At 67.4% G+C, this 57,544-nt stretch carries 54 protein-coding genes, 1 pseudogene and 2 riboswitches (1 of these 57 cut by a window edge); of the genes and pseudogenes, 34 read left to right on the top strand and 21 right to left on the bottom strand.

All coding sequences use genetic code 11. The annotated features are described in order from the left end of the window. Nucleotides 1-578, top strand: partial view of an HAD family hydrolase gene (locus G341_RS0103030; protein WP_043450398.1) — the 3' portion only. It extends 55 nt beyond the left edge of the window; only the last 578 of its 633 coding nucleotides appear in the window; the start codon falls outside the window, past its left edge; the stop codon is at nucleotides 576-578. An 85-nt stretch (nucleotides 579-663) separates the two neighbouring features. Here G341_RS0103030 and G341_RS0103025 read toward each other — a convergent pair whose 3' ends face one another. Continuing rightward, nucleotides 664-1,965: a diaminopimelate decarboxylase family protein gene (locus tag G341_RS0103025; protein ID WP_026303184.1), complete on the bottom strand. Its 1,302-nt coding sequence runs from the start codon at nucleotides 1,963-1,965 to the stop codon at nucleotides 664-666. Between the two features lie 199 nt (nucleotides 1,966-2,164). Beyond that, on the bottom strand, nucleotides 2,165-2,572 hold the full coding sequence (locus G341_RS20800) for a DUF4345 domain-containing protein (protein ID WP_051092598.1): 408 nt from the start codon (nucleotides 2,570-2,572) through the stop codon (nucleotides 2,165-2,167). Between the two features lie 82 nt (nucleotides 2,573-2,654). On the opposite strand from G341_RS20800, the gene G341_RS0103010 reads away from it, so the two are divergent. From G341_RS0103010 to G341_RS0102975, 8 genes are all read left to right on the top strand, one after another. Further along, complete coding sequence (locus G341_RS0103010; RefSeq protein WP_043450396.1) at nucleotides 2,655-3,263, top strand: TetR/AcrR family transcriptional regulator; 609 nt, start codon at nucleotides 2,655-2,657, stop codon at nucleotides 3,261-3,263. A gap of 112 nt (nucleotides 3,264-3,375) precedes the next feature. Continuing rightward, on the top strand, nucleotides 3,376-4,143 hold the full coding sequence (locus G341_RS0103005) for a glucose 1-dehydrogenase (RefSeq protein ID WP_018177627.1): 768 nt from the start codon (nucleotides 3,376-3,378) through the stop codon (nucleotides 4,141-4,143). A 115-nt stretch (nucleotides 4,144-4,258) separates the two neighbouring features. Continuing rightward, entirely contained in the window at nucleotides 4,259-5,797 is a 1,539-nt protein-coding gene (gene phoA / locus G341_RS0103000; RefSeq protein ID WP_018177626.1) for an alkaline phosphatase, read from the top strand. 112 nt (nucleotides 5,798-5,909) lie between these two features. Then, nucleotides 5,910-6,329, top strand: coding sequence for a YciI family protein (locus tag G341_RS0102995; RefSeq protein ID WP_026303183.1), 420 nt, complete (start codon nucleotides 5,910-5,912; stop codon nucleotides 6,327-6,329). A gap of 3 nt (nucleotides 6,330-6,332) precedes the next feature. Next, nucleotides 6,333-7,556, top strand: coding sequence for an RNA polymerase sigma factor (locus G341_RS0102990; RefSeq protein ID WP_018177624.1), 1,224 nt, complete (start codon nucleotides 6,333-6,335; stop codon nucleotides 7,554-7,556). Nucleotides 7,557-7,726: 170 nt separating this feature from the next. After that, nucleotides 7,727-8,479, top strand: a complete 753-nt coding sequence (locus tag G341_RS0102985) for a GntR family transcriptional regulator (RefSeq protein ID WP_026303182.1) — start codon at nucleotides 7,727-7,729, stop codon at nucleotides 8,477-8,479. Then, nucleotides 8,476-8,703 carry a 4Fe-4S dicluster domain-containing protein gene (locus G341_RS0102980; RefSeq protein ID WP_018177622.1) on the top strand — a complete coding sequence of 76 codons (228 nt, stop codon included), beginning with the start codon at nucleotides 8,476-8,478 and terminating at the stop codon, nucleotides 8,701-8,703. The genes G341_RS0102985 and G341_RS0102980 overlap by 4 nt, the downstream gene beginning before the upstream one ends. Before the next feature lie 43 nt (nucleotides 8,704-8,746). After that, on the top strand, nucleotides 8,747-11,479 hold the full coding sequence (locus G341_RS0102975; RefSeq protein WP_026303181.1) for a fumarate reductase/succinate dehydrogenase flavoprotein subunit: 2,733 nt from the start codon (nucleotides 8,747-8,749) through the stop codon (nucleotides 11,477-11,479). A gap of 6 nt (nucleotides 11,480-11,485) precedes the next feature. On the opposite strand, the gene G341_RS0102970 is transcribed toward G341_RS0102975, so the two are convergent. Further along, nucleotides 11,486-11,746: a 4a-hydroxytetrahydrobiopterin dehydratase gene (locus G341_RS0102970; RefSeq protein WP_018177620.1), complete on the bottom strand. Its 261-nt coding sequence runs from the start codon at nucleotides 11,744-11,746 to the stop codon at nucleotides 11,486-11,488. 23 nt (nucleotides 11,747-11,769) lie between these two features. Between G341_RS0102970 and G341_RS0102965 the strand changes: the two genes are divergently transcribed. Further along, complete coding sequence (locus tag G341_RS0102965) at nucleotides 11,770-13,158, top strand: FAD-binding oxidoreductase (protein ID WP_018177619.1); 1,389 nt, start codon at nucleotides 11,770-11,772, stop codon at nucleotides 13,156-13,158. Here G341_RS0102965 and G341_RS20795 read toward each other — a convergent pair. Next, entirely contained in the window at nucleotides 13,117-14,535 is a 1,419-nt protein-coding gene (locus G341_RS20795) for an MFS transporter (RefSeq protein ID WP_051092594.1), read from the bottom strand. The two genes, G341_RS0102965 and G341_RS20795, sit on opposite strands and share 42 nt — an antisense overlap. A 50-nt stretch (nucleotides 14,536-14,585) precedes the next feature. Between G341_RS20795 and G341_RS0102955 the strand changes: the two genes are divergently transcribed. Then, nucleotides 14,586-15,083: a winged helix-turn-helix transcriptional regulator gene (locus tag G341_RS0102955; protein WP_018177617.1), complete on the top strand. Its 498-nt coding sequence runs from the start codon at nucleotides 14,586-14,588 to the stop codon at nucleotides 15,081-15,083. Here G341_RS0102955 and G341_RS0102950 read toward each other — a convergent pair. After that, entirely contained in the window at nucleotides 15,080-15,832 is a 753-nt protein-coding gene (locus tag G341_RS0102950; protein WP_018177616.1) for a sulfite exporter TauE/SafE family protein, read from the bottom strand. The two genes, G341_RS0102955 and G341_RS0102950, sit on opposite strands and share 4 nt — an antisense overlap. A gap of 16 nt (nucleotides 15,833-15,848) precedes the next feature. Further along, nucleotides 15,849-16,883: an NAD(P)-dependent alcohol dehydrogenase gene (locus G341_RS0102945; protein ID WP_026303179.1), complete on the bottom strand. Its 1,035-nt coding sequence runs from the start codon at nucleotides 16,881-16,883 to the stop codon at nucleotides 15,849-15,851. Nucleotides 16,884-16,932: 49 nt separating this feature from the next. Here G341_RS0102945 and G341_RS0102940 point away from each other — a divergent pair, with 49 nt between their 5' ends. Beyond that, nucleotides 16,933-17,598 (top strand): Pr6Pr family membrane protein, encoded by a 666-nt coding sequence (locus tag G341_RS0102940; RefSeq protein WP_018177614.1) that lies wholly within the window; start codon nucleotides 16,933-16,935, stop codon nucleotides 17,596-17,598. On the opposite strand, the gene G341_RS0102935 is transcribed toward G341_RS0102940, so the two are convergent. After that, nucleotides 17,595-18,074, bottom strand: coding sequence for a DUF2231 domain-containing protein (locus G341_RS0102935; protein WP_018177613.1), 480 nt, complete (start codon nucleotides 18,072-18,074; stop codon nucleotides 17,595-17,597). The two genes, G341_RS0102940 and G341_RS0102935, sit on opposite strands and share 4 nt — an antisense overlap. Nucleotides 18,075-18,293: 219 nt before the next feature. Between G341_RS0102935 and G341_RS0102930 the strand changes: the two genes are divergently transcribed. The 3 genes from G341_RS0102930 to bluB all read left to right on the top strand — a co-directional run bounded on the left by G341_RS0102930 (nucleotide 18,294) and on the right by bluB (nucleotide 21,756). Beyond that, nucleotides 18,294-18,749 (top strand): Fur family transcriptional regulator, encoded by a 456-nt coding sequence (locus G341_RS0102930; protein WP_018177612.1) that lies wholly within the window; start codon nucleotides 18,294-18,296, stop codon nucleotides 18,747-18,749. A gap of 51 nt (nucleotides 18,750-18,800) precedes the next feature. Next, nucleotides 18,801-20,993 carry a catalase/peroxidase HPI gene (gene katG / locus G341_RS0102925; RefSeq protein WP_026303178.1) on the top strand — a complete coding sequence of 731 codons (2,193 nt, stop codon included), beginning with the start codon at nucleotides 18,801-18,803 and terminating at the stop codon, nucleotides 20,991-20,993. Between the two features lie 97 nt (nucleotides 20,994-21,090). After that, nucleotides 21,091-21,756, top strand: coding sequence for a 5,6-dimethylbenzimidazole synthase (gene bluB / locus G341_RS0102920; protein WP_018177610.1), 666 nt, complete (start codon nucleotides 21,091-21,093; stop codon nucleotides 21,754-21,756). A gap of 6 nt (nucleotides 21,757-21,762) precedes the next feature. Here bluB and G341_RS0102915 read toward each other — a convergent pair whose 3' ends face one another. Then, a complete protein-coding gene (locus tag G341_RS0102915) occupies nucleotides 21,763-22,215 on the bottom strand; it encodes an SRPBCC family protein (protein ID WP_018177609.1) in 453 nt (150 codons plus the stop codon). A gap of 68 nt (nucleotides 22,216-22,283) precedes the next feature. Here G341_RS0102915 and G341_RS0102910 point away from each other — a divergent pair, with 68 nt between their 5' ends. After that, nucleotides 22,284-22,832 (top strand): DUF1990 domain-containing protein, encoded by a 549-nt coding sequence (locus tag G341_RS0102910; RefSeq protein ID WP_018177608.1) that lies wholly within the window; start codon nucleotides 22,284-22,286, stop codon nucleotides 22,830-22,832. 52 nt (nucleotides 22,833-22,884) lie between these two features. Here the strand turns inward: G341_RS0102910 and G341_RS0102905 are convergent, their stop codons facing one another. Further along, a complete protein-coding gene (locus G341_RS0102905) occupies nucleotides 22,885-24,516 on the bottom strand; it encodes a long-chain fatty acid--CoA ligase (RefSeq protein ID WP_026303175.1) in 1,632 nt (543 codons plus the stop codon). Between the two features lie 105 nt (nucleotides 24,517-24,621). Between G341_RS0102905 and G341_RS0102900 the strand changes: the two genes are divergently transcribed. Continuing rightward, a complete protein-coding gene (locus G341_RS0102900; RefSeq protein ID WP_018177606.1) occupies nucleotides 24,622-25,134 on the top strand; it encodes a toxin-antitoxin system HicB family antitoxin in 513 nt (170 codons plus the stop codon). Between the two features lie 53 nt (nucleotides 25,135-25,187). Then, entirely contained in the window at nucleotides 25,188-26,039 is an 852-nt protein-coding gene (locus tag G341_RS0102895) for a DUF4097 family beta strand repeat-containing protein (protein ID WP_026303174.1), read from the top strand. A 27-nt stretch (nucleotides 26,040-26,066) separates the two neighbouring features. Here G341_RS0102895 and G341_RS0102890 read toward each other — a convergent pair whose 3' ends face one another. Further along, nucleotides 26,067-26,843 (bottom strand): putative protein N(5)-glutamine methyltransferase, encoded by a 777-nt coding sequence (locus G341_RS0102890; RefSeq protein WP_018177604.1) that lies wholly within the window; start codon nucleotides 26,841-26,843, stop codon nucleotides 26,067-26,069. A 21-nt stretch (nucleotides 26,844-26,864) separates the two neighbouring features. Next, complete coding sequence (gene htpG / locus G341_RS0102885) at nucleotides 26,865-28,805, bottom strand: molecular chaperone HtpG (protein ID WP_018177603.1); 1,941 nt, start codon at nucleotides 28,803-28,805, stop codon at nucleotides 26,865-26,867. A 147-nt stretch (nucleotides 28,806-28,952) separates the two neighbouring features. On the opposite strand from htpG, the gene G341_RS0102880 reads away from it, so the two are divergent. Next, a complete protein-coding gene (locus G341_RS0102880; RefSeq protein WP_026303173.1) occupies nucleotides 28,953-30,254 on the top strand; it encodes an ammonium transporter in 1,302 nt (433 codons plus the stop codon). Nucleotides 30,255-30,269: 15 nt separating this feature from the next. Here G341_RS0102880 and gad read toward each other — a convergent pair whose 3' ends face one another. Continuing rightward, nucleotides 30,270-31,604, bottom strand: a complete 1,335-nt coding sequence (gad, locus tag G341_RS0102875) for a glutamate decarboxylase (protein WP_051092608.1) — start codon at nucleotides 31,602-31,604, stop codon at nucleotides 30,270-30,272. 149 nt (nucleotides 31,605-31,753) lie between these two features. On the opposite strand from gad, the gene G341_RS0102870 reads away from it, so the two are divergent. Together G341_RS0102870 and G341_RS0102865 are read left to right on the top strand one after the other, a co-directional pair. Beyond that, the gene (locus G341_RS0102870) at nucleotides 31,754-32,221 is read left to right on the top strand and encodes a nitroreductase family deazaflavin-dependent oxidoreductase (RefSeq protein ID WP_018177600.1); all 468 of its coding nucleotides are present in this window, start codon (nucleotides 31,754-31,756) and stop codon (nucleotides 32,219-32,221) included. A gap of 138 nt (nucleotides 32,222-32,359) precedes the next feature. Further along, nucleotides 32,360-32,974, top strand: coding sequence for a GNAT family N-acetyltransferase (locus G341_RS0102865; protein ID WP_051092605.1), 615 nt, complete (start codon nucleotides 32,360-32,362; stop codon nucleotides 32,972-32,974). Here G341_RS0102865 and G341_RS20790 read toward each other — a convergent pair. Then, the gene (locus tag G341_RS20790) at nucleotides 32,971-34,095 is read right to left on the bottom strand and encodes an EamA family transporter (protein ID WP_162140697.1); all 1,125 of its coding nucleotides are present in this window, start codon (nucleotides 34,093-34,095) and stop codon (nucleotides 32,971-32,973) included. The genes G341_RS0102865 and G341_RS20790 overlap by 4 nt on opposite strands. A gap of 115 nt (nucleotides 34,096-34,210) precedes the next feature. Between G341_RS20790 and G341_RS0102855 the strand changes: the two genes are divergently transcribed. Then, on the top strand, nucleotides 34,211-34,771 hold the full coding sequence (locus G341_RS0102855; protein WP_018177597.1) for a CGNR zinc finger domain-containing protein: 561 nt from the start codon (nucleotides 34,211-34,213) through the stop codon (nucleotides 34,769-34,771). 98 nt (nucleotides 34,772-34,869) lie between these two features. Then, entirely contained in the window at nucleotides 34,870-36,315 is a 1,446-nt protein-coding gene (locus tag G341_RS0102850) for an NAD(P)/FAD-dependent oxidoreductase (RefSeq protein WP_018177596.1), read from the top strand. Nucleotides 36,316-36,341: 26 nt separating this feature from the next. On the opposite strand, the gene G341_RS0102845 is transcribed toward G341_RS0102850, so the two are convergent. Further along, on the bottom strand, nucleotides 36,342-36,794 hold the full coding sequence (locus G341_RS0102845; protein WP_018177595.1) for a PaaI family thioesterase: 453 nt from the start codon (nucleotides 36,792-36,794) through the stop codon (nucleotides 36,342-36,344). 203 nt (nucleotides 36,795-36,997) lie between these two features. Here G341_RS0102845 and G341_RS0102840 point away from each other — a divergent pair, with 203 nt between their 5' ends. The 7 genes from G341_RS0102840 (at nucleotide 36,998) to G341_RS0102810 (ending at nucleotide 44,214) form a co-directional block, all read left to right on the top strand. Continuing rightward, nucleotides 36,998-37,396, top strand: coding sequence for a BlaI/MecI/CopY family transcriptional regulator (locus G341_RS0102840; RefSeq protein ID WP_026303170.1), 399 nt, complete (start codon nucleotides 36,998-37,000; stop codon nucleotides 37,394-37,396). A 22-nt stretch (nucleotides 37,397-37,418) separates the two neighbouring features. After that, nucleotides 37,419-38,372: a M56 family metallopeptidase gene (locus G341_RS0102835; protein WP_018177593.1), complete on the top strand. Its 954-nt coding sequence runs from the start codon at nucleotides 37,419-37,421 to the stop codon at nucleotides 38,370-38,372. A gap of 93 nt (nucleotides 38,373-38,465) precedes the next feature. After that, nucleotides 38,466-38,690, top strand: coding sequence for a hypothetical protein (locus G341_RS0102830; protein ID WP_018177592.1), 225 nt, complete (start codon nucleotides 38,466-38,468; stop codon nucleotides 38,688-38,690). 83 nt (nucleotides 38,691-38,773) lie between these two features. Further along, nucleotides 38,774-40,243 carry an NADP-dependent phosphogluconate dehydrogenase gene (gene gndA / locus G341_RS0102825; protein WP_018177591.1) on the top strand — a complete coding sequence of 490 codons (1,470 nt, stop codon included), beginning with the start codon at nucleotides 38,774-38,776 and terminating at the stop codon, nucleotides 40,241-40,243. Between the two features lie 49 nt (nucleotides 40,244-40,292). Beyond that, nucleotides 40,293-41,729, top strand: a complete 1,437-nt coding sequence (gene guaB1, locus G341_RS0102820) for a GMP reductase (RefSeq protein ID WP_018177590.1) — start codon at nucleotides 40,293-40,295, stop codon at nucleotides 41,727-41,729. Nucleotides 41,730-41,732: 3 nt separating this feature from the next. Continuing rightward, a complete protein-coding gene (locus G341_RS0102815) occupies nucleotides 41,733-43,115 on the top strand; it encodes a hemolysin family protein (protein WP_018177589.1) in 1,383 nt (460 codons plus the stop codon). Beyond that, nucleotides 43,108-44,214: a hemolysin family protein gene (locus tag G341_RS0102810; protein ID WP_026303169.1), complete on the top strand. Its 1,107-nt coding sequence runs from the start codon at nucleotides 43,108-43,110 to the stop codon at nucleotides 44,212-44,214. Before G341_RS0102815 ends, G341_RS0102810 begins: the two co-directional genes overlap by 8 nt. 67 nt (nucleotides 44,215-44,281) lie before the next feature. Here G341_RS0102810 and G341_RS0102805 read toward each other — a convergent pair whose 3' ends face one another. Both G341_RS0102805 and G341_RS20785 read right to left on the bottom strand, forming a co-directional pair. Then, on the bottom strand, nucleotides 44,282-44,917 hold the full coding sequence (locus G341_RS0102805; RefSeq protein WP_026303168.1) for a DUF8020 domain-containing protein: 636 nt from the start codon (nucleotides 44,915-44,917) through the stop codon (nucleotides 44,282-44,284). Nucleotides 44,918-45,246: 329 nt separating this feature from the next. Continuing rightward, entirely contained in the window at nucleotides 45,247-45,861 is a 615-nt protein-coding gene (locus tag G341_RS20785; protein ID WP_018177586.1) for a DUF8020 domain-containing protein, read from the bottom strand. Between the two features lie 221 nt (nucleotides 45,862-46,082). On the opposite strand from G341_RS20785, the gene G341_RS0102795 reads away from it, so the two are divergent. From G341_RS0102795 to G341_RS0102780, 4 genes are all read left to right on the top strand, one after another. Continuing rightward, the gene (locus tag G341_RS0102795) at nucleotides 46,083-47,030 is read left to right on the top strand and encodes a hypothetical protein (RefSeq protein WP_018177585.1); all 948 of its coding nucleotides are present in this window, start codon (nucleotides 46,083-46,085) and stop codon (nucleotides 47,028-47,030) included. Between the two features lie 78 nt (nucleotides 47,031-47,108). Further along, on the top strand, nucleotides 47,109-49,289 hold the full coding sequence (locus G341_RS0102790) for a malate synthase G (RefSeq protein ID WP_018177584.1): 2,181 nt from the start codon (nucleotides 47,109-47,111) through the stop codon (nucleotides 49,287-49,289). An 88-nt stretch (nucleotides 49,290-49,377) separates the two neighbouring features. Further along, entirely contained in the window at nucleotides 49,378-51,030 is a 1,653-nt protein-coding gene (locus G341_RS0102785) for an FAD-binding dehydrogenase (protein ID WP_018177583.1), read from the top strand. Continuing rightward, entirely contained in the window at nucleotides 51,030-52,190 is a 1,161-nt protein-coding gene (locus G341_RS0102780) for a hypothetical protein (protein ID WP_018177582.1), read from the top strand. The genes G341_RS0102785 and G341_RS0102780 overlap by 1 nt, the downstream gene beginning before the upstream one ends. Here the strand turns inward: G341_RS0102780 and gcvP are convergent. From gcvP to G341_RS0102755, 5 genes and pseudogenes are all read right to left on the bottom strand, one after another. Further along, nucleotides 52,187-55,015, bottom strand: coding sequence for an aminomethyl-transferring glycine dehydrogenase (gene gcvP, locus G341_RS0102775; protein ID WP_018177581.1), 2,829 nt, complete (start codon nucleotides 55,013-55,015; stop codon nucleotides 52,187-52,189). The genes G341_RS0102780 and gcvP overlap by 4 nt on opposite strands. A 42-nt stretch (nucleotides 55,016-55,057) precedes the next feature. Continuing rightward, nucleotides 55,058-55,156: riboswitch (glycine riboswitch) on the bottom strand. After that, nucleotides 55,157-55,267: riboswitch (glycine riboswitch) on the bottom strand. Between the two features lie 61 nt (nucleotides 55,268-55,328). Further along, entirely contained in the window at nucleotides 55,329-55,859 is a 531-nt protein-coding gene (locus G341_RS0102770; protein ID WP_018177580.1) for a glycine cleavage system transcriptional repressor, read from the bottom strand. Nucleotides 55,860-55,870: 11 nt separating this feature from the next. Then, nucleotides 55,871-56,461, bottom strand: a complete 591-nt coding sequence (locus G341_RS0102765; protein ID WP_018177579.1) for a MerR family transcriptional regulator — start codon at nucleotides 56,459-56,461, stop codon at nucleotides 55,871-55,873. A 212-nt stretch (nucleotides 56,462-56,673) separates the two neighbouring features. Beyond that, nucleotides 56,674-57,177: a bifunctional nuclease family protein gene (locus tag G341_RS0102760; protein WP_018177578.1), complete on the bottom strand. Its 504-nt coding sequence runs from the start codon at nucleotides 57,175-57,177 to the stop codon at nucleotides 56,674-56,676. Nucleotides 57,178-57,205: 28 nt separating this feature from the next. After that, a pseudogene (locus G341_RS0102755) lies at nucleotides 57,206-57,544 on the bottom strand (transcriptional regulator FtsR); the annotation flags it as partial.

Raw genomic sequence — 57,544 nt, 5'->3', positions numbered from 1 at the left:
AGACCCTGGTCGACGAATCTCGCATGTGGGCCGGTCGGGCCGCCGCCGCGGGTGTCACTCCTTTCGCATTGATGGGCGTCCTCGGTGCGCTCATCGAGCGCGGCGAGGATCATCGCCGTGCGTGGGAGATCCTTGGAGTCAGCCAGCCGCCGGCGCCGACATGCATCGGTCCCGACGATCTGTATCCAGACGCACTCGAATGCCTGCATGCAGCGAAGGCAGCCGGTTTCATCGTCGGGATAGCCGGCAATCAGCCAGCCGATACCGCCGAACAGCTTCTGGCACTGGGCTTCAAGGCCGACGTCATCGCGTCATCAGCCGAATGGGGCGTCTCGAAACCGTCCGAAACGTACTTCGCGAAGCTGATCGACGCCCTCGGCGTCCAGCCGCACGAGATCATGTACGTCGGCGATCGTGTCGACAACGACATCGTCCCGGCGCATTCGGTCGGGCTGCGCACAGCATTCATTCGACGCGGTCCGTGGGGCCTCATCCATGCGGGGCAACCTGAGGTGTGTATCGCTGACCTACAGTTCGATTCGCTCTCCGAGCTCACGGCGGCGCTCAGGCATCGCTGATCGACGGGGCCGATCGGCTCCGCGTGATGCGATGCGAGCCAATTGCGCGACGATCTGTCCCGCGATCCCGGTCCGTCGGCGCGATTCATCCCAGATCGCGCGCCATCAGATCATCGATGGTCTCGCGGCGAACGATCTGACGAGACCGCCCGTCCGCGACGGCGATGATCGGTGCGCGCCGCGTCATTCGCGCGTTGGACGCCGTCGAATGGTGATACGCGCCAGTGCACGCAACCGCGAGCACATCGCCCGGATGCAAGTCGGCCGGCAGACGCACATCCCTTGCCAGGGCCTCGGCGCCAGGTGTCCGGCCCATCACGGTGACAGCCTCCACTCGTCCGGCGGGGTGTCGATTGACCAGTGCCACAGTGCGGTTGGCGGCGACGCCATCGCTCGGAGTGTCGCTGAGGTCGGCGTCGACCACGACCCGGGTGCCGTATTCAGTGCGTCGCACTGCGACCACTCGATAGACGGTGACGCCCGCTTGTGCGGCAATCGATCGGCCGGGTTCCACGATGATGTGCGGTCTCGGTGTACCGACCATCGGCTCACTGCGATAGAGCGCGGAGTCAACGGCCTCGCCGAATTGCCGGAGATCGAGCGCCGGATCGCCGAATCGGTGGGCGACCTCCTGTCCCCCACCGATGTCCAACTGATGCAACTCGGCTCCGCAGGCGGCGTTGATCTGGCTGATCGCTATGACTCCCGCGGTGACCAGATCGCCATACCGCTCGGGATCGCTGCACTGGCCGTCGATTTCCGTGTGCAACCCGACCAACTCCAGGTGCGGATCGGCGACGATCCTGCGGGCCGCCTCCAGTGAACGGTCGGAACCGATGGCGAATCCGGCGGCGTTGTCGTCTGCACCGACACGCAGCAGTACGCGCTGGCGGGCGGAGAGCTGTGCCGAGAGCAGCGTGATCTCGGTATGTGAATCCACGACGATGTGTCCCACCCGGGCCGCGACCGCGTATCGCAGGTCGTCGCACGACTTTCCGTTGCCGTGCAGGATCATTCGTCCAGGATCGACGCCGGCGGCAAGGGCCAACGCGATCTCGCCGCTGGACGACACGCTCAGAGATAGCCCCTCCGCGATCACCCAGTCGGCAACAGCTTTGGTCAGGAGTGCTTTCGCCGCATAGGCGATCTCGGCGCCGGAGAATACGGATCGGTAGGCCCGCGCCCGCGTGCGGAAGTCGTTCTCGTCTAGCACATGGACCGGGGTGCCGTACTGATCGGCGACCTCGCACAGCGGCACACCGGCCACTGACAGCCGGCCGCCGACGGCGAAATGGGTGTTGACAGGCCAGACGTCGGCGCAACCGTCGGCCGGCCGACTGGGGAGCGCGGCGAGTCGCAGCGACGGAAGTATGTCCAAGAGGGTCACCCACACGACATTCCGCCGCAATCGACCGCACGCCTATGGGCTTGACGAGTTCTTGACGGCACCGGCGTGAAGTTTTACATCAACCATCGAGCCGGCATCGATCGCGACATCGACCGAGCGACGTCGACGTTGGTCGCCCGTCGCGCGTCATTCGGCTCCACAGCCGTCCGCACCATTGGATGACAAACGCCGGAACCGGTCAGCCGACCGTAGTCGGCCGCGCCGGCAGCTCGATCCGGCGACGCTCGGAACGCAGCCAGACGAAATTCACGATCGGAATGATCAGCTCGACCGGAATCATCAGGACGTAGAACCAACTTGGCGTACCCGCCTCTGCCCAGGCGAGCAGGCGGGCCAGGCCGCCGACAAAGAACAGCAGGCCCAGCAGATCGATCAGCGCGGCCCGTCCGGCGATGTCTCGTGCCGCCCAGACGAAGGCCAGTCCGTACGCCACGAACAACAGATTGAAGAACCGTAGATCGGACTCCATCGTCGCGTTCACCGACCCGCCGCCGATATACGTGACTTGACCGAAGAACAAGTGCGCCAGGCCGATTCCGGCGACCACCAACCCGAACAGTGTCAACCAGCCTTGAAAGATCCGCATCGAATCACCTCTGTTTTACAACTGTTGAATAACTCTCACGGTATGCCTCCGACAGAGCCGGCGCAAGAGCTAGATTGGATGAATGCCACCCCGGACACGGATGACTCCAGAGACGCGGCGAGCACAGCTGCTCGATGTCGGGGAAGCTGTGTTCGGCGAGGGACGTTTCGAAGAACTGTCGATGGAGGACATCGCCGCCGCCGCCGGGGTGACGCGCGCATCGCTCTACCACTACTTCCCCACCAAGGCCGACTATTTTGCCGCGATATGGCAACGAGCACACGAATCACTCGGCGCCACAACGCAGCTCGATGACTGCGAGACCGTTCGGGACTGGATCGTCGAAATGCTGACGGGCTATCTCGACTTCTACTCGCGACATGTACAGCTCGTCCTCATCGCCAACCGCAGCTCGATCGCGTCGGCGCCCGCGGTGCGGGAGCCGATCGCGGACAACTTCCGGACGCTCTGCCGCGTCGCGCTCGACACCGCCGGGGCCCGGGGACGTCGGCGCCGACTCGCCGAAGCCGCATTCGCCGGTTGGATCGCGTTCGTCCGCGAAACCACGCTGGCCACCCTGGTCGACGGTGCGATGACGCCGAAGGACAACCTTGCGATGTGCGTCGCGACGCTGGACGCGACGGTCGGCGCGCATGCCGACCTCGATCGACGGATCCGCGGGCGCGCGTGAGAATCGATCCCGCCCGCTCCCGCTGGTCGGGATCTACGGTGCCCGGATCCGAGCCGCCGGAGTTAGCGTCGGGGCCGCTACACGTCGCGATCCATCACTGAGAGGGCTTGAAATGACAGATCTGACAGGCAAGGTCGTCCTGGTCACCGGCGGGGCCCGCGGCCTCGGCGAGGCGTTCTCGCGTGGCATCGTGGCCTCCGGCGGCAAGGTCGTCATCGGCGACATCCTCGACGACGAAGGCGCCGCGGTCGCCGAAAGTCTCGGCGACAGTGCGGCGTTCGTGCACCTCGATGTCACCGAAACCGCGAACTGGGAGTCGGCCATCGCGGAGACCGAAGCGAAGTTCGGGCGCCTCGACGGTCTGGTCAACAACGCCGGCGTGACGGCATCCGGCATGCCGGTCGCCGATGAGCCGCTCGAGACCTTCGAACGCATCGTGCAGATCAACCTCATCGCCGTGCACAAGGGCATGCACTTCGCGATTCCGGCCATGCGCCGCGCGGGCGGTGGGTCGATCGTGAACATCTCCTCGGCGGCAGGTCTCATCGGTCTCGCGCTCACGAGCGGCTACGGCGCCGCGAAATGGGGCGTCCGAGGCCTGTCCAAGGTCGCGGCCGTCGAACTCGGCCGCGACAAGATCCGTGTCAACTCGGTTCATCCCGGCATGGTGCTGACCCCGATGACCGCACCGACCGGCATCGTGGCGGCCGAGGGCGCCTTCCCGAACAATCCCTTCCAGCGCGTGGGCAAGCCCGAAGAGCTGGCCGGTGCCGTGCTCTACCTGCTGTCCGACGAAGCGTCCTACACGACGGGCGCCGAGATCGCGGTCGACGGCGGCTGGACCGCGGGCCCGTCCGTCGAATACGTGATGGGTCAGTAGCCTGACCTGACGTCATCCCGCGACATTCGTCGCGGGATTCGGCCGGTGTCGCATCCGCGGCGCCGGTCGAAAACGGTTGTACGCCAGTTGTTCGGCCCGGATATCCCGCGCGTTCATGTCAGGCTGCTGGCATACCAGCGTGCCTGAAAAATACGACAATCATCGCAAGCGCGGCAACCGGCCACTACGCGCGGCTGGCATCCTCGGTAGTGCACTGATCCTCGGCGCCGCCGGCATCCTCGGCGGGTGCAGCTCGGCCGACGACGCCGGAGTCGGCGGCGACACGGCGTCGAGCGTCGATATCCAGCGGCACGTGGCCGGCGACATCACCGGCCACGGCGGTGCCCGCCGGCTGTCGGAGGATCAGACCCGGATGCTCGCCGACTCGATCCAGCCGTCGGGCGCCAAGAATGTCATCCTCGTGATCGGCGACGGCACGGCGAACCAGGAATACACGCTGGCTCGCGACTACCAGTACGGCGCGGGCGGCCAGCTGCCCGGGATCGACCAGCTGCCGATCAGCGGCGACTACACGACGTACTCGCTCGACCAGAAGACCGGCAAGCCCAGCTACGTAACGGACTCGGCGGCGTCCGGGTCGGCATGGTCGACCGGGACCAAGACCTACAACGGTGCGATCAGCGTCGACCTGCATGGCAAACCCCAGCGCAGCATCCTGGAGATCGCGAAGGCCAACGGGCTGCGCACGGGCGACGTGACGACCACCGAGCTGCAGGACGCCACCCCTGCCGTGCAGGTCGCGCACGTGTCACAGCGCAAGTGCTACGGACCGAAAGCGACGACGGAGAAGTGTCCGGAGAATGCGCTCGAGAACGGTGGCGCCGGTTCGATCACCGAGCAGCTCCTCAACGCCCGACCCGATGTCACCCTCGGCGGCGGCTGGGCCACGTTCCAGGAGACCGCCGCGGCCGGCCCCTACCAGGGCAAGACTCTCGAGGTGCAGGCCAAAGAACGTGGCTACCAGATCGTCCGCGCTGCCGACGAGCTGAGCAACGTCACGAGTGCCGGTCAGGACCGGCCGCTGCTCGGGGTGTTCGCCGACGGCAACCTGCCACGGCAGTGGGCCAAGGCGACCGCGGTGCCGGACGGCAATCGGCAGCCGGCCGTGACCTGCTCCCCCAATCCCGACTTCACCTCCACCACACCGAGACTCGGTGCGATGACGGCGAAGGCGATCGACCTGTTGAAGAACGACGACGGCTTCTTCCTGCAGGTCGAGTCAGGCTCGGTCGACAAGGCCAACCACGACGCCGACCCCTGCGGTCAGATCGGCGAGACGATCGAGACGATTCAGTTGGCGGACGCGACCAAGATCGCGCTCGACTTCGCGAAGGCGGACAAGCAGACGCTCGTCATCGTCACCGGCGATCACGCGCATTCCAGCCAGATCGCCGAAACCGATGCCGAGCTGCCGATGCCGGGACTCACGCGCAACCTGACCACGAAGGACGGCGTACCGATCACCGTCAGCTACGGGACGTCGCTCGTCCCCGGCGAGGAGCAGCACACCGGTGGTCAGGTGCGGATCGCCGCGTACGGCCCGGGTGCGGCCAACGTCGCCGGACTGAGCGACCAGACCGACCCGTTCTTCTACATCACCGACCAGCTCGGCGTGGATCGGTCAAAGAAATAACGAACTCCTGGCAGCATCGTGTCGAGAAGTGCGCATCGGCTCCGCTCACCTGATGACGGACCACGAACCGCGCGGTCCGCAATCGCGTGACATCACGTATCAGGAGGTCATCATGGCTAGGTATCTGTTGCTCAAGCACTATCGCGGCGGCCCGGCGCCGCACCACCCGTTCCCGCCGATGGACCAGTGGGATCCCGCTGACGTCGAGGCGCATATCGCGTTCCAGCGGCATGTGGCCGAGATGCTGGAGGAAAGCGGCGAATTCGTCGACGCCCAGGCGCTCACCCCCACCCGCACGTGGGTGCGGTACGGCGGACCCGACGCCGCCCCGGTCACCACCGACGGCCCGGCGCCGGAGACCAGCGACCTGATCGCCGGCTGGTACATGATCGACGTCGAGTCGCGCGAGCGGGCGCTCGAAGTGGCGGCCTATGTCTCGTCGGAGCCTGGCCCCGCCGGCGAGCCGTTGTACGAATGGATCGACGTCCACGAAGTGATGACCGAGATGCCCGCGGATATCGCGCAGGACTGAGCAATGGTCGATGCGACCGCGTGGGACGAGGGTGACCTGCACACCCTCGTCCCGCGAGTGCTCGCCAACCTGGTCCGGCGCGGCGAGGATTTCAACGACGCGGAGGACGCTCTGCAGGAGGCACTCGTCGAGGCGATCCGGGTATGGCCGGACAATCCGCCGCAGAATCGAGCGGCGTGGCTGACGTCCGTCGCCACTCGCCGGCTCATCGATGCCCGCCGCAGCCACGCCGCGCGGAACCGCCGCGAAGACGCTGACTTCGTTGAACCGCAACCTGATCCGACCGCGGTGGAGGTCGGAGACGACACCTTGCTGCTGTTGTTCTGCTGCTGCAGCCCGGATCTCGCGCCGGCGTCCCAGGTCGCCTTGACTCTCCGCGCAGTGGGCGGCCTCACGACGAAGGAGATCGCCGACGCCTTCTTCGTCCCGGAAGCAACCATGGCCCAACGGATCAGCCGGGCCAAGCGCACGTTGCGGGGCCGGACGCTGAACCAGCCCGGCGACCTCGCCGTCGTGCTGCGGGTGCTGTATCTCATCTATACGACCGGCCACTCCGGCCGCGTCGACCTCACGGTCGAGGCGATCCGGCTGGCCCGTCAGCTGACCCTGGCCACCGACGAGCCCGAAGCCCGCGGGCTGCTCGCGCTGATGCTGCTCAACCACGCCCGTCTTCCCGCCCGGCTCGACGCGCAGGGCGCGATCGTGACCCTCGATCGGCAGGATCCCGGTCGGTGGAATACCCGCGAGATCACCGACGGCGTACGGATCCTGCAGTCCGCGTTGGCCGTTCAGACCGACGAGCGTCCGCCGGGTCGCTACCAGATCGAGGCGGCCATCGCGGCATTGCACGACGACGCGCCGACCGCGGCCGACACCGACTGGCCGCAGATCCTCTCCTGGTACGACGCTCTCGTCGGGCTCAGCCCGGACCCGGTGATCGCCGACCCCGCGGCGGTGCTCGCGCGGTCGGTCGCCGTCGGGCATGTGCTGGGCCCGCGAGCCGCGTTGCGCGAGACCGACCGGCTGCAGATCAGCCTCGGCGAGCGGCATCGCTGGCACGCCACCCGTGGCTACCTCTTCGAACTCGCCGGCGACTCCTCTGCGGCCGCCGCGGCTTATGGCGAGGCGGCACACCGTGCCGTCAACGTCGCCGAACGCGACCATCTGGTCCGCTGCGCCGCGCGGGCGCGCCAGACCGCCATTGATCAGGGTGCGACGGCGCATTAGCGTCGCGCTGAATTAATCACCGCCGTGGTGGCGCAATCGACCCGGCCCGACGACGAGCAGCAGGTCAGATGGTGCGGTTCCGGCCCGGCGGTGGCGCATTGGCATCGCTGTCCGCGGACGTCACTCCGCGATCGCCGAGACGGACCGGATCCGCCGATATCGTCCCATCCATGCAGATCAGGACTACGACGACGGCTCGCCCGCGGGCCGACAAGGCGCGCATGGTCGCCGATGTCGTGCGCCGCCAGATCAACGATGGCGATCTGGCGGGAACACTCGATGAAGCCGGGCTCATCGAGGACTTCACGGTATCGCGCAACACCGTCCGGGACGCGTTGTCGATCCTCCGCGACGAAGGACTGATCGAGCGGTCACCGCGGGTCGGCACCCACGTCGTGTCGCGGAAGCTGGACCACGGGCTCGATTCACTACTGGGGCTCCAGGAGACCTTTGTCCCGCACGGCGACGTGCGCAACGTCGTGCGGATCGCGACGGTCGTCGCGCCCCCGCGGGCCGTAGCTCGAAAGCTGCGGCTCGCGCCCGGCGAGGACGCGGTCTACGTCGAACGTCTCCGGTACCTGGACGACGAGCCACTGAGCCTCGACATCACCTACCTGGTACCGGATCTCGGCGCCCCGCTCATCGGTGAAGACCTCCAGCACCACGACATCTTCGCCCTGCTGGAAGAGATCTCCGGCGCCCGACTGGGCCGGGCGGCGGTCACGGTGGAGGCGGCCGCCGCCGACCCCCATTCCGCGGCACAACTGGAGATCGCCTCGGGCGCGCCGATCCTGCTGCTGGAACGTCTCACCCATCTGGAGTCCGGCGACCGCCCGGTCGATCTGGAGTACATCCGCATGCGCAGCGACCGAGTCAGCCTGCGCAGTACCGCCCATCGCAGCCGAAGGAACGAAACCCGATGAGTCAGGTCAATTCTCGCGTCGACGTGCCCGTCACGATCGACGAATCGCTGTGCATCGAGGGGTGCACACTCTGTGTCGACGTCTGTCCGCTCGACTCGCTGGCGATCAATCCCGATTCCGGCAAGGCCTACATGCATGTCGATGAGTGCTGGTACTGCGGGCCGTGCGCCGCCCGCTGCCCGACCGGCGCGGTCACCGTCAACATGCCGTATCTGCTTCGCTGACAGCCCATTCCACCCAGCGCCCGTCCAGGAGCCCGCCATGAGCCTGCAGATCCCGAATATCGATGACCGCGACCGCCGCGAATGTGATGTTCTCGTCATCGGTGGCGGCACCGCCGGAACCATGGCGGCGCTCACCGCAGCCGAGAACGGGGCATCCGTCCTGCTGTTGGAAAAGGCCCATGTGCGCCACTCCGGCGCTCTGGCGATGGGCATGGACGGCGTCAACAACGCCGTCGTCCCCGGCAAGGCCACCCCGGAGGACTACGTCGCCGAGATCACTCGCGCCAATGACGGCATCGTGAATCAGCGGACCGTGTATCAAACAGCTACACGGGGATTCGCGATGATCGGCCGGCTGGAGAAGTACGGCGTCAAGTTCGAGAAAGACGAGTACGGCGAGTACGCGGTCCGCCGCGTCCACCGGTCAGGGTCGTATGTCCTACCGATGCCGGAGGGCAAGGACGTCAAGAAGGCGCTGTACCGCGTGCTGCGCAAACGCGATATGCGCGAGAAGATCACCATCGAGAACCGGCTGATGGCGGTCCGCGTCCTCACCGACGGTGACATCGGTAGCGGGGGCCGGGCCGTCGGGGCGGCCGCATTGAACACTCGCACCGGCGAGTTCGTCGAAATCGCCGCCAAGGCGGTGATTCTCGCGACCGGACCCTGCGGCCGGCTCGGCCTGCCGGCATCGGGGTACCTCTACGGTACGTACGAGAATCCGACGAACGCCGGAGACGGCTACTCTATGGCGTACCACGCCGGCGCCGAGCTCAGCGGCATCGAGTGCTTCCAGATCAACCCGCTCATCAAGGACTACAACGGCCCGGCGTGCGCATATGTGGCCAATCCGTTCGGCGGGTATCAGGTGAACGCCGAGGGTGAGCGGTTCGTCGACTCGGACTATTGGTCGGGCGACATGATGGCCGAGGTCAAGTCGGAGATCGAATCCGCCCGCGGCCCCATCTATCTCAAGGTCAGCCATCTGCCCGACGAAACCCTCGACACGCTCGAATCGATTCTGCACACCACGGAGCGACCGACCCGCGGCACGTTCCACGCCGGCCGTGGACACAGCTACCACACACACGACATCGAGATGCATATCTCGGAGATCGGTTTGTGCAGTGGACATTCGGCGTCGGGAGTGTGGGTCGACGAGAACGGCCAGACGACCGTGCCGGGCCTGTACGCCGCCGGCGACCTGGCCTGCGTCCCGCACAACTACATGATCGGCGCGTTCGTCTACGGCGAGCTGACCGGACAGCATGCCAGCGATCTCGCTCGCGGACAAGAGATTCCGCAGCAGCTGCCGCTCGACCAGCTCGCCGACGCGCATGCGCTGATCTACCAGCCGTTGCGCAATCCGGACGGCCCGCCGCAGCCCCAGGTCGAATACAAGCTGCGGCGCTTCGTGAACGACTATGTGGCACCGCCGAAGACCAGCACCAAGCTGGGGATCGCCGTCGAGACGTTCCAGCGGATGCGCGCCGAAATCGCCGAGATGGGCGGGTGGACACCGCATGAGCTGATGCGGTGCGCCGAGGTGACGTTCATCCGGGACTGCGCCGAATTGGCGGCGCGCAGCTCGCTGACCCGGACCGAAAGCCGCTGGGGTCTGTACCACGAGCGCGCAGACCTGCCGGAGCGCCGCGACGACGAATGGGGATATCACCTCAACGTCCGTAAGACCGCCGACGGCGACATGGAGTTCGTCGGTCGTCCGGTCGAGCCGTACTTCGTGCCGGTCGACGGGCTGGACCATCTACCGCCGGCCGACCGCCGCGTCATCACCGTCGATGAGCCCGACGCCACCACCGGTCCGGCCGCGCATCGCGGGGCCGAGAGTCCGGTCCGCGAACGCGTCGCCGCCGAGCCGCACACGACGTCGATCGCCTCGCCGCGGATCATCGAGCTGCTGCAGCTCACCGTGAATGACGCCGACGATCTGACCTCGTACCTGGAAGATCCCGACGACACGGTCCGGGCGACGGCCATCTCGGTGCTCACCGAGAACACCCCCGACGGATTCGATCTCGCGCTGGCCGCCCGCCTGTTCGACCCGGCCGCGACGGTGCGCCGCGCGGCGGCCGCGGGGCTTCAGGAGCTCGTCGAGGTGCTGCGGGGCTCCACCGACTTCGTGCGGCTGCTCACCGACGCCGCGGGGGCTCCGGATCCGATCGTCCGCGCCACGGTGGTCGACCTGCTACGGGCCCTCAAAGTCGGTGATACCGCCGTCTTTTCGACCGCCGCGGCCGACAGTGATCACCGGGTGCGGATCGCCGCGATCCGCGGACTGGTGTCGCTTGACGCCGCCGAGCTGATCGCCGAACGCGCGTCGGACGACAACCGTGAGGTCCGAGTGGCGGTCGCGGCCGGATTGGCCACGGTCGGCGACGGCGGAATCGATGCGGTGCGCGCGCTGGCGACGGATCGGGATCCGCTGGTGCGGGCGGCCGCACTGTCAGCGATGGCCGGCCTCGCGGACGCCGAGGCGGATCATCCCCTGCTGATGAAGGCGCTCGGCGACTCCGCCTGGCAGGTCCGGGTGGGCGCGGCGCGCGGCCTGGCATCGGCGCCGGCGCCGGCGCCGGCCGACGTCGTGGTCGATGCATTGGTGACGACGCTGCGCGATCCGCACGGCGACGTCCGCAAGGCGGCGGCCGCGACGCTCCGGCTGTGGAGCGACCTCCCCGCCGCCCGGGAGGCGCTGCTGGGCGCCGCGGAGGACGCCGACGCAGATGTGCGGGCGCTCGCCCGCAGCGTCAGCGCCTGAGACGGATCAGCCGGCCGTTCGGCTGATCCGGCCGGCGAGGTCATAGTCGAGCCGGGTCAGTCCGCCCGCATCGTGGGTGGTCAGGACCAGGTGCACGCGGTTGTACCGAATATCGATGTCCGGGTGGTGATTCATCGAATCCGCATGCTCGGCAACGCGATTGACGAAGGCGATGGCCTCCGCGAACGTGGGGAAGACGAACTCGGCCGTCAGCCGATCGTCCTGCTTCGACCAACCGGCTGGTGGGATTTCATCTCCCGTCGCCACCCCTCCAGCCTACCGTTGCCGGCATGAGTACGTCACCCGATGCGACGTCGTTGATCGCCGCGCTGGCCGATGAGGTCCCGCCGGATCGCTTCGTCACCGATCCGGACATCATCGACCGCTATCAGCACGACGAGGCGGAGTGGGCTCCGTATGCCGGCGCCGTGGCCGTGCTGCGGCCCCGCACCGCACGCGAGGTGCAGGCGCTCGTGCGGCATTGCCGACGCCACGGCATTCCGATCGTTCCGCGGGGCGCCGGCACCGGGCTCTCGGGCGGCGCCAATGCGGTCGCCGGCTGCGTGATCGTCTCGCTCGAGCGGATGACCGCGGTCAAACAAATCGACCGGCTCGAACGCACCGCGGTCGTCGAGCCGGGTGTCGTCAATGACGACCTGCGCGCCCAGTGCGCGACCGAGGGCCTGTGGTATCCGCCGGACCCCGCCAGTTCGCCGTGGTCGACGATCGGCGGCAACGTCGCGACCAACGCCGGCGGAATCTGCTGCGTCAAGTACGGCGTCACCCGCGACTACGTGCTCGGCGTCGAGGTGGTGACCGGGACGGGCGAGCTCGTTCGGTTGGGGCGGCAGACGGCGAAAGGCGTTGCGGGATACGACCTCGCCGGGCTGATGGTCGGGTCGGAGGGCACGCTCGGCATCATCACCGAGATCACCGTCAAGCTGCGGCCGCTGCAGGAACCGCACCGCACCATCGCTGGATATTTCGACTCGCTCGTCGACGCCGGCCGGGCCATCCGCGCCGTCGCGGAGGTCGGGCTGACGCCGTCGGCTCTCGAGCTGGTCGACAAGCGCTGCCTGCAGGCCGTCGACGAGTGGAAACACATGGGCATCTCCGCCGAGGCCAACGTGGTCCTGCTCGGCCGAATCGACACGCCGGGGACGGTCGGCGACGACGAGGCCGACCGCATGCTGCAGTGCTTCACCGACGGCGGCGCCACGTGGGCGGCCGCGTCGACCGATCAGGCCGAGGCCGATGCGCTGTTCGCCGCGCGGCGGCTGGCGTATCCGGCGATGGAGCGACTGGGCCCGGTGCTGACCGAGGATGTCTGCGTCCCGAAACGGCATGTGCCCGAGATGCTGTCGCGCATCGAAAGCATCGGACAGCGGCACGACGTGATGATCGCCAACCTTGCGCATGCGGGCGACGGCAACCTGCATCCGCTGCTGATCGCGCCGGCCGATGATGACGCCGCGCGCATCCGCGCACAGGCCGCCTTCGACGACATCATCACGGCCGCTTTGGAACTCGGCGGCACGGTCACCGGCGAGCACGGCGTCGGCCTGCTCAAGATGCCGGGGCTGCGCCAGGAGCTCTCCCCCGCCGTCATCGACATGCACCGTTCGGTGAAGGCGGCGCTAGACCCCGACGGGATCCTCAACCCGGGCAAGGTCTTCTGACGGAGCCCGGCGCGGCGTCATCATCGGTGCGGTCACGGCGGCGAACAGGCCGACGACCGCCAGCGCCCACCAGGCGTGCTGAAACGCCGCATGGGCCGTGTGGTAACTCGCCGGGCTGCCCAGCAAGGCGACCAGCAGGCTGATCCCGAGCACGGTTCCCAGCTGCCGACTCATGTTGACGACCGCGCTTCCGGTGGCGGCCTGCGTCTGGGGCAGGTCCGAGGTCGCCGACGACAGGATCGCCGGCAGGGCCAGGCCGACTCCGATACCGCCGATGACCAGTCCGGGCAGCATCGCACCGACGTAGTTCGGGATCGGCCCGACCGATACCGACAGCACGACTCCGGCGAGGCCGAACAGCAGGCAGCCGGCCGAGACCACCACACCGACCGGGACCACCCGCGTCAGCCGGTGTGCCACCGCCGCGAACAGCGGCACCATCGCCGGCCCCACGGCCACGGCGAATCCGGTGCGCAGCGCCGAGTAGTCCCACACCTGCTGCATCCACAGAATGTTGGCGAGCAGCGAACCCGCGAACGGGACCGCGAACAGCAGCGCCGTCACGTTGGACCACGAGAACGATCGCACCCGCAGCAGCGCGGGATCGATCAACGGATGCCGGTGGCGGGCCGACGATCCGAGGAAACCGATCAGTCCGGCGACCGCGACGAACCACGCCGCGGTGACCCGGCCGTCACTCCACCCCCACTGCGGCCCCTGCACGACCCCGAACGTGACCGCACCGACCGCGCCGGCGAGCAGCGTGGCGCCGAGCAGGTCGGGCAGCGTGTGCACCGACGCGTCGCGCGACTTCGGGATCACCAGGGCGCCCGCGGCGAGCGCAATCACGCCCACCGGGATGTTGACGAGAAACACCCAGCGCCAAGATAATTCAACGAGCATGCCACCGACGGCCGGTCCGAGCGCGGCGGCCAGCGCACCGGTCGCGGCCCAGATCCGCACCGACCGGGCCCGATGTTCGGGTTCCGACGTGGCCACCACCAGGCCCAGGCTGGCCGGCGTCAGGATCGCGGCGCCAACGGCCTGCAAAGCACGGAAGGCGACGAGCCACCAGATTCCCCCGGTGGCGGCGCACGCGGCGCTGGCGGCGGTGAAGAGCGCGAGACCGAGGAGGAAGCCGCCCTTGCGCCCGTACCGGTCGCTGATCCGTCCCGCCGGCACCAGCATGGCCGCGTAGATGATCGCGTAGGCGTTGAGCACCCACGACAGGTTCGACAACGACGTGCCGTGGAAATCGCGCCCAATGTCGTCGAAGGCGACGTTGACGATGAACACGTCGAGACTGGCCATGAAGGCCGCGAGCGACAAGATCGCCAGCACGGTCCCCGCACCCTGACTTCGCTTTTGCATACCCATGCGAGGAACCTAGCTTGCTGACTTCGCTTTTGGCAAGCTAGAGTTGAGGCATGGATGGCACGGTGACACTCGCCGGTGGACTGGAGGATCGGTCGCGCTGGGTGGCCGACGCCTGTCCGATCGGCAAGGCTCTTGACGTCATCGGGACCAGATCCGCTCTACTGCTGATGCGTGAGGCCTACTACGGGACAACGCGTTTCGAAGATTTCCGGAGCCGGGTCGGGCTGAGCGAGGCGGTCACCGCCGCGCGCCTTCGCGAACTCACCGAATACGGGTTGCTGGAACGGCATCCCTACCGGGAGCCGGGTCAGCGCACCCGATACGAGTACCGACTCACCCAGAAGGGCGACGACCTGGCACCGGTCGCGGTCGGCCTGTTCAACTGGGGCACCAAGTACGAGTCGCCCGGCGGGGTACCGCCGATCAATCTGACGCACTGCGACTGCGGCAGCCCCATCCGCGCGGAGGTTCGCTGCGAAAAGGGCCACCTGCTGTCGATGGGCGACGTCGAGGCCACACCCCCGCATCGTCCGAACAGGCGTCGCTAGCGCGCGGCGCGCACCAACAGCCAGCCCGCCAACGCGAATCCGCACGCGCCAATAAACATCCGCATCACGGGCGCCGGGAGGGCCCGTGCGAGAGTCGGCCCGATCAGTCCTCCGACCAGCGATCCGATGCTGAGGGGCCACACCGCCTGCCAAATGACCGTGCCGAGCACGGCAAACAGCACGGCCGGGGCCACATCGGAGACCACCAGGATCACATTCTTCAGCGAATTCGCCCGGTACGGCACCGGCTCCGAGGTCGAGAGCATGAGCGCAATGAAGAGGATTCCGGCGCCGGCACCGAAGTAGCCGTTGTATAGGCCGACGCCTGCCCCGGCAACGCCCGCCGCTGGATGCGGTTGCGCGTCATAGTTGCGACGCCGCGTCAACCACGGCTGCACCAGCACCGTGACCGCGCCGGCCATCACCAGGAACGGAACCGCCCAATCGAAAATGCCCGCCGGAGTGAGGACCAACATCGCCGCCCCGGCCAATGACAGGGTAGCCGTGAGTGGCAGCCATCGTCGGACGATCGCCGCCCGCCCGGACAAGTCGGGGCCGGCCCGCAGTGCCGATCCGACGCCGCTGCCGAGCAACGCAACCGAGTTGGTGACGTTGGCGGCCAGCGGCGAGATGCCCGTTGCCAACAGCGCCGGGTACGCAACGAGCGAGGTGATCCCGCCCGCCGTCCCGATGATGCCGGCGACGACCCCGCAACCCGCAAGGAAGCTCCACTCGGTCAGCCCGTGCATGTGCCGCGACGGCGCCTCAGGGCACGACGACCGCGCGACCGCGCAGGGTTCCGTCGTGCAGTCGCCGATACGCCTCGGGTGCGTCATCGAGGGAGAACACCTCGGTCTCGACGGTCACCAGGCCCCGCCTGGCCAGCTCCAGCACCTCGAACAGCTCCGATCGCGAACCCCAGTACGGGCCGCGGATCGAGGAGTCGTACGGCGTGGCCGTCATCCCGACGTTGGCCGTACCGGCGCCGACACCGACGAGCACCTGGTGTCCCTCGCCGCGAAGAATCGCCTGGCCCAGGTCGATGGTCGGCTGGATCGCGACGAAGTCGAACACCGCATCGACGCCGCGCGGGGCAACGCTGCGGACATTGTCGGCCGCGCCCGCGTCGGACAGGAACACCTCATGGGCGCCAACATGTTTGGCGAGCTCCAACTTGTCCGGGGCGAGGTCCAGCGCGATCACCCGGGCCGCGGTGATCGCCCGCAGAATCTGAATCGCCACGTGCCCCAGTCCCCCGGCGCCGATCACGACCGCGGTCGACCCGGGTGCCAGCCGGTCGAGACTGCCCTTGATCGCGTGATACGGGGTAAGCCCGGCGTCGGTCAACGCGACGTTCTGCACCGGGTCGAGATCCCCCAGCGGCACCAGATGCCGTGAGTCGTCGACGATCAGATACTCGGCCATCGCACCAGGCGCACCGAGCCCCGGCGGACGGATGCCGAGTTCGGCGGCGTTCTCGCAGTAGTTCTCCTTGCCGAGCGAACAGTTGTAGCAATAGCCGCAGCCCCAGGGCCCGTACACCGCAACCGAATCGCCGACCCGCACACCGACCACGCCGTCGCCGACCTTGTCCACGATGCCCGCACCCTCGTGGCCGAGGGTCAGCGGCAGCCCGAATGCGTCGACGGCCTCCGCGGGCAGACCCATGAGCCACGAGTCCGAATGGCAGGCACCGGCCGCGGTCACCTTCAGGCGCACCTGACCGGGCCCGGGTTCGGGAGTCGGGACCTCCGTCACTTCCGGTTCAGCCCCAACGATGCGGTATTGCAAAGCCTTCATTTTGTGCATCCCTTCCGTTGTCGACTCGGATCCAGCCTAAGCTTCGCCCATGTCTCTCGACGTCGATCTGGATACGCTGCATCGCACCTGGTGGGTGCGCACGTTCCGATTGGCCGCTGCGGCACTGGGTCTGGCGGCGCTGATCACCTTGCCGGTGAATGCGGTCGACAAGAACGGGTCGTTCGATTTCGGCAACTATTTCAGCTATTTCACGGTCCTCAGCAATGTCCTCGCGGTGGCCGTGCTGCTGGTGGGAGCGCTGGCGGTGCCGTCCGCCTCCTGGTTCACCTGGCTGCGCGGTCTCGCGACCACCTGCATGGTGGTCACCGCCGTGGTCTACGCGATGCTGCTGCGAAACATCGACGTGCAGCTCAATACGCAATGGATCAATGACGTCATGCATCGCTACCTGCCACTGATCATGGTGATCGACTGGATCGTCTTGAGCGCCAGGAACCTTCCGGCCCGCAGCTGGATCAGCTGGTTGACGGCGCCGCTCGTCTACGGCGTCTACTCGTTGATCCGTGGGCCGATCGTCGACTGGTATCCCTACCCCTTCATCGACCCGCGATCTCAGGGATACGGCTCGATGGTGGTCTCGCTGATCATCGTCTTCGCCGGCATGATCGCGATGTCGGCGGGGGTTGCCTGGCTGGGTACCCGAACGCTGGGCAGGCCGAAGCCGACCGACCCCGTCGAGACTCCGACGGCCTAGTACTTCCACACCGACTCGGCGCCCAGGTGGCCGATGCGGTACACCCAGATGATCGATCCGATGGCCGTCACGATGACCGCCGCGCCGAGCACGAGCGTGGTCGCCCGGGCGGGCAGCGGCGGCACACTGTCGCGATAGCGCACGACCACGCCGAGGTCCGTGGTGAGCGCCCAGAACAGCACGATCGCGACGAAAAGCGGTGCCACCCAATAGATCATCTGGTCACCGAGATGCTCGTGCTTCTCCAGCGCCGGATTGATGTGCCGCTTGGTCTTGATCAACGCCTCACCCGCCGACGTCGTGATCGGGGTCATGACGACCGCCACCAGCGCCACGACCGACGGCATCAGCCCCATCCAGGTGCGGGCCCGCGGCCAGAGCACGGCGACGATGCCGAGCAGGGCGGCCAGCGGTATCGCGACAACCGTGAGGTGGACCAGGAGCGGGTGCGCGGGCAGGCCGTCGAGCGTGAGCATGCGTCGAGTATCGACCCATCGAGCTCCACCCGCCCCGCAATTTGCCTGTAAGAATCCTGTTGAAATCCCGCCACAGAGCCGCCCGACTTGTGCCAGGCTGGCTTCAGGTGGCCGTGCGACCGCCACTCGATTTGCCGATTGGTTGGCGAAGCCCCGTGAAGAACCTGAGCGGCAATTAATTTCGGCATATTCTTGACTGAATCCAGAAAAGCGGGGATAGTGGTGGAGGTGCAGGAAACCGTCGACTACACCGAGCAGTTGCGGCGGGCGGCGCTGCGCGTGACCCGCCCTCGGCTGGCGGTCATGCAGGCCGTCGATGCACATCCGCATGCCGATACCGACACGATCGTGAGCGCCGTGCGCTCCGGTGGACTCCCCGACGTCTCGCGCCAGGCGGTGTACGACGTGCTCGGGGCCCTGACCGAAGCCGGGCTGGTGCGGCGCATTCAGCCGTCGGGGTCGTTGGCGCGCTACGAATCTCGCGTCGGCGACAACCACCACCACGTCGTGTGCCGGGTCTGCGGTGCGGTCGAAGATGTCGACTGCGCCATTGGCGAAACCCCCTGTCTCGCCGCGTCGGACGCGCACGGCTATGAGGTCGATGAGGCCGAGGTCATCTACTGGGGCCTGTGCCCCGCATGCCAGTCCCATCAAGCTTCGGAGCCGCAACCGTGACTCCAAAGATTGCCCCATCAGCCCGAATCGAACACTCCTGGAAGGAATCTCGTGTCTGAAGACAATGTGGTGGCAGGTGGCTGCCCGGTAGCGCACGACATCAAGTCCCCCACCGAAGGCGGCGGAAACCGCGATTGGTGGCCCAACCAGATCAACCTGAAACTGCTGGCCCAGAATCCCGATGTCGGCAATCCGCAGCCGGCGGATTTCGACTACGCGGCGGCGTTCAATTCGCTCGACCTGGCCGCAGTCAAGGCGGACATCAGTGCAGTCCTCACCGATTCGCAGGATTGGTGGCCGGCAGACTTCGGCAATTACGGCCCGCTCTTCATCCGCATGGCATGGCATTCGGCCGGCACCTACCGTGTCCAAGATGGCCGCGGCGGCGCCGGGCACGGCATGCAGCGTTTTGCGCCGCTGAACAGCTGGCCCGACAACGGAAATCTCGACAAGGCCCGCCGGCTGCTCTGGCCCGTGAAACGGAAGTACGGTCAGAGCCTGTCGTGGGCCGACCTGCTGGTCCTCACCGGCAATGTCGCACTCGAGGACATGGGTTTCAAAACTTTCGGTTTCGCCGGCGGCCGCACCGACAAGTGGGAGCCGGAAGAGGACGTCTTCTGGGGTAAGGAAGCGACCTGGCTGGGCGACGAACGCTACACCGGTGAACGCAAGCTGGATAATCCGCTCGCCGCGGTGCAGATGGGCCTCATCTACGTCAATCCCGAAGGTCCCAACGGCACTCCGGACCCGCTCGCCGCGGCCGTCGACATTCGCGAGACCTTTGCGCGAATGGCGATGAACGACGAGGAGACCGTCGCCCTGATCGCGGGTGGCCACACCTTCGGCAAGACGCACGGTGCGGGTCCCGCAGAGAGCGTCGGCGCCGAACCCGAAGGCGGCACGATCGAGCAGCAGGGGCTCGGCTGGAAGAGCAGTTTCGCTTCCGGTGTCGGCCGGGACGCGATCACGTCAGGACTCGAGGTGACGTGGACCAACACGCCGACCACCTGGGATAACAGCTTCTTTGAGATCCTTTTCGGCCATGAATGGGAGCTGACCCAGAGCCCCGCCGGCGCCAATCAGTGGACTCCGAAGAATTGGAACGGCAAGGATGCCGTTCCCGAGGCGGACGGCAACGGCACCCGTCCTCCGGGCATGCTGACGACCGATCTCTCGCTTAGATTCGATCCGGCCTACGAAAAGATCTCGCGCCGGTTCCTCGAAGATCCAGCAGCGTTGGCGGATGCTTTCGCCAGGGCCTGGTATAAGCTCACGCACCGCGATATGGGGCCGCGCAGTCGCTACCTTGGCCCCGAGGTTCCAGCCGAGGTTCTCGACTGGCAGGATCCGATCCCCGCCGAGACCGCGAGCACCATCGGCGACGCGGATATCGCCGACCTGAAGAAGCGCATCGCTGACGCCGGACTCTCGGTGGCGCAACTTGTTTCAGTCGCCTGGGCCGCCGCCTCGTCCTATCGCGGCAGTGACATGCGTGGCGGTGCGAACGGCGGCCGGATCCGGCTCGAACCGCAGAACGGGTGGGACGTCAACGAGCCCGACGAACTCGCCCCCGTCATCAAGGCACTCGAGGCGGTACAGGAGTCGTTCAACAATGCGGGTGACCCGAAGGTGTCGTTCGCGGACGTGGTGGTCCTCGCCGGCAGTGTCGGCGTCGAGCAAGCGGCCAAGGCCGCAGGCACCGACGTGACCGTCCCGTTCACTCCGGGCCGCGGCGATGCCACCCAAGAGCTGACCGACGTCGAATCGTTCGAATATCTCGAACCAGTCGCCGACGGCTTTCGCAACTACGTAGGCAAGGCCGCACCACTGCCTGCCGAGTATCTACTCGTCGACAAGGCCAACTTGCTCACCCTCAGCGCTCCGGAGATGACCGTGCTCGTCGGCGGTCTGCGCGTGGTCGGCGCCAACTACAAGAAGGCCACCGAGGGCGTCTTCACCCAGACGCCAGGCGCGTTGACGAATGACTTCTTCGCCAACCTGCTCGACATGGGCACCCAGTGGGCGCCCTCGCCGAGCGACGAGAACGTCTACATCGGCACCGACCGCAGCACGGGCGAGCAGAAGTGGACGGCCAGCCGCGTCGATCTGGTCTTCGGTTCCAACTCGCAGCTGCGGGCGCTGGCCGAGGTCTACGCCGAAGACGATGCGAAGGGCAAGTTCGTCAACGACTTCGTCAAGGCCTGGGTCAAGGTCATGGACGCCGACCGCTTCGACGTGAAGTAGACGCTGCCGACGCCGAGATGGGCCCCGCGATCATGTCGATCGTGGGGCCCATTCGCGTTGCCGGAAGTCCGAATTGGACACAGTAAGGTCGGAGGCGATGACTGACAGCGATGAGGGCGCGGCGTCCGCCCAGGCGTTCTCCCCCACCGAGATCCGCGCGGTGTATCGGGCGATCGAGGAACGCCGCGACATGCGGACCTTCTCCGGCGGCGCGGTTCCTCCGGAGGCACTGTCCCGGCTGCTGCACGCGGCGCATTCCGCGCCGAGCGTCGGCCTGATGCAGCCGTGGCGATTCATCCGGATCACCGATCCGTCGCTGCGGGCCCGCATCTACGACGTGGTCGACGCCGAACGCGAACGCACGGCCGTCGCGCTCGGCGACCGGTACTCGGAGTTCTTGCGGCTCAAGGTCGAGGGCGTCCGCGAATGCGCCGAGCTCTTCGTCGTCGCGTTACGCGAAGGACGGGAACGGCACGTGTTCGGCCGCCGAACGCTGCCGCAGATGGATCTGGCGTCGGTGTCCTGCGCCATCCAGAACATGTGGCTGGCGGCTCGCGCCGAGGGCTACGGCATGGGGTGGGTGTCGATCTTCGAACCGGCCGAGCTGTGCGAGGTGGTGCCGATGCCCGGTGACGCGGAGCCCGTCGCGATCCTCTGCCTGGGGCCGGTCCCCGAATTTCCGGAGCGGCCAGTGCTCGAGATCGAACACTGGACCACCGCCCGGCCTCTGCCCGAGTTCGTGTCCGAAAACGGCTGGGACTGAGTCGTTTCAGCCCCGTTCGGCGATGGCGGCGAGGCGGTCGATGGACGCGGCCAGATTGTCGGCCGTCGTCGCGGTCGCCCGATTGACCCGCATCGTGTCGGTGCGATCGAGCTCGGTCCAGTCGTAAGTGTGCGTCACCCGGGTATTGCCGTCGCCGACCGGCTCCAGCTCCCACCGCCACAGATGCCCCGGCGGCGTGCCGCCCACTTCCGAAGGCAGCCAGGCGATCCGGCGCGCCTCCGCGAATTCGACGATCCGGTTCTCGCGGACCTTGCCATTCGTGTTCGTCATCAGGAACGCGTCCCCGACGGCATGCACGCGCTGACCCGGCTGAGCCTGCGCCAGATTGTCGTTGCCGTCCCACTGTGGTTGCTGCGCCGGGTCGGCGATCAACTCGAAGATGACGGCGGCGTCCGCGGCGATGTCGCGGCTGGCGGAGATGATGTGCTCCTGTGTCATACCCCCATCGAAACACGGCCATCACTCTTCTCGCCATCGGAGGCGGCACTTCGCGCTAGCCTCACGACGTGGACATCGTCGATCTACCGTTGCTGTCACCCGCGGACGCCGACCGGCTGCGGACGGCACCGCACACATATCCGGATCCGGGGCTGACCCGCGCCGATGACGCGGCCATTCCGGGGTTCCTGCCCCTGCGACGATCACGCGCGATCGGGCACGGGCGTGCGCGCTTCGACGACGCATCGGAGCTTCTGTTGACCTGGCAGGTGCTCTACCGCTCGGGGATCCGACCGACGGTGAGCGCCTCGCGCGTTGCCGCGGGAGAGGTTGTGCAGCAGCGCGTTCCGCCATTCACTCCCCTGGTTGCGCCGTGCCGCATCGTCTATGTGATCGATGAGCCCGATCGTCGAGGATTCGCCTACGGCACCCTCGCCGGCCACCCCGAGCGCGGCGAGGAGCGATTCGTGGTCACGCATGACCGCGAGACCGATGTGGTTCGGTTCGAGGTGTTCTCGGTGTCGCGGCCGACCACCCTGTGGCTAGCGGCGTTCCCTGTGCTGCGTCCGATGCAGCACTTCTTCGTGGGCCGGTTCCTCCGCGCGGCCACTGTTTGATGCCCGGGCCCGCATTCGAATACGGGCCCTGGCATCAAACGCGGGCGCGACCCTAACCGAGCGTGACGACGTCCAGCTCGCCATCGGCGTACTGGGCGCGGATACGCTTCTTGTCGAATTTGCCGACGCTGGTCTTGGGCACCTCGTCGACGAATGTCCAGCGTTCGGGCAGTTGCCATTTGGCGACCTTGCCCTCCAGGAATGACCGCAGTTCCTCGGCAGTGACCGAGCTGCCGGGAGTCCGCACGACGGCGACCAGCGGCCGCTCGTCCCACTTGTCGTCGGGCACGCCGACGACCGCCGCCTCGGCGACATCCGGATTCGACATGACGTCGTTCTCGAGATCGACCGATGAGATCCACTCGCCGCCCGACTTGATGACGTCCTTGGAACGGTCGACGAGGGTCAGGTAGCCGTCGCGGCTGACATGCCCCACATCGCCGGTCCGCAGCCAGCCGTCGTGGAACTTGTCCGGGTCGATGCCGGTGCCATCCGGCGAATAGTACGAACCGGTGATCCACGCGCCGCGGACCTCGATCTCGCCGACGGATTCCCCGTCGTGCGGCAGCACCTGGCCGTCGTCGCCGATGACCCGCATCCGCACATTGGCCGGATGCCGACCCTGCGTGTAGCGGTACTTCCAGCGTTCCGCGCCCTCGGACTTGACCGGCGGCAGGGCGACGCTCGCCAACGGCGAGGTCTCCGTCATGCCCCACGCGTGCAGGATCGGCACGTTGTAGCGCTCCTCGAACGCATGCATCAGCGACGGCGGTACCGCCGATCCACCGACGACCACGCTGCGCAGGTGCGAGATGTCCTGCGGGTGCGCATCCAGATACTGCAACAGTCCCAACCAAATCGTCGGCACGGCCGCCGAAAACGTAGGACGTTGCGAGGCAAGGATTTCGGCGATCGGCTCCGGCTGCAGGAAGCGGTCGGGCATCACCAGCGACGCCCCGCACATCAGCGAGGCATGCGGCAGTCCCCACGACATCGCGTGGAACATCGGGACGATCGCGAGGGTGTTGTCGGCCTCCGAGAGATTCATCCCGTTGCCGGTGCACACCTGCATCGAGTGGAGCCACATCGACCGATGCGAATAGACGACTCCCTTCGGGTCACCGGTGGTGCCCGACGTGTAGCAGGCGGCCGCCGCCCAGCGCTCGTCGATGTCCGGCCAGGGGTAGCTGGTCGGCTGGGCGTCGAGCAGGTCTCGGTATGCATGGACGGTGACGCCCGGGGCGTCGAACTGCGCCTCGCCGTTGCAGACGACGATGTGCTTGACCGTTCGCAGCTGTGGCAGCACTGCGGCCAGCAGCGGCGCCACCGTGGCATCAACGAGGATGACCTTGTCCTCGAGATGGTTGGTCACGAAGATCAGCTGTTCGGGAAACAGCCGGATGTTGAGCGTGTGCAGCACCGCGCCCATCGCCGGGACTCCGGTGTACGCGGCCATGTGCTCGTTGTTGTTCCACATGAAGCTGCCGACCCGGTCGCCCTGCTCCACGCCCAACGAGACCAGGGCATTCGCCAGCCGGGCGGCCTCGAGGCCCAGCTCGCCGAACGAGTATCCACGCACCCCGTCGCCCGTCCAGGTGACCACCTGGGAGTCGGAATAGACCGTGGTGCCGTAGGTCAGCAGTGTGGCCAGGGACAGCTGTTCGTCTTGCATCGTGCTCAACATGTTCGCCATGCCCGAACTTTAGCGGCGATACCGCGTCTCACGTGGGAATTCAGCGAGTTCCCACCCATGGTTGCGATGGTGCCATTTTGGTGCCATGCTGACACCATGAATCTTGATGGTTATCTCACTCCGCTTCGCGAACAGTTCCTTTCGGCCGCCGCCTCCCAGGGCGACGAGGCCCGAGCGGTCGCCGAGCGGCTCGTCGTCCCGTTCGAATCCGCGCTGCGGCTGACCCTCCTGGAGGCGCTGTCCGGCGCCGCCGAAGAGATCACCAGCGACCTCGCGCCGGGAACGGTCGACGTCCGGTTGCGCGGCGGCGAGCCCGAGTTCGTCGTCACTCCGCCGCCGGCGCCGGCCGCCGCCGAGGAGGCCGCCCCGTCGGCGCCGGCGAGCGAGCCCGACGACTCGCCGCTGACCCGGATCAACCTCCGGCTCGGCGAGACGCTCAAGGGCCGCATCGAGGAGGCTGCGGCCGCCGAGAAGATCTCGGTGAATGCCTGGCTGGTTCGCGCCGCCGAGACCGCGGTCAGCCGGCCCCAGTGGGGGCTGATCCTCCCGGGCACCGGCCCGACTCCCCCGCCCGGATCCGGTCAGCGGTTCACCGGCTGGGTCCGCTGACCCGATCCACCCATCCCGTCAACCACCCGATGCCCAACCCGAAGGACGTTCCGATGCCCACATTCAGCACCCCCGAACCCATCACCGCCACAGTCGATCTCGGCGTCGGCTATCTCCGCGTCACCGCCGAGGACCGGTCGGACACGCAGGTTCTCATCGAGCCCACCAACCCGGGCAGCCGCCACGACATCCGCGCCGCCGACGAGACCACCGTCGACTTCGCCCGTGGCCGCCTCACCGTTCGCGCCCCGCGCGGCAAGCTGCTCGGCCTGCTGTCCGGTTCGGTGACCGTGAACGTCACGCTGCCGACGGGCTCGCGGGTGGTCGCGAGCGCCGGCGTGGCGGACATCGACTCGACAGGCCGACTGTCCGATTGCCGATACAAGACCGGCACCGGACGGGTGCAGCTCCAGTCGGTCGACGGGGTCGTCGTGAAATCCGGGAGCGGCGGCATCCGGATCGACGAGATCCGCACCGAGGGCAGCCTCACGACGGGTTCGGGCGACGTTCACATCGGCACCGTCGCCGGCCGCGTGCACGTCCGGAATGCCAGCGGCAACAACAGCTTCGGCGACGTTCGCGGGTCCGTCACCGTCAAGGGCGCGTCGGGCGACATCACCGCCGACTCGCTCGACGGCGAGCTCAACGCAAAGACTGCCTCCGGCTCGCTCCGCATCGAGGACGCCGTGGGCGGTACCGCGTCGCTGACCACCGCCTCCGGCAGCATCGACGTCGGCATCCACGAAGGCACGGCCGCGTGGCTCGACGCCCATGCCGCCTCCGGCGAGGTGCGCAACGGCCTCGACACGGCCTCGGGACCGGAGGAAGCCACCGGCACCGTGCGCATCACGGCGCGCAACTACGCGGGCGACATCTTCATTCGCCGCACCCATCTCGTGTCCTGAGCGGAGCACCGCGATGCAGCAGCTGTTTCAGTGGCGGGTCGCCGCCATCGCCCAGGCGTCGGACTCCCCGTCGTATTCGATCCGCCCGCGCAACCCGGCCGCGTCCGCTGCATCCATCGACAGATCCGCCTGTCGCCGCGAGGTTTCCACGATGACCGTCCCCTCTGCGGTCAGCCAGTCGACGGCCTGAGCCAGTACCCGACGCTGAATGCTCAGGCCGTCGGCCCCGCCGTCCAGAGTGACCATCCGCTCGTACTCGCGTGCCTCCCGCGGCATCAGCGCGATGTCGGCGGTCGGCACGTACGGCGCATTGGCGACGATCACCGGCAACCGGCCCCGCAGCGATCGGGGCAACGGCGCCAACAGATCTCCCGTGTACACCTGGGCCGACGCGGGCAGATTGCGACGGGCGCAGGCGGCCGCATCCGGATCCAGGTCGGCGGCGACCACAGTCGCATCCGGGCGCCGGCGGGCTATCGCCGCGGCGATGGCCCCGGTGCCGCAACAGATGTCGGCGACGGTGCCGCCCGCCGGTGTGGCCGCCACCGCCAGCCGGACCAGCAGTTCCGAACGCTGCCGCGGTACGAAGAGCCCCGGGGCCACCGCGACGCGGATCCCGGCGAACTCCGCCCAGCCGACCAGGATCTCGAGCGGTTCGCCCGCGATTCGCCGGGCGATCAACGTCTCCAGCTCGTCACCGGATGCGCTGTCGAGCAGTATCTTCGCCTCGTCCTCAGCGAACACGCAGCCGGCCGCCCGCAGCCGCGCGGCGATCCGCGCCTGTACCGCCGGACCCTCGACCACGGTTGCCCCGGAGCCGTCCGGCTACAGCGTCCGGGTGAGTCGGTTGGCGAGCAGCTTCGCGAAATGCGGTGGATCGGCCAGCTCGCCGCCCTCGGCAAGCACCGCCATCCCGTAGATCAGCTCGGCGGTCTCCCCCAGCGCCGGATCATCGGCATTGGCGGCGTGGGCCGTACGCAGGCCGGTGACCAGCGGATGTTCCGGATTCAGCTCCAGGATCCGCTTGCTGGTCGGGAGCACCTGCCCCGACGCTCGATACATCTTCTCCAGCTGCGGCGAGATGCTGAAGCTGTCGCCGACGACGCAGGCCGGCGACTCGGTCAGCCGGGTCGATAGGCGAACGTCGGAAACCTGTTCGTCCAGCTCGCCTTTGAGCCACGCCAGCAGATCCGCGAAGTCCTTCTCGCGCTCGGCGCGCTGGTCCTCGACCGCCTTCTTCTCGTCGTCGGACTTGCCGAGTTCGTCGAGATCGACCTCGCCCTTGGCGATCGACTGCAGCGGCTTCCCATCGAACTCCGGAACCGACGTCGCCCAGACCTCGTCGACCGGATCGGTGAGCAGCAGCACTTCGAAGCCCTTGTCGCGGAACGCCTCCAGATGCGGGGAGTTCTCGATCGCCTTCCGGGATTCGCCGGTGGCGTAGAAGATCTGGGTCTGCCCGTCTTTCATCCGCTCGACGTACTCGCGCAGTGTCGTCAGCTTCTCGTCGTCATGGGTGCTCGCGAACGACGAGATCTCCAGCAGCGCATCGCGATTGTCGCCATCGGAGATCAGGCCCTCCTTGAGCACGCGGCCGAACTCGCCCCAGAGCGTCGCGTATTTGTCGGGCGCGCTGGTCGTCAGATCCTTGATGGTGGAGATGACCTTCTTGGTCAGCCGCCGCCGGATCGCACGGATCTGCCGATCCTGCTGCAGGATCTCGCGAGACACGTTGAGCGACAGGTCCTGTGCATCCACGACGCCCTTGACGAACCTGAGGTATTCCGGCATCAGCTCTTCGCAGTCGTCCATGATGAACACCCGCTTGACGTACAGCGAGATGCCGGCCTTGCGTTCGCGCATGAACAGGTCGAAGGGCGCGGCCGATGGAATGAACAGCAGCGCCTGATACTCGAACGTGCCCTCGGCACGCATCGGGATGATCTCCAGCGGATCGTCCCACGCATGCGCGATATGCCGGTAGAACTCCTTGTATTCGTCGTCCGAGACCTCATCGCGCGGGCGGGCCCAGAGCGCCTTTCCGGAGTTGATGGTCTCGGCCTCGACGGTCACCTGCTCGGGTTCGTCGTCGGTGGCCGGGGTGCGCTTCTCGACCTCCATTCGGATCGGCCAGGCGATGAAGTCGGAGTACTTCTTGATCAGCTCGCGGATCTTGCGCTCGTCGGTGTAGTCGTAGAGCGCGTCTTCGTCGTCGGCCGGCTTGAGGTGCAGAGTGACCGACGTTCCCGCGGGCGCGTCGTCGAGCGTCTCGATGGTGTACGTCGCGCCTGCGGTCGACTGCCACCGGGTTCCGGTGGTCTCCCCCGCCTTCCGCGTCGTGAGAGTGACGGTGTCGGCGACCATGAACGTGGAGTAGAAGCCGATGCCGAACTGTCCGATGAGTTCCTCGGATGCGGCGGCGTCCTTGGCATCCCGCAGTTTCTGCCGCAGCTCGGCGGTTCCCGACTTGGCGAGCGTGCCGATCAGGTCGACGACCTCGTCACGAGACATGCCGATGCCGTTGTCCCGCACGACCAGCGTGCGCGCATCCTTGTCGATGTCGATCTCGATATGCAGGTCGCTCGTATCGGCGTCGAGATCCTTGTCCTGGAAAGCGGCCAGCCGGAGCTTGTCGAGCGCATCGGACGCGTTCGACACGAGCTCCCGCAGGAAGCTGTCCTTATTCGAATACACCGAGTGGATCATCAGATCCAACAGCTGTCGGGTTTCTGCCTGGAACTGCAGCTCTTCGACGTTATCGGCCATCGGTTTCGCTAACTCCTCAGATCGGACACAAGGGGTGATTGCCGATCAGAGTTTACGTGGGCATCCCTTACACTCGCTCCGACCGTCGTCAGACGGACCCCATCGACGGGTGCCCCATCCGTCGTCATTGACCCCGGAGGTCGACCCGTGCAATTCGGACATCCAGACACTGCTGCCACGGCCTGGGTTCTCGTGAGCTCCGCGATGGTCCTGCTCATGACGCCGGCGCTGGCCTTCTTCTACGGCGGCATGGTGCGGGCCAAGGGCGTGCTCAACATGATGATGATGTGCATGTCCGCGACCGCCGTGGTCTGGGTGCTGTGGCTGGTCTTCGGTTACTCCGCGGCCTTCGGCGACGATGTCGGCGGCGGACTGCTCGGCGATCCGACGCAGTTCTTCGGACTGCGGCACATGTTCGGCGTCAACGCCGCCGGCGAGACCCCGGTGATCGGCGGGATTCCCGCGTTGGTGTTCGTCACCTTCCAGGCCGGTTTCGCGATGGTCACCGTGGCACTGATCGCCGGCGCGGTCGCCGACCGCATGCGGTTCATCCCGTGGGTCATCTTCGCGGGACTATGGGCCACGCTGGTGTACTTCCCGGTGGCGCACTGGGTCTTCGCACCCGGCGGGTGGATCCTGCACCATCTCAAGGCCATCGACTTCGCGGGCGGCACCGCGGTCGAGATCAACTCCGGCGCGGCCGGTCTGGCGATGGCGCTGGTGCTCGGCAAACGCTACGGCTGGCCACGCGAAGCAATGCGTCCGCACAACCTGCCGTCGGTCATGCTCGGCGCCGGCCTGCTCTGGTTCGGCTGGTTCGGCTTCAACGCCGGCTCCGCGTTGAAGGCCGACGGCACCGCCGCCCTGGTTCTCGCCAATACCCTTGGTGCGGGCGCGGTTTCGATGGCGAGCTGGCTCGTCGTGGAACGTATTCGGCACGGCAAGCCCACCTCGTTCGGCGCCGCCTCCGGCGTCGTCGCGGGTCTGGTGGCGATCACCCCGTCCTGCGCCGCGGTCTCGCCCTTCGGCGCTCTGCTGATCGGGCTGGTGGCCGGCGCGGTCAGCTCGTGGGCGGTCGAGGTGAAGTTTAAGTTCGGCTACGACGATTCCCTCGATGTCGTGGGCGTGCACCTCGTCGGCGGTGTGGTCGGCACCCTGATGATCGGAATGGTCGCCACGAAGTCCGCGACCGGCATGTCGACCGGCCGCGCGGTGGACGGTCTCTTCTACGGCGGCGGATTCGAGCAGCTCGGCCGGCAGGCCGTCGCGGTGCTCGCCGTTCTCCTCTATTCGTTCATCGTCACGACGATCATCGGCCTGGTGCTCAAGACGGCCATGCAGCTGCGCGCCCACAGCCACCACGAGTCCGGCGGCCTGGACGACGCCGAGCACGCCGAAACCGCCTACGAGTTCACCGGCACCCGCGGCGGCGGCCTCATCGGCAGCTGATCGAGTACCGATCGCCTAGTGGGCGAACGGTTTCGGCGGATTCGCGCGACGTCGTTCGATTCCGCCCGGCTCGTCGATGACGCTCAGCACCGTGTGCAGGTCGTCGATCAGGGTCCGCGCCATCGCCGACGAGAATCCCTCGCGCACGACGATGCGCAGCACCGCGACGTCGGTGGCGTCCGCGGGCATCGTGTAGCCCGGCACCTGCCAGCCGTGGAACCGTAGGCCCCGGCTGATGTCGAACACCGAGTACTCCGGGTTCCCGGACAACTGGAATGCGATCACCGGGATCGCGGATCCATCCGAGATGACCTCGAACTCAGGGAATTTCGCGATCTCACTGGACAGCCACCGCGCGGTGTCGGTCAGCGTGGACATCACCTTCGTGTACCCGGCGCGGCCCAGGCGCAGGAAGTTGTAATACTGGCCCACCACCTGATTGCCGGGCCGGGAGAAGTTCAGCGTGAACGTCGGCATGTCGCCGCCGAGATAGTTGACGCGAAACACCAGATCTTCCGGCAGATACTCTTTCGTGCGCCAGACGACGAATCCGATTCCGGGATAGGTCAATCCGTACTTGTGACCGCTCACGTTGATCGAATGCACACGCGGCAGCCGGAAATCCCAGAGCAGGTCCGGCTTGGTGAACGGAACCACGAATCCGCCGCTGGCGGCGTCGACATGCAGCGGCACATCCGGCCCGCCGCCGGCCGCCAGCGTGTCCAGCGCCTCCGCGATCTCCCGCACCGGCTCGAGCTCGCCGGTGAAGGTGGTCCCGAGGATCGCCACCGCCCCGATGGTGTTCTCGTCGGCCGCGTCGATCACCTGCTGCGGCGTGATCACATAGCGCCCCGGCTCCACGTTGAGATAGCGCGGCTCGACCTCGAAGTACCGACAGAACTTCTCCCACACGACCTGAACGTTGGAGCCCAGCACGAGGTTCGGCTTGCCTTCACCGACGGCGAGCCCCTTGCGCTCGCGCCAGCGCCATTTCAGGGCCAGCCCGGCGAGCATCACCGCCTCACTCGAGCCGATGGTCGAGACGCCGGTCGCGCTGGCCGGATCGGTCGGACTCAGGTCGGGCGCGTGGAACAGATCGGCGACCATACTGACGCACCGGGACTCGATCGCCGACGTCGCCGGGTACTCGTCCTTGTCGATCATGTTCTTGTCGAACGTCTCGGCCATGAGCTGCTCGGCCTGCGGCTCCATCCACGTGGTGACGAAGGTCGCGAGATTCAGCCGCGAACTCCCGTCGAACATCAGCTCGTCGTGGATGAACCGGTAGGCGGCATCCGGCTCCATCTCCGAATCGGGCAGCCGCAGAGCCGGGATCGGATCGATGTCCATCCGACCGGTGTAGGCGGGTGCCAGGGTCGAGGTGTCATCGGCGGCCCCGGAGAGATCGGTGATGGATGTTCGCGCTGGTCGCTCGGCAGTCATGCCCACAGTCCTACCCCGGTCGCCGTCTTGCCGCAGGACCACGGAAAAATGGACGAATGTCCTACATACGCCGACTGGCGGACCGGGTCGGTCATTCGCGGCATCTGAAGAAGCTGCGGCCGATCGTCGTTCCCTTCGACAGATTCCTCGACAAGCGCACCGGCGGACGCTGGGCGCTGGCCGACATCGGCGGAGTTCCCATGGCGCGGCTGCATGTGCGCGGCTGGAAGACCGGTGAACCCCGGACCATCACCCTGCTCTATGTACCGCGCGGCGACGACGTCATTCTCGTCGGTTCCAACTGGGGCGGTGACAAGCATCCGATGTGGACCAAGAACCTCATCGCCAATCCCGACTGTGAGGTGACCATCAAAGGGGTCACCACGAAGATGCGATCACACCTGGCTACGGGCGCCGAACGCGACCAGCTGTGGGCGGAGGCCATTGACCAATGGCCGGCGTATCAGCAGTACCAGGACAACGTGGGTCGTGAACTCCGTCTTTTCTTGCTCACTGCCGCATAGGTTTTGGCGATCGCCGCCGCCGGCGCGGCATCCACCTGCTCCGCGACGACGACGCGGCGATTCAATGCACCACATCGGGGCGACCGCCACGTACCATGAGAGGTCGTCAACTCGGACGACATCTGGGCAGGGGTGAACGTGGTCATCGAAACTCGGCGACTGCTGCTTCGTCCGGTCACGCCCACCGATGCCCCGCTCCTCGCCCGCCTCGACGCCGATCCGGCCGTCATGCACTACATCACGGGCGGCATCGCCACCCCGTTCGCCGACATCGCCGACTGGGTCATCCCGCGGGCCCTCACCGAATCGGCCACGGAGACGGGCGGCGGGCTGTGGTTGGCCAGCGAGCGCGAGACCGGCTACTTCACCGGTTGGTTCAGCCTGCGGGCGCCGCGCCACTCGTCATCGAGGGAACTGGAACTGTCGTACCGCCTGCATCGCGGCGCGTGGGGTCGCGGGTACGCCACCGAGGGTGCGCAACACCTCATCGACCACGCGTTCAGCAACTTCCGGGTGTCGCGGATCTTCGCCGGCACGATGGCCGTGCACACCGGCTCGCGTCGGGTGATGGAGAAATGCGGCATGCGGCTGATCTCGGTGCACCAGTGCCCTGATGAGACGATCCCCGGTTCCGAACGCGGCGACGTCGAATACGATCTGCTCGCATCCGACTGGGCCACAATGAATTTCCCACAGGCCTTCGCTTCGCGGAACGTCCCCTCGAACTCGCCCGACGCCCGCCTCGCCGGCTAGGCCGGCAGCAGCTGCTGGCCGACGGTCTCCTCCGGGCCGTCGACGACCGGTTCCCCCGTGTCGGCCAGTTCGATGACCTCGGGCAAAGCGAGGTCGAACTGCTCGACATCGGATTGCTCGACACCCGACTGGTCGGCGTCCGTCTGCGGCGGCAGCACCAGCAGCTCCGGCTCCACCGGGCCGTGCGGCTCCGCGACGGCCACCGAATCCGGAAGCGACCGGTCGGCGGCCCACCGCACCACGATCACGCCGCCCAGAAGCACTGCGCCGCCGATGATCTGATAGGCCGACAGCAGCTGTCCCAGCAGCCCCCAGGACACAAGACCCGAGGAGACGACCTCCAGCAGCGCGACGAACGAGGCGACGGTGACGCCGAGCGTCCGCACCGCGGCGATACCGGTGACGTACGAGACCACGGTCGACAACAGGGCGATCGCGATCACCGCGCTCCACCAGGGCAGCGCCACCGCGTGCACGGTGACGTCGCGGGTGTTCGCCTCGATCGGCAGCAGGCCGGTCGTCGCGATGACGCCGACGATCACCGAACCCACGAGCAGACCCCCGGTCGCCAGCGCCAACGGATCGACCGCAGGCCGCTCCGAGTCCGGATTGTCGTCGGCGAGAAGGAAATACCCGGCGAGGCCGACCGCGGCGGCGCAGGCCCAGGCGATGCCGACCGGATCGATGGCGCCGACCCCGTTGCCGCCGATGACGATCAGCAGCCCGGCGACCGCCACGGCGGCGCCGACGAGTGTCAGCGACCCGGGCCGGCGCCCGCGGACCAGCCACTCGTACCCGATCACCAGCAGCGGTGCCGCGTATTCGATGAGCAGCGCCACCGCGACGTCGAGATAGCGAACGGCGTTGAAGAAGCACAGCTGCGCCATCATCACGCCGAAGACGCCGTAGGCGATCACGGTCAGCGGCGCGTGCCGCAGCGTGGCGAGCCGACGCCGCCCGACGATCGCCATCGGGATCACGAGGGTGAGCGCGGCGAGCGCGAGCCGCACCAGCGCCACCCCCACCGACGACCAGCCGGCATCGATCAACAGCCGGGCCAGCGGCCCCGACGTACCGAACGTTGCCGCCGACAGCACCGCCACACCCATACCGAACCGCACGAACCCACCCCAGAGAAAAGGGGCCGCGACTCGCCTGGCGCTCCGACCAGACATGTCACGACCCAAAAGCACTTATACTCGTGACAGTAAAGGGCATCCGGCGTCAGGAGTCAAATTGCTTTTTGCCTATGACACAACCACCGCCCTGGCGGCGGCCGCGGCGCTGGTGAACTCGGCGCGCACCGATGAGGACACGATCTCCACCGTCGCCGAATTGGGCGACTTCCTCGACACCCACGAGTTCACCGGACGGCGCGATCGCACCCGGGCGGAGCTGGGTGCCGTGCAGGATCTGCGCGACCGAATCGCGCTCTTCTGGGAGATGGACCGCGACGAGGCGGCCGAGGCGGTGAACGCGATGCTGCGCGAGACCCATGCGCTGCCGTATCTGTCGCGACACGATGGCCTCGACTGGCATGTGCACGTGACCGATGTGAACGACCCGCTCGCCGATCGTCTTGCCGCCGAGGCCGCGATGGCCATGGCCGATCTCATCCGCGCCGACCAGTTCGACCGCCTCGGACATTGCGCCGGCGACGACTGCACGTTGGTCATAGTTGACCTGTCGCGCAACCGATCACGAAAGTTCTGCGTCGAGCGCAACTGCGGCAATCGCGCGAACGTCGCGGCCTACCGGCAGCGGCAGGCGGACGAGACCGACGACTCCGAGGACTGACGGCGGCATTTGGGTACCTTCACCGCATTTGATCGGACACGATTGACTACGGTTAACCCGAACAGCCCCACAGCCCCCACCATGGAGCAGGAGACGCGATGAGCTCGACGGAAGTCGCAACCACCGCAGCCAAACAGGACGATCGCCACCGCGTCGTCGTCATCGGATCCGGATTCGGCGGACTGTTCGGCACCCAGCGCCTCAAGCGCGCCGATGTCGACGTCACCCTGATCGCCCGCACGAGCCACCATCTCTTCCAGCCGATGCTGTACCAGGTCGCCACCGGCATCGTGTCCGAGGGCGAGATCGCCCCGCCCACCCGGCAGGTTCTGCGCCGCCAGCGCAACGCCCAGGTGCTGCTCGGCGACGTCGAGCAGATCGATCTGGAGAACCAGGTCATCCGGTCGCGGTTGTTCAAGCAGATCACCGAGACGCCGTACGACAGCCTCATCATCGCGGCCGGTGCGGATCAGTCGTACTTCGGCAACGACCAGTTCGCCGAGTTCGCGCCCGGCATGAAGACGGTCGACGACGCTCTCGAGCTGCGCGGGCGGATCCTGACCGCGTTCGAGCAGGCGGAGCTGTCGACGGATCCGGCCGAACGCGCCCGCTACCTGACGTTCGTGGTGATCGGCGCCGGCCCGACCGGGGTCGAGCTGGCGGGACAGATCGCCGAGATGAGCGACAAGACCCTCAAGGGCACCTTCCGCAACATCGACCCCACGCAGGCGCGGGTGATCTTGCTGGACGCCGCGCCGGCCGTGCTGCCCCCGATGGGCGAGAAGCTGGGCCGCAAGGCGGCCCAGCGCCTCGAACGCATGGGAGTCGAAATCCAGCTCGGCGCAATGGTTGTCGACGTCGACGGCGACGGCCTGGTCGTCAAGGAGAAGGACGGCAGTACCCGCCGCATCGACGCGGTCTGCAAAGTGTGGTCGGCCGGCGTCTCCGCGAGTCCCCTCGGGGAGCAGCTGTCGGCGCAATGCGGCGTCGAACTCGACCGCGCCGGCCGGGTCAAGGTCAATCCCGACCTGTCACTGCCGGGCCACCCGAACGTGTTCGTCGTCGGCGACATGATGGCGGTCGACGACGTGCCCGGGATGGCGCAGGGCGCGATCCAGGGCGGCCGATACGCGGCCGACGCGATCAAGGCCGGACTGAACGGCCAGCAGCCCGAGCAGCGCAAGCCCTTCAAGTACTTCGACAAGGGCTCGATGGCCACGGTGTCGAAATTCAGTGCAGTGGCGTCGATTCCGATCCCCGGCACCAAGAAGCGGATCGAGTTCGCCGGCGTGTTCGCCTGGCTCGGCTGGCTGGTGCTGCACCTGATCTACATCGTCGGGTTCCGGAGCCGGCTGGCGACCGTGATCAGCTGGTTCTTCGCGTTCACCACGCCGGGTCGGCAGCAGCTGACGGTCACCGAGCAGCAGCTCACGGCCCGCAACGAGATCGAGCATCTCCGCGAGCTCGAGGCCGAGAAGCTCAAGTTCCTCCGCGGAACGACGGCCGAGAAGCTTCGACTGTTGAACGAAGCGGAAGCCGAGTAGGCCGCCGCGGGCGACGCCGCCCCGCGCTACTGCGGCAGCGTGTCCGGCTCGACGTTCTGCAGCCGGACCCGGCCCTGAGCGACAAGTTTGCCGTCCGGACCGGTGATGTCGACCTGCCAGAGCTGCTGGCGACGACCGCGATGCACCGGGGTCGAGCGTGCCGTGAGCTTTCCGGCGCGCACCGCGCGCAGAAAATCAGTGTTGTTGTTCACACCGACGACACCCGCGGCGCTTCCCTGGGCGCCCAACCAGACCGCTCCGGACACGCTCGCGACGGATTCGATGACGCTGCAATAGACGCCGCCGTGGGTGATGCCGTACGGCTGATGATGCTTGTCGGCGATCTCCCACTCGGCGACGACGCCGTCCGGCGTGACCGATTCGTAGCGCAGCCCGATCACCGCGTCGAATCCGGTGATCATCGAATCCAGCTGCGCGCGAGTCGGATCGGCGGGCAGACCGGTGAGGTTGTCGGACACGGAAGGGCCTCCTGAAAGTACTCGGCGGGTCTCGCATCGTGATGATACGAGACCCGCCGCAGCAGAATCGGGGGTCTCTGCAGCCCACAGGACTCGCGCTCCATCTGCATGACTGAAGATAGGCTAGCCTTACCTTCATGTCAACCATGTCGCAGCACGCCGCCACCCGACGACCCCGCGGTTCGGGCGAAACGGGACGTAAACTGAGAAGAATGAACGGGTTGGGTGAACTGGAACGGGCGGTCATGGACCACCTGTGGTCCAGCAACGAACCGCAGACGGTGCGTCAGGTGCACGAGGCGTTGTCCGAGTCCCGCGATCTCGCGTACACCACGGTGATGACCGTTCTGCAGCGTCTGGCGAAGAAGAACCTGGTCACGCAGATCCGGCACGATCGCGCACATCAGTATTCGCCGACGCATCCGCGGGAAGACCTGGTCGCCCGGTTGATGATGGACGCGCTGAGCGAAGCGGATCAGTCCGGCTCGCGCGAGGCGGCGTTGGTGTCGTTCGTTGGGCGCGTCGGTGCCAGCGAGGCCGATGCCCTCCGCAAGGCGCTCGCCGAGCTCGAAGCTGCGCATCCGGGTCCCGAACCGACCTGATCTGTAGGAAACTGTCTCCATCATGACCGCACTGGCCTTCGGCATCCTGGCTCTGCTCCTCGTCGGGCCCGCCCCGGCGTTGCTGGCACGGGCGCAGTGGCCGTTGCGGGCCCCGCGGGCGGCGATGGCGCTCTGGCAGGCGATTGCCCTCGCGGCGGTGCTGTCGGCGTTCAGCTGCGGACTCGCGATCGCGGCGAACCTCCTGGTCCCCGATGCGAACGGACATCCGACGACCAATCCACTCGACGAATTCCAGTCGCTCGGGCCGGTGCTGTGGACCATCTACGTGGCGGTCTTCCTGCTGACGCTCGTGATCGGCGCCCGGCTCATCTTCACCACGATCCGCGTCGGCGTCCGCACCCGCGCCCGCCGCTCGGCGCATCGTCAACTGATCGACCTGCTCGACCGCCTCGATCGCACCGATCGATCGAATCCGCTGTACGCCCGCGATGTTCGGATGCTGGATGTCGACGAACCACTCGCCTACTGCCTGCCGGGCCTACGGCAGCGCGTCGTGCTCAGCGAGGGAACCGTGTCGCGGCTCACCCGCGACGAGCTGGACGCCGTGATCACCCACGAGCGCGCCCATCTGCGTGCCCGACACGACCTTGTGCTCGAGGCCTTCATCGCCGTCCACGCGGCCTTCCCGCGTTTCGTCCGCAGCAGGTCCGCGTTGGCCGCGGTGCAACTGCTCGTCGAGATCCTCGCCGATGATCGCGCGGTGCGAGCCGTCGGCCATCGGCCGCTCGGCCGGGCCCTGGTCGCCTGCGCCGACTCGGTGGCCCCGCGCGGCGCGCTGGCCGTCGGCGGACCGACCACGCTCGTTCGGGTCAGCCGGCTCTCCGATACGCGCTCAGCGACCGCCGTCGCATCCCTCGCCTACCTGACGGCGGCCGCGATTCTGATCGTCCCGACACTCGCGGTCGCGATCCCCTGGCTGTGGGAGATCAGCCATCTCGTCACCGCGCCGCGCTAGCGACTTTTTGTGCCGTCTGTGCCAAACCCGTTCCCCCACGGATGATTCGTGGCAGCATCGCGCCTGGCAACACATTCGCAGAAGGGAATCGCAATGGCCGTATCGGTGAATCTGTCCAAGGCGCTCGACAAGGACTACGAGGACAAGGACCTCAAGGACGTCCTCGACGCGCCGCCGTCGGCGCTGGCGGGCCTCACCCCGAAGCATGACGAAGCCCTCAAGGAGGCCCTGAACATCAAGACGGTTCGGGAACTCGGCACCAACAAGTACTTCGCGGTCGCCGGGGTGCTGGCCGCATTGGAGGGCAAGACCGGCTAGCCGGACCCCGCTGAGTTCGCCGCGTGCGCGCAGTCCTGTTGGCTGCGCGCACGCCGCATTTCGGCACCCAATAGGCTGACTGCATGACCGACGCTGCTTCGACCACCGCCCAGTCCGACTCAGCCGCCCGCGCCCAGATCGGTGTGACCGGCCTGGCCGTGATGGGCTCCAACATCGCGCGCAACCTGGCCCGCCACGGCCACACCGTCGCACTGCACAACCGCAGCATCGCCAAGACCGACGCGCTGCTCGAAAAGCACGGCGACGACGGCGATTTCGTCCGTACGGAGACCATCGAAGAATTCGTCGGCGCGCTGCAGCGTCCGCGCCGGGTGCTGATCATGGTCAAGGCCGGCGACGCGACCGACGCCGTCATCGAAGAGCTCGCCGCGGCCATGGAGCCCGGCGACATCATCATCGACGGCGGCAACGCGCTGTACACCGACACGATTCGCCGCGAACGCTCGCTGGCCGATCGCGGACTGCACTTCGTCGGCGCCGGCATCTCCGGCGGCGAGGAGGGCGCGCTGAACGGCCCGTCGATCATGCCGGGCGGCCCCGCGGAGTCGTACAAGTCGCTCGGCCCGTTGCTCGAATCGATCGCCGCGCAGGTCGATGGTGTGCCGTGCTGCACCCATATCGGACCGGACGGCTCCGGCCATTTCGTGAAGATGGTGCACAACGGCATCGAGTACGCCGACATGCAGCTCATCGGCGAGGCATACGACCTGATGCGCGGGGCTCTGGGCATGCCCGTCGCCGAGATCGCCGAGGTCTTCGCCGAATGGAACACCGGCGACCTGGAGAGCTACCTCGTCGAGATCACCGCCGAGGTACTGCGACAGGTCGATGCCGAGACCGGCAAGCCACTGGTCGACGTGATCGTCGACGAGGCCGGCCAGAAGGGCACCGGCCGCTGGACCGTGAAGTCCGCACTCGACCTGGGCATCCCCACCACCGGTATTGCCGAGGCCGTGTTCGCCCGCGCGCTGTCGAGCTCGCGCGCCACACGTGACGCCGCCGTCGGACTGGCATCGGGCGCGCTCGGCGCCGCTCCCACGGACAAGGCCGCGTTCATCAACGACATCAAGGCGGCGCTGTACGCGTCGAAGGTCGTCGCGTACGCGCAGGGCTTCGACCAAATCGCCGCCGGTAGTGCCGAATACGGCTGGGATGTCCACCCCGGCGACCTCGCCACGATCTGGCGTGGCGGCTGCATCATCCGCGCCCAGTTCCTGAACCGCATCCGCGAGGCCTACCAGGAGAACCCGGCCCTGCCGTCGCTGCTGGTGGCCCCGTACTTCAAGGCCGCCGTCGAGGACGGCATCGACAGCTGGCGCCGCGTCGTCAGCACCGCGGCCGCGATGGGTATCCCCGCGCCGGCGTTCGGCTCGTCGCTCGCCTACTACGACGGCATCCGCGCGGAGCGGCTGCCCGCGGCGCTGACCCAGGGACTGCGCGACTTCTTCGGCGCCCACACCTACCGGCGCGTCGACAAGCCGGGCGCGTTCCACACGCTGTGGGGCGAGGACCGCTCCGAAGTCGAGTCGTAAAAAGCCCCCGAACAGGTAGAATCGCGCCCCCAAAGGTAGAATCGCGATAGTGCGCTTCATCGATGGCTGTCGGCCCGCCAATGATCTGACCTACGACGACGTCTTTCTCGTGCCCTCGCGCTCGGACGTCAGTTCCCGGTTCGATGTCGACCTGTCGACCACGGACGGTTCCGGCGCCACGATCCCGATCGTCGTCGCCAACATGACCGCGGTGGCAGGCCGCCGGATGGCGGAGACGGTCGCACGCCGCGGCGGCATCACGGTGCTCCCCCAGGATCTGCCGCTGCCGGCGGCCGCCGAGACGATCGCCTTCGTCAAGAGCCGCCACCTGGTGGCCGACACCCCGGTGATCCTGACGCCGGATCAGTCGGTCTCGGAAGCGACCGCGTTGCTGCCCAAGCGTTCTCACCGAGCGGGTGTCGTCGTCGACGACGGCCGCCCGGTCGGCGTGGTCACCGAGGACGCCTGCCGCGACGTCGACCGGTTCGCCCGGCTCGCCGCCGTGCTCGATCCGCATCTGGTCACCGCGCCGGTCGGGACCGATCCTCGCGCGGTGTTCGACCTGCTCGAGGACAGCCACACCGACCTCGCGGTGCTCACCGACGACGACGGTTCGCTCGCCGGGGTGCTCACCCGGACCGGGGCGCTGCGCGCCGGCATCTATAGGCCGGCCACCGACGCGGCCGGTCGCCTGCGCATCGCGGCTGCGGTGGGTATCAACGGCGACCCGCCCGCCAAGGCCGCCGCACTGGTCGAGGCCGGGGCCGATCTGCTCGTGGTCGACACCGCGCACGGCCATCAGGAGAAGACGATCGGCGCGTTGTCCGCGATCGCCCGGCTGAACCTGGGCGTGCCGCTGGTCGCCGGCAACGTGGTCACCGCCGACGGCGCCCGCGACCTGATCGAGGCCGGGGCGAACATCGTCAAGGTCGGTGTCGGCCCCGGCGCGATGTGCACCACGCGGATGATGACCGGCGTCGGCCGACCACAGCTGTCGGCCGTCGCCGAATGCTCCGCGGTGGCAGCCGAATTCGGCGCCTCGGTGTGGGCCGACGGAGGTGTCCGCCATCCGCGCGATGTCGCCCTCGCGATCGCGGCCGGCGCCGCCAACGTGATGATCGGTTCCTGGTTCGCCGGCACGCACGAGTCCCCCGGCGACCTGAAATTCGACCGCGACGGCCGGGCCTACAAAGAAAGCTTCGGCATGGCGTCCAAGCGAGCCGTCGCCGCGCGCACTGCGGCCGACTCGGCCTTCGACCGGGCGCGCAAGGCGTTGTTCGAGGAGGGCATCTCGAGTTCGCGGATCGCGCTCGATCCGGTCCGCCCCGGCGTCGAAGACCTGATCGACCACATCTGCTCCGGCGTTCGCTCGACCGCGACCTACGTCGGCGCCCGAACGCTGCCGGAACTGGCGGAGCGGGCCCGCTTCGGAATCCAGTCAGCTGCGGGCTTCGCCGAGGGTCGGCCGCTGCCGGCGGGCTGGTAGCCGATGAACGCTGTCCTCACGACGGTGAGTCTGCTGGGCTTCCTCGCACTCACCGCCGGCACAGCCCTCTTCGTCGCCGCCGAATTCTCGCTGACCGCCCTGGAGCGGTCCACGGTCGACAATGCCGTCACCACCTACGGCGATCGACGGTCGCGGCAGGTCCAGCATGCGCACCGGTCGCTGTCATTCCAGCTGTCCGGCGCCCAGCTCGGCATCACCATCACCACACTGATCACCGGTTACATCGCGCAACCCGTCCTCGCCCGACTGATCACGCCACTGCTCCGCGATCTCGGGGCGTCCAAGTCGACGGCCGACCTGATCGCGCTGATCATCGCGCTCGTCCTCGCGACATCGCTGTCGATGGTGCTCGGCGAGCTGATCCCGAAGAATGTGGCCATCTCCCGGCCGATGGCGACCGCACGCGCGACCGCCGGACCGGTGGCGCTGTTCTCGACGGTGTTCCGGTTCGTCATCAACGGCCTCAACGACAGCGCCAACGCGCTGGTCCGCAAGATGGGCATCGAGCCGGCCGATGAGTTGCGGTCCGCGCGGTCGGCCCACGAACTCGGTGCGCTCGTTCGCAATTCGGCCGCACAGGGCGCCCTGGACGCGGAAATCGCGACCCTGGTGCGACGTTCGCTGCAGTTCGGCGAGCTCACCGCCGAGGACCTGATGACCCCCCGCGTCACCATCGACTCGCTCGAGCGGACGGACACGGTGATCGACCTGATTCGCGCGTCCGCGCGAACCGGTCATTCTCGCTTCCCGGTGGTCGACGGCGATCTCGACAACATCCTCGGCATCGTGCACGTGAAGCAGGCGTTCACGGTCCCGGCCAAGGTCCGGGCCACCACGACCGTGGCATCGATCGCCCGCCCGATCACCGTCGTCCCCGACAGTCTCGACGGCGACGCCGTGATGGCCCGGGTGAAGAGCAACGGCCTGCAGGTGGCGGTGGTCATCGACGAGTACGGCGGCACCGCCGGCATCGTCACCACCGAAGATGCGATCGAGGAGATCGTCGGCCGCGTCACCGACGAACACGACACCGGCGAAACCGCCGACATCACCACCGACGGCGACGGTTTCATCTGCTCCGGACTGCTGCGCATGGACGAGCTGGACGCCGAGATCGGATATCGCGGGCCCGACGGCGAGTATGAAACGCTGGGCGGCCTGCTGATGGCGACGCTCGGCCGCATCCCGGCCGTCGGCGACCGCGTGGAACTGCCGCAGCGCCAAGACAATTCCGAGGACGACGACCCGACCGCGCCGAGTTCGCCGCAGGGACCCGAATGGAGCGCGACGGTGCTGCAGATGGACGGCCGACGCGTCGACACGGTCCGAGTGATGCCGATCGTGGCGGGTGCCGACGATGAATGATCTGGTGGGCGTTCTCATCGCGGTGCTGCTGCTGGCGGGCAACGCGTTCTTCGTGGCGGCGGAATTCTCCCTGATCTCGGCGCGCCGGGACCGACTGGAAACCATCGTCGACGAGAGCAGCGGCGGCCGACAGCGGCGCGCGCGCACCGTCATCCGGGCGGGCGAACAGTTGTCGCTGATGCTGGCCGGCGCCCAGCTCGGCATCACCATCTGTTCGATCCTGCTCGGCCGGGTCGCCGAGCCGGCGCTCGCGCATCTGATCGAGAGCCCGCTGCACTGGGCTCACGTCCCGGGCGGCCTCACGCACCCGATCGCGTTCGTGGTGGCCCTTGCGCTCGTGGTCGTGCTGCACATCATGCTCGGCGAGATGGTGCCGAAGAACATCGCGTTAGCCGGCCCGGAACGTGCCGCGATGCTGCTCGTGCCGGCGCATCTGATGTTCATCCGGCTCGCCCGCCCGCTCATCGGTTTCTACAACTGGTCGGCGAATATCTCGTTGCGCGCGCTGCGCATCGACCCGAAGGACGAGCTCGAAGCGACGGTCACCGAGGGCGAGCTCGCGGTGATGCTCGCCGAATCACGCGACGAGGGACTGCTCGATGCGCAGGAGCATGAACGGCTGACCCGGGCGCTCACCACCTCGGCCCGCCCGGTGCGCGAGGTCGCGATCGGCCTCGACGACATCCACAGCGTCCCCGTCCACACGGATTCCGCGACGGGCCGACGCGGACCGACGCTCGGGTCGATCGAGGATGCGGTGGCCCGCACCGGATACTCGCGATACCCCGTTCGGGGGATCTCCGGGCGGGCGCCCGGGGGGAGTCCGTTCCTGGGCTACCTGCACGTCAAGGATGTGCTGGACGAGATCCTCGACGACTCCGTGCATGCCGACAGCATCGTCGGCGCGGACCGCATCCATCCGCTGCCCCGCATCGATGCGGACCTGCCGCTGGACGATGCGATCACCGCGCTACGCCGCGAGAGCTCGCATCTCGGGGCGGTCATCGACAGCGCCGGCACCACGATCGGCATCGTCGCGTTGGAAGATCTGGTCGAGGAGCTGATCGGCACCCTTCCCGACGGCACGCACCGCGTGTAGACGGCCGCCGAAACAAACGAGCCCGGGATCGGTGAGGATCCCGGGCTCGCTTCGGCTCGTTCAGCGCTTAGCCGACGTGCTGCGTCTTGATGAACGGCGCATTGACGGTCTTGCTGTAGTTGTCATACGCGATGCCGAGCGCCGGCAGGCCTACACCGACGGTGCCGGCAATGCCGCCGACACCGGCACCGAGCACGACACCTGCCAGGCACCCGCCGGGGCCGAGAAGGCAACCGGCGCCAGCGCCGATGGCCGTCCCGAGGAGGCTGCCGATGGCGATCGGCACGCCGACCTGGCTGCTGATGCGGCTCAGCGCCGCATCGTCGCGCTGCTGCTTGGTGGTGTAGCCGTTCGGGTCGGCGTTCAGCCATCCCGGCGGGGCCGGCTGCGGCTTCGCGGCGTCGGTACGCGGAATCAGCGTGACCTTGCGGCCGGCGGCCTGGGCATCGATCGGGTACTGCTTGCCGGCGATGACGAAGTTCAGCGGAATCGAGCTGACGACCTTCTTGTTCGCGTCGCGGATCTGCAGCTGGCCGTTATCGGTCACCAGGTCACCGGCGTCGGTGGTCATGACGATCTTCTGGCCGTCCAAGTGGGCCTGGTAGTGAATCGGAGCGGGCGCCGCGTTGGCCGCGGTCACCTGCCCTAGTGCCACCGCAGCCGCGCTGGCTGCGATCACTGCGGCACTGGTCGTGCGCTTCATGGATACCCTTTCTCATGCCCGCCGAGGCAGTCAGGCACGTGTCTAACAAGCGTGTCGAACCGGGTGTTGGGCTGACGATCACTTTCTCGCAACCTGAGCGAGACCCACCCGTGATACGCGTCACGGCACCTTAGCAAATGTGATTCAGACGGTCAATTGACACTGTGCAGAATGGTTGCTGGATAGTGAAGCTCGGTCAGAGCGCCATTACCCGACATGGTCCTCGTTCGTTAGAAATTCTAGCTATAAAAAGTCTGGGCGCCTATTCCCTCCGAAATCCGCGTGTACTGCTCGCCCATTCCCGGACGGGCAAACGGAACGATCGGCCCTCAGAATGGTGCATTGACCGTGTTGTTGTAGTTCGCCAAGGCGATCCCGAGCGCCGGAACGCCGATTCCCACGCTGCCGACAATCCCTCCGACGCTTGCCCCAAGCACCAGGCCCGCCAGGCAGCCGCCTGGCCCGAGCAGGCACCCGACACCGGCACCGATCGCGGTACCGACCAGGCTGCCGATCGCCAGCGGGACGCCGACCTGCGTACCCAGCCGCCCGAGCGCCGCGTCGTCACGCTGCTGCTTGGTGGCGTAGCCGCTCGCATTCGCCGCCTGAATGTACCCCGGCGCGACCCGCGCCTGCGCTGCATCCGTCCGTGGCGTCAGTGTCACGGTTCGCCCCGCGGCCTGCGCATCGATCGGGAACAGCCTCCCATTCATGCTGTACTGCAACGGGATCGAGCTGACGACAGTCTTGGCGGAATTGCGGATCTGCAACTGGCCGCCGTTCACGACGAGGTCGCCGGCGTCCGTCGACATGATCACCGTGTGGCCGACCGTCTTCGCCTGATAGTGGATCGGCTCCGGTGCCGCTGTCGCGACAGTCGCCTGACTCACCGCGACGGCGACCGCGCTGGCCGTAATGGTCGCGGCGCTGATGATGCGCTTCATGGGACACCTTTCTGCACCTGCCCGGGCGATTGCCCGGCAGGGGGCTGTGCATGCCGGTCGAAAACTAAGATCGCAACTGAATATCGAAAATGTTACGTCGGTCACAGTGGTGTTGAATACAGAATTAACAACTTGATAGGCCAAAATCCCGAGGCAATGGCGGCTATAGCGTCATATCGCCCAGGCCGGGCAACACTGTCGCGACTATCATCGACCGCGTCATGTTCAGCTCCGCCACCATCGTCAGCGCGCAGGAATGTCGCGATGCAATGGCCGCGCATCGGGAACGAGTCGACGGGCTGCTCGCCCGGCACCCGCGGCGGCTCGCCGACGGATCCGATCATCCGGTGTGGAGCTTCCTGTCGACGTACTACAGCTATCGGCCGGCGCAGTTGCGGCGCTGGCATCCCGGCTTCGGCGTTGTCATCCCGACCTCGGCCGCCGACCGGCACCGGGCACAGTCCGGATATGTCGATGTCGAGGCCGGCACGACCGTGTCGACCGAGCATCTGCTCCACCGCCTCGACACCGTGCGCTTCGTCGAGCGGCTGTTGACCACAACCGCGCGCCGGCCCGCCCGCCTCAACTGCTTCGGCATGCACGAATGGGCCATGGTCTACCGCGCCGACGCCGAGCAGATCCGGCATGGCGGTGTCGGACTGCGGCTGGGCGGCGCCGGTACCGACGCCGTCGTGGAGTCGATGGAGCTTCGCTGCACCCACTTCGACGCGTTCCGCTTCTTCACCCCGGCGGCGAAGCCGCTCAATTTCTCGAGGTCCGCGGATCTGAACAAGTCGCTGCCCCTGAGCCGCGCCGACCAGGTCGACGACGAACAGCCGGGCTGCGTCCACGCCGGCATGGACCTCTACAAGTGGGCGTACAAGCTCGCGCCACTGATCGATTCGGATGTCCTGATCGATGCCCTCGAGCTGGCGTTCGCGCTGCGCGAGCTCGATATGCGCGCCAGCCCCTATGATCTCCACCACCTCGGCTTCGCACCGATCGCCGTGGAGACCCCCACGGGGCGTGCGGAATACGTACGCCGGCAATCGGAGTTATCCCAGCGTGCGGCAGCCGTCCGGACCGCGCTGGCCGATCGTTGCGCCCGGCTGATCGCAGCCGCTGAGCAAGCGCCCGGCGGTGTAAGAGCAATTGTTACCGGCGAGTAAGCTTCGGCGTGTAGCGGCGCCTGGGCGTCCGTTCAATTTCGTCCGGGACACTTCCGTCAACTTCAGGAGAGGAACGCCATGACCGACCGCGTTGATATCCACGGGCTGCAGGTCGCCCGCGAGCTGTACGACTTCGTGAACAACGAGGCCCTCCCCGGCACCGGGGTGGACGCGGACGCGTTCTGGAGCGGCGCCGCCGGCGTGATCAACGATCTGGCGCCGCGCAACCGCGAGCTGCTGGGCATCCGCGACGACCTGCAGGCAAAGATCGATCAGTGGCACCTGGACAATCCGGCCACGGACGGCAAGATCGACTTCGCCGCGTATCGGCAGTTCCTCACCGATATCGGCTACCTGGTCCCGGTCCCGGACGACTTCCAGATCACCACCGGCGGCGTCGACACGGAGATCGCCGACACCGCCGGCCCGCAGCTGGTGGTGCCGATCCTCAACGCGCGATTCGCCCTCAACGCCGCCAACGCGCGCTGGGGCTCGCTGTATGACGCGCTCTACGGCACCGACGCCATCCCGGAAACCGACGGCGCCGAAAAGGGCAAGTCCTACAACAAGGTTCGCGGCGACAAGGTGATCGCCTTCGCGAAGGACTTCCTCGACACCGCCGTGCCGCTGGAACACGGCTCGCATGCCGACGCGACCCGGTACATCGTCAAGGGCGACAAGGTCGTCGTCGTGCTCGGCGACGACACCGACACCACCACCTTCGCCGACCCGTCCGCCTTCGCCGGATACACCGGAGATGCGTTGGCGCCCACCGGGATCCTGCTGCGCCATCACGGCCTGCATCTCGAGATCCAGATCGACCCCGACTCCCCTATCGGCGCCACCGACAAGGCCGGCGTCAAGGATGTGCTCGTCGAGTCGGCCATCACCACGATCATGGACTTCGAGGACTCGGTCGCCGCGGTCGACGCCGAGGACAAGGTGCTGGGCTACCGCAACTGGCTGGGCCTCAACCGCGGCGATCTCGCCGAAGAGGTGACCAAGGGCGACAAGACCTTCACCCGCACCCTCAACCCGAACCGCACCTACACCGCACCGGACGGCTCCACCCTGGAGCTGCATGGTCGGTCGCTGCTGTTCGTTCGCAACGTCGGTCACCTGATGACCAACCCGGCCATCCTGACGGCCGACGGCGCCGAGGTGCCCGAGGGCATCCTGGACAGCCTCATCACGTCGCTGATCGGCATGCACGGCCTGCAGAGCGAGGGCCTGCAGAACTCGCGGACCGGTTCGATCTACATCGTGAAGCCGAAGATGCACGGTCCCGACGAGGTCGCCTTCACCGCCGAGATCTTCGGCCGTGTCGAGCAGGTGCTCGGCCTGCCGACGAACACGATCAAGGTCGGCATCATGGACGAGGAGCGCCGGACCACGGCCAACCTCAAGGCCGCGATCAATGCCGCCTCCGAGCGCGTGGTGTTCATCAACACCGGCTTCCTCGACCGCACCGGCGACGAGATCCACACCTCGATGAAGGCCGGGCCGGTCGTGCGCAAGGGCGAGATGAAGTCGCAGACCTGGATCAAGGCGTATGAGGACTGGAACGTCGACACCGGCCTCCACGCCGGACTGCAGCACAAGGCGCAGATCGGTAAGGGCATGTGGGCGATGCCGGACCTGATGCACGACATGCTCGAGCAGAAGATCGGTCACCCCAAGGCCGGCGCCACCACCGCGTGGGTGCCGTCGCCGACCGCCGCCACCCTGCACGCCCTGCACTACCACCAGGTCGACGTGTTCGAGGTGCAGGACGAGATCGCCAAGCGCGATCCGGCCAAGATCGAGGACATCCTGACCATCCCGCTGGCGCCGAAGACCGATTGGTCGGACGCGGAGAAGCAGGAGGAGCTCGACAACAACTGTCAGTCGATCCTCGGCTACGTGGTGCGCTGGATCGACCAGGGTGTCGGCTGCTCCAAGGTGCCCGACATCCACGACGTCGCGCTGATGGAAGACCGTGCCACCCTGCGTATCTCGAGCCAGCTGCTGGCCAACTGGCTCGCGCACGGCATCGTCAGCGAGGCCGACATCGTCGCCTCGCTGCAGCGGATGGCCCCGGTCGTCGACCGGCAGAACGCCGGTGATGCCGGCTACCGCCCGATGGCTCCGGACTTCGATTCCAACATCGCCTTCCAGGCGGCGAAGGAACTGATCCTGGAAGGCGCCACCCAGCCGAGCGGCTACACCGAGCCGATCCTGCACCGCCGCCGCCAGGAGTACAAGGCCGCCAACGCCTGACGGTGACCAACCCCGCATCCAGGCCCCGTGAGCAGGAGATTTCGGTCCCCGCGCACGGGGCCTGTTGCGCCCGCTAGATTGGTTTCCCATGGACGCCGATGTCATCGTCGTAGGAGCAGGACTGGCCGGACTGGTCGCCACCTACGAGCTCACCAAGGCCGGTAAGAAGGTTCTCGTCGTCGAACAGGAGAACCGGAACAATCTTGGGGCGCAGGCCTTCTGGTCACTCGGCGGGTTGTTCCTGGTGAACAGCCCCGAGCAGCGGCGACTGGGCATCAAGGATTCGTTCGATCTGGCCTGGCAGGACTGGCAGGGATCGGCGCAGTTCGACCGGGAGCGCGAGGACCACTGGCCGCGGCAGTGGGCGCGCGCGTACGTGGAGTTCGCCGCCGGCGAGAAGCGCTCGTACCTGCACGATCTGGGTCTGCGGCTCACGCCGTTCGTCGGCTGGGCCGAGCGCGGCGACGGCACCGCTCTCGGACACGGCAACTCGGTGCCGCGCTTCCACATGACCTGGGGCACCGGACCGGAGGTGGTGCGCGTCTTCCTGGAGCCGGTCCTCGAGGCCGAGAAGCGCGGCCTGGTCCGGTTCGCATTTCGCCATCAGGTCGACGAGCTGATCACCACCGACGGTGTGGCGCACGGTGTCCGCGGCACCATTCTGTCCGCCACCGACCTGCCGCGCGGCCAGAAGTCGCCACGAACTCGATACGGCGAGTTCGCTTTTCACTCCCAGGCAGTACTGGTCACCAGCGGCGGCATCGGCGGCAATCTCGATCTCGTGCGCAAGAACTGGCCCGAATACCTGGGCCGCGTGCCGGAGCGGATGATCTGCGGCGTGCCCGCACACGTGGACGGCCGGATGCTGGGTATTACCGAGTCGGCGGGCGCATCGATCGTCAACCGCGACCGCATGTGGCACTACACCGAGGGCATCATCAACTGGGATCCGATCTGGCCCGACCACGCGATCCGGATCATCCCCGGCCCGTCGTCGATGTGGCTGGACGCCCACGGCAATCGGCTGCCGCCGCCGTGCTTCCCCGGCTTCGACACCGTCGCCACGCTGCGGCACATCCTGACAACGGACCGCGACTACACCTGGCTGATCCTGACGCAGTCGATCATCGAGAAGGAGTTCGCGCTGTCCGGGTCCGAGCAGAACCCGGACGTCACCGGCAAGGACTACAAGCTCGTCCTGCAGCGGGTCCGCAAGGGCGCCCCGGGTCCGGTCGAGGCCTTCAAGCAGCACGGCGAGGACTTCGTCGTCGCCGACTCGCTCAACGAGCTGGTCGCCGGCATGCATCGGGTGTCCGGCGAGCAGCTGTTCACCCTGGGCGACATCGAACATCAGGTGAGCGCGCGCGACCGCGAGATCGACAACGCCTACTCCAAGGACGCGCAGATCACCGCAATCCACGGTGCCCGCAACTACCGCGCCGACAAGCTGATGCGAATCGCGGCGCCGCATAAGCTGACCGACCCCGCGCACGGTCCGATGATCGCCGTGCGGCTGAACATCCTGACCCGCAAGACGCTCGGCGGTATCGAGGCCAATCTGGATTCCCAGGTGATCAAGTCCGACGGCTCCGCATTCGACGGCCTGTACGCCGCCGGCGAGGTCGCCGGCTTCGGCGGCGGCGGCGTGCACGGGTACAACGCGCTCGAGGGCACCTTCCTCGGCGGCTGTATCTTCTCCGGTCGGGCCGCCGGACGCGCGCTCGCACGGGATCTGGCCTGATGGGCCGCCATCGCGGTCGCGACCTTCGGCGCGGCATCAGTCCCGCGCTGCTCTGGTCCGCGCTGGTTGTCGTCCTGGTCGTCACCGCCGGTGTGCTCTGGGCGGCCCTCGGCGACCGCGCCGACAAGCAGGCCGATCAGGCCGCCAAGACCTGCACTGAGGGGCCCGCACAGGTGGCCGTCGCGGCCGATCCGGCCCTGGTCGACGGTCTCAAAGCGCTTGCGCAGCAATACAACGACACCCACCCCGTGGTCCGCGACAAGTGCATCACGGTGGAGGTGGCCCCCAAGGATCCGGCGGCCGTGCTGGACGCTCTGAAGAACGGCTGGGATCCGGCTGCCATGGGACCGATGCCGGCGCTCTGGATTCCCGAATCGTCGGTCTGGACCAGCCAGCTCACCGCGGCCAACCCGGCGATGGTGAGCGGTCAGGCGCGGTCGCTGGTGACCTCCCCCGTCGGGCTGGCGGTCGCCGGCGACGCGAAGGACAAGTTGGACGGCAAGTTCAGCTGGTCGGACATTCCGGCCCTGCAGCAGGAAGACAACAGTCTGCGGTCCCACGGGCTCGATGACTGGGGATCGCTGCGGCTGGCCATGCCGACGGGCCCACAGTCCGACGCGACCTTCCTCGCCGCCCAGGCGATCGCGTCGGCGGTGAGCAAAGCCGATCCGCTCACGGCCCAGGCCGCCGCCTCCGAAGCGGTCAAGCGGGCGCTCGCCGACTCGCTCGACGGCGCACCTCGGACTACCGATGGCGGACCGCTGTCGGGGCTCGCGGCGCTCAACACGCCGACGCCCGCGAAGGCACCCCTGCATGCGGTCCCGGTGACGGAGCAGCAGTTCTACGCGACGCTGAAGGCGCAGCCGACGCTCAACATCTCGCTCATCTACCCCACCGGCAAGGCTCCGGTCGCCGACTTCCCGGCGGCTGCCCTGGCCGGCAACGGATTGACGGGCGCGCAGACCGGCGGCGCCGACGAGTTCCTGACCTTCATCAGCAGCGACGGCCGCCTCAAGGCGCTGGAAGCCGGCGGCTTCCGGGTGTACGGCAATGCGCCGACCGGACTCGGGTCAGTCAGCTTCGTCAGCCCGGACGTCCTGCAGAAGCCTGACCAGGACGCGCAGAACGCCGTCACCACCGCGGTGACGGCGGCCCGTTAGGCGTCGGCGAAGGCCTCCGGCGACGGGCAGCTGCAAATGAGGTTGCGGTCGCCGTAGGCACCGTCGATCCGCCGGACCGCCGGCCATACCTTCGGGCGGGCCCCACCGGATGGCAGGCCGTTCGGGTAGACCGCGATCTCCCGCGAGTAGGGGTGATCCCACTCGCCCACCAGGCATTCGGCCGTGTGCGGGGCGCCGCGCAACGGATTGTCGTCGACGGTCCACTCCCCGCTCGCGACCCGGTCGATTTCGCCGCGGATCGCGATCATGGCGTCGCAGAATGCGTCGATCTCGCGGAGATTCTCGCTCTCGGTGGGCTCCACCATGAGCGTGCCGGCGACCGGGAAGCTCATCGTCGGTGCATGGAATCCATAGTCCGCCAGTCGTTTCGCGACATCGTCGACGGTGACGCCGGTCTCCTTGGTGATCTGCCGCAGGTCGAGAATGCACTCGTGCGCCACGAAACCCTGTGCGCCGGTGTACAGCACCGGGAAGTACTCGTCGAGCCGGCGGGCGATGTAGTTCGCCGACGCGATCGCGGTGAGCGTCGCGCGGCGCAGCCCCTCGGCACCCATCATCGCGATGTAGGCGTAGGTGATCGGCAGGATCGAGGCCGAGCCGTAGGGCGCGGCCGACACGGTGAGCGTGCTGGACAGTTCGTCGACCAGCGGATGCCCCGGGACGAACGGCGCCAGATGCTCGCGAACGCCGATCGGGCCGACGCCCGGCCCGCCGCCGCCGTGCGGGATGCAGAAGGTCTTGTGCAGGTTCAGATGGCTGACATCGCCGCCGAACCGACCCGGGCGGGCAAGTCCGACAAGCGCATTCAGATTGGCGCCGTCGATGTACACCTGGCCGCCGGCGTCGTGCACCGCGGCGCAGATGTCGCCGATCTCGTCCTCGAACACGCCGTGCGTGGACGGGTAGGTGATCATGATGCCGGCGAGCCGGTCGGCGTGGTCGGCGATCTTGGCGCGCAGATCGTCGGTGTCCACGTCGCCCGACTCGCGGCTCGCGACGACGACCACCCGCAGCCCGGCCATCACGGCCGACGCGGCGTTGGTGCCATGCGCGCTCGCGGGGATCAGGCAGATGTCGCGCTGTTCGTCGCCGCGGCTGCGGTGGTATTCGCGGATGGCCAGCAGGCCGGCGTACTCCCCCTGCGATCCGGCGTTGGGCTGCAACGAGACCCGGTCGTAGCCGGTGACGGCGACCAGCATGTCTTCGAGCGTGGAGATGAGCTTGCGGATGCCGACGGTCTGCTCCGCGGGCGCGAACGGATGCAGGTTCGCGAACCCGGGCCAGGTGATCGGCTCCATCTCGGCGGCAGCATTGAGCTTCATCGTGCACGATCCGAGCGGAATCATGCTGCGGTCCAACGCAATATCCTTGTCGGACAGCTCGCGCAGATACCGCAGCATCGCGGTCTCGGTGCGGTAGTTGTGGAACGCGGGGTGCGTCAGGAACGACGACGTGCGGCCGGACAGCTCCGGGCCGGCCGGTGCGACTTCGGCGACGCCGAAGGCCGCCAGGACTGCCGCGACATCGTCGTCGGTGGTCGTCTCGTCGCACGCGATCGACACGTGATCGGCGTCCACCCGCCACAGATTGATGCCGCGCTCATTCGCCGCGGCGACCACCGCGTCCGCCCGACCGGGCACCTGCGCCAGCACGGTATCGAAGAAGTCGTTGTGCACCAGGGCATCCCCGAGCGCCGAGGCGATGGCCCGGGCGTGTCCATGAACTCGACGCGCGATGGCGGTCAGCCCCTCGGGGCCGTGGTAGCTGGCGTACATCGCGGCGATGATCGCGAGCAGGACCTGTGCGGTACAGATATTCGACGTCGCCTTCTCGCGACGGATGTGCTGTTCGCGGGTCTGCAGCGACAGCCGGTAGGCCAGGTTGCCGTCATCGTCCTTGGAGACGCCGACCAGCCGCCCGGGCAGCTGCCGAGCGAGCTTGGTGTGCACCGATAGGTACCCGGCGTGCGGCCCGCCGAAGCCCATCGGAACGCCGAATCGCTGGGTGGTACCGAAGCAGGCGTCGGCGCCGAGTTCGCCGGGCGGGGTGATCAGCGTGGCCGCCAGCAGGTCCAGGCCGACGCCGACGAGGATGCCCCGCTCGTGCGCGGCCTCGATGATCGGACCGCAGTCGACGACGCGGCCGGAGGCGCCGGGCACCTGCAGGATCAGGCCGAAGTAGTCGCCCTCGGGCAGGGGTGCGGTGGCATCGATCGTTACGACCTCGATGTCCAACGGCTCGGCACGGGTCGCGATGACCGCGGCGGTCTGCGGGAACAGGTCGGCGTCCACCAGCAGCTTCGGCGACTTGCTCTTGCTCGCACGGCGCAGCAGCGTCATGGTCTCGGCGGCGGCGGTGGCCTCATCGAGCATCGACGCGCCGGCGATCTCCATGCCCGTGAGGTCGGCGACCATCGTCTGGAAGTTGAGCAGGGCCTCGAGCCGGCCCTGGCTGATCTCCGGCTGGTACGGCGTATACGCCGTGTACCACGCGGGATTCTCAAGAATGTTGCGGCGCAACACCGCCGGGGTGTGCGTGCCGTAGTAGCCGAGACCGATCATCGACGTCGCGACGGTGTTCGCCTCCGCGAGCTCGGCGAGTTGCGCCAGCGCCTCGGGTTCGGTGAGCGCGGCGGGCAATGCCTCCAGGCCGTTGCCGTCGGCCGGATCGGCGATCACCGCGGGCACCACCTTGGCGGCGAGGTCCTCGAGGGAGTCGACACCGATCACGGTCAGCAGCTGCCGCAGGTCGGTGTCGTCGGGCCCGACATGACGGTCTGCAAAGAGGTCAGGGTTGTGTGCCATGGTGGGACCTTCGTGTGGCCCGGACGTCATGCCCGGGCGGGGCCCCCTCCCTCTGTCATGGGCCTGAGAGATTCCGTGGCGATCTATCGCCACGTTTCACCATCGGCGGATGGGCGAACCCATCACTTTCCAGAGACGCCGGCACGCGACACGGTCCGGGTGCCTGAGAGTTTGGCGGAGAGGTGTTGCTCCTTCGGCGGCCGCAGGCGCTCAGTACCTCGAGTGCTTGCGACGCTCTCCCGTGCTGCAGCGGCGCACGGTCAGTCTACCCACCCAGGATTGCCGGACCTGAACGGTCGGGCCGTTACCTCGATCACGAGTCGCCGGCGGCGCTCATGTCGATGTCGACGAAGAGCTCCGACGCCAGTCCTTCGAGCTCGGACCGCACCGCCAGCAGGTCCGTCGCCGGCGGTACCCGCACGTCCAGCTGCGCCTCGAACAACAGGCCGCCGGCCATCGGGGCCTCGCGGGTGCCGGCGGTCATGGTGTCGATCGTGATTCCGGCGGCGCCGAGGACCTTCGAGACCTCCTGGATAATCCCGGCACGATCGTTGCCGAGCACCCCGATCGTCAGCGCCGACCAGTCGTCGCCGGCGCCATCGTCCGCGCCGGTGGCGTCATGCACCGCGACCTCGAGGAGTCCGTCGAGACTCGTGACGGCACCGATCAGGGCATCAGCATCCTCGGTCGACACGGCGACCACCACGATGCCCGCGAACTTGCCCGCGAGCCGGGCGAGCTGACTGCGTTCCCAGTTGCCGCCGTGCGACGCGATCGCGTCGGCGAGCGCGGAGACCAGGCCCGGGCGATCGTCACCGATCACCGATAGCACGAAACTACGCATAGACGGCAGTACTAGCCGGTCTTGCGGGCTTTGTTGCGCCGACGCGACGCGAGCTCATCCTCGGGAGACGGGTCGCTCTCGCCGCCGTCGGCACGCTCGGCCGGGAACTCGGCGATCGTGCCGGTGAGTTCGCGCATCGCACCGCTGACCGCGATGCCGAAGACGCCCTGACCGCCCTGCAGCAGGTCGACGACCTCTTCGGCCGAGGTGCACTCGTACACCGTGGTGCCGTCGGAGAAGAGGGTGATCCGAGCGAGATCCTCGACGCCGCGCTTGCGGAGATGGTCAACCGCGACGCGGATGTTCTGCAGCGAGATGCCGGTGTCCAGCAGTCGCTTGACGATCTTGAGGACCAGGATGTCTTTGAAGGAGTACAACCGCTGGCTGCCCGATCCGGCCGCGCTGCGAATCGACGGGACGACGAGCCCGGTGCGGGCCCAGTAATCGAGCTGGCGATAGGTGATGCCGGCGATCTGGCAGGCGCTCGGCACGCGGTAACCGACAAGATCGTCGGGAACGGTGTCGTTCGGGAACAGCCCGGGGGCGACATCCTCCAGGGTCCCCTGGGTGCCACCCTCACCATTGTTCGGCTGATCTACCACTGATCGCTCCTTGCGTCCTGTCCAGCTCTCAAGATTACGCGCCTGTGAGTAATCCCGTACGCCTTACTCACCGGGTGCTGGATGCGACGTTACGGCCGGGCGCTCGCGCGATCAACGCGACGCGCGGGGTGCCTAACCCTGAAGTCGAGGTTCAGAGTCAACTGTGACGCGGCGGTGGCTGTTCCGTTACCAACCACCGGCAAACCCGCAGCTCAGTCGCCTTCCCCGCCCTTGAAATCATCGGGCGACACGTTGTCGAGGAACTCCTTGAACTTCTCGACCTCGTCTTCGCGACCCTCGGTGGATTCGCCGTCGACGCCCTCCTCCGGCAGCTCGAGCCCCGCCTCGTCGAGGACTGAATCCTCTGCCACGATCGGTACCTCGGCCCGCAGCGCGATGGCCACGGCATCCGACGGCCGCGCCGACACGCGCAGGTCGTCGTCAAAGATCAGATCGGCGTAGAAGGTGCCCTCCTGCATGTCGACGATCCGCACCTCGATCAGCTGGCGGTCCATCGCCGCGATCAGGTTCACGATCAGATCGTGGGTCAGCGGCCGGGGTGGCTCGATCCCCTTCTGCTGCAAGGCGATCGACGCCGCCTCACTCTGGCCGATCCAGATCGGCAGGTAACGGTCGCCGACGCGCTCACGCAGCAGCAGCACCGGCTGATTCTGTGGCGCTTCGACCCGGATTCCGACAACACGCATCTCGCCCATCGCAGTCTCCCTCGCTCGCGAGTCGCCTCTAATCCAATACGTCGCGGACCGCGGCCTTCACCAACTGCGTATGCAGAGTGACCGACAGCGCCGCAATCTCCCTAATCAGTTCCTCGGCTCGCTCCCGCGGGCCGGTCCCCTTGCCCTTGGCGATCGGGTTCGCGATCTGCCCAACCAGGCCGGCCTCGCGGTCGGCCGACACCTTGAAGGCCCGCAGGTGCCGGGTCTCCAGACCGTAATCGGCCAGTGCCGCAGCGGCTTCGACCAATGCCGCGGCGTCCTCGTCGAAGTATCCGCCCGGGCCCGGAGTCAACAGGCCGCCGCGCTGCAATTCGAGGATGAACGCCGAATCGACGCCGGTCCGCTC

It is taken from the genome of Jongsikchunia kroppenstedtii DSM 45133 (genome assembly GCF_000380485.1).
In the GTDB taxonomy this organism is placed as follows: Bacteria; Actinomycetota; Actinomycetes; order Mycobacteriales; family Mycobacteriaceae; genus Jongsikchunia; species Jongsikchunia kroppenstedtii.
This window is presented reverse-complemented; position numbering and strand designations above follow the sequence as displayed.

Coding starts and splice junctions, on each gene's coding strand:
- G341_RS20800 (WP_051092598.1), bottom strand. CDS start 2,572: ATGCGGATCTTTCAAGGCTGGTTGACACTGTTCGGGTTGGTGGTCGCC.
- G341_RS0102805 (WP_026303168.1), bottom strand. CDS start 44,917: ATGAAGCGCACGACCAGTGCCGCAGTGATCGCAGCCAGCGCGGCTGCG.
- G341_RS0102950 (WP_018177616.1), bottom strand. CDS start 15,832: ATGCACGGGCTGACCGAGTGGAGCTTCCTTGCGGGTTGCGGGGTCGTC.
- G341_RS20795 (WP_051092594.1), bottom strand. CDS start 14,535: ATGGGTATGCAAAAGCGAAGTCAGGGTGCGGGGACCGTGCTGGCGATC.
- G341_RS0102830 (WP_018177592.1), top strand. CDS start 38,466: ATGGCCGTATCGGTGAATCTGTCCAAGGCGCTCGACAAGGACTACGAG.
- G341_RS0102955 (WP_018177617.1), top strand. CDS start 14,586: ATGGATGGCACGGTGACACTCGCCGGTGGACTGGAGGATCGGTCGCGC.
- G341_RS0102790 (WP_018177584.1), top strand. CDS start 47,109: ATGACCGACCGCGTTGATATCCACGGGCTGCAGGTCGCCCGCGAGCTG.
- G341_RS0102995 (WP_026303183.1), top strand. CDS start 5,910: ATGGCTAGGTATCTGTTGCTCAAGCACTATCGCGGCGGCCCGGCGCCG.
- G341_RS0102770 (WP_018177580.1), bottom strand. CDS start 55,859: ATGCGTAGTTTCGTGCTATCGGTGATCGGTGACGATCGCCCGGGCCTG.
- G341_RS0102850 (WP_018177596.1), top strand. CDS start 34,870: ATGAGCTCGACGGAAGTCGCAACCACCGCAGCCAAACAGGACGATCGC.
- G341_RS0102935 (WP_018177613.1), bottom strand. CDS start 18,074: ATGCTCACGCTCGACGGCCTGCCCGCGCACCCGCTCCTGGTCCACCTC.
- phoA (WP_018177626.1), top strand. CDS start 4,259: ATGTCAGGCTGCTGGCATACCAGCGTGCCTGAAAAATACGACAATCAT.
- htpG (WP_018177603.1), bottom strand. CDS start 28,805: ATGGCCGATAACGTCGAAGAGCTGCAGTTCCAGGCAGAAACCCGACAG.
- G341_RS0102915 (WP_018177609.1), bottom strand. CDS start 22,215: ATGACACAGGAGCACATCATCTCCGCCAGCCGCGACATCGCCGCGGAC.
- G341_RS0102780 (WP_018177582.1), top strand. CDS start 51,030: ATGGGCCGCCATCGCGGTCGCGACCTTCGGCGCGGCATCAGTCCCGCG.
- bluB (WP_018177610.1), top strand. CDS start 21,091: ATGACTGACAGCGATGAGGGCGCGGCGTCCGCCCAGGCGTTCTCCCCC.
- G341_RS0102870 (WP_018177600.1), top strand. CDS start 31,754: ATGTCCTACATACGCCGACTGGCGGACCGGGTCGGTCATTCGCGGCAT.
- G341_RS20785 (WP_018177586.1), bottom strand. CDS start 45,861: ATGAAGCGCATCATCAGCGCCGCGACCATTACGGCCAGCGCGGTCGCC.
- G341_RS0102810 (WP_026303169.1), top strand. CDS start 43,108: ATGAATGATCTGGTGGGCGTTCTCATCGCGGTGCTGCTGCTGGCGGGC.
- gcvP (WP_018177581.1), bottom strand. CDS start 55,015: ATGGCACACAACCCTGACCTCTTTGCAGACCGTCATGTCGGGCCCGAC.
- G341_RS0102785 (WP_018177583.1), top strand. CDS start 49,378: ATGGACGCCGATGTCATCGTCGTAGGAGCAGGACTGGCCGGACTGGTC.
- G341_RS0102900 (WP_018177606.1), top strand. CDS start 24,622: ATGAATCTTGATGGTTATCTCACTCCGCTTCGCGAACAGTTCCTTTCG.
- G341_RS0102980 (WP_018177622.1), top strand. CDS start 8,476: ATGAGTCAGGTCAATTCTCGCGTCGACGTGCCCGTCACGATCGACGAA.
- gndA (WP_018177591.1), top strand. CDS start 38,774: ATGACCGACGCTGCTTCGACCACCGCCCAGTCCGACTCAGCCGCCCGC.
- G341_RS0102940 (WP_018177614.1), top strand. CDS start 16,933: ATGTCTCTCGACGTCGATCTGGATACGCTGCATCGCACCTGGTGGGTG.
- G341_RS0102835 (WP_018177593.1), top strand. CDS start 37,419: ATGACCGCACTGGCCTTCGGCATCCTGGCTCTGCTCCTCGTCGGGCCC.
- G341_RS0102945 (WP_026303179.1), bottom strand. CDS start 16,883: ATGAAGGCTTTGCAATACCGCATCGTTGGGGCTGAACCGGAAGTGACG.
- G341_RS0102985 (WP_026303182.1), top strand. CDS start 7,727: ATGCAGATCAGGACTACGACGACGGCTCGCCCGCGGGCCGACAAGGCG.
- G341_RS0102895 (WP_026303174.1), top strand. CDS start 25,188: ATGCCCACATTCAGCACCCCCGAACCCATCACCGCCACAGTCGATCTC.
- G341_RS0102760 (WP_018177578.1), bottom strand. CDS start 57,177: ATGGGCGAGATGCGTGTTGTCGGAATCCGGGTCGAAGCGCCACAGAAT.
- gad (WP_051092608.1), bottom strand. CDS start 31,604: ATGGACATCGATCCGATCCCGGCTCTGCGGCTGCCCGATTCGGAGATG.
- G341_RS0103010 (WP_043450396.1), top strand. CDS start 2,655: ATGCCACCCCGGACACGGATGACTCCAGAGACGCGGCGAGCACAGCTG.
- G341_RS0102815 (WP_018177589.1), top strand. CDS start 41,733: ATGAACGCTGTCCTCACGACGGTGAGTCTGCTGGGCTTCCTCGCACTC.
- G341_RS0102990 (WP_018177624.1), top strand. CDS start 6,333: ATGGTCGATGCGACCGCGTGGGACGAGGGTGACCTGCACACCCTCGTC.
- G341_RS0103005 (WP_018177627.1), top strand. CDS start 3,376: ATGACAGATCTGACAGGCAAGGTCGTCCTGGTCACCGGCGGGGCCCGC.
- G341_RS0102965 (WP_018177619.1), top strand. CDS start 11,770: ATGAGTACGTCACCCGATGCGACGTCGTTGATCGCCGCGCTGGCCGAT.
- G341_RS0102905 (WP_026303175.1), bottom strand. CDS start 24,516: ATGTTGAGCACGATGCAAGACGAACAGCTGTCCCTGGCCACACTGCTG.
- G341_RS0102795 (WP_018177585.1), top strand. CDS start 46,083: ATGTTCAGCTCCGCCACCATCGTCAGCGCGCAGGAATGTCGCGATGCA.